This window comes from Amycolatopsis sp. PSD-21 (assembly GCF_055561455.1).
Genome location: NZ_CM145712.1, coordinates 333,213 through 389,409, shown reverse-complemented (window position 1 = coordinate 389,409; position 56,197 = coordinate 333,213). Strand labels below are relative to the sequence as shown.

Annotated in this window: 54 protein-coding genes and 7 tRNA genes (2 of these 61 only partly in view); 30 read left to right on the top strand and 31 right to left on the bottom strand. The window is 69.2% G+C overall.

What is annotated here, in order from left to right; genetic code table 11:
• Positions 1–252: the beginning of a hypothetical protein gene (locus ACZ1DY_RS02035; protein ID WP_465483459.1), read on the bottom strand. 948 nt of this gene lie to the left of the window's left edge; the window shows 252 of its 1,200 coding nt (coding positions 1–252); its start codon is at positions 250–252; the stop codon falls past the left edge of the window.
• Complete coding sequence (locus tag ACZ1DY_RS02030; protein WP_465483458.1) at positions 249–1,835, bottom strand: AAA family ATPase; 1,587 nt, start codon at positions 1,833–1,835, stop codon at positions 249–251. The genes ACZ1DY_RS02035 and ACZ1DY_RS02030 overlap by 4 nt, the downstream gene beginning before the upstream one ends.
• A gap of 41 nt (positions 1,836–1,876) precedes the next feature.
• Between ACZ1DY_RS02030 and ACZ1DY_RS02025 the strand changes: the two genes are divergently transcribed.
• The 6 genes from ACZ1DY_RS02025 (at position 1,877) to ACZ1DY_RS02000 (ending at position 4,124) form a co-directional block, all read left to right on the top strand.
• Positions 1,877–2,884, top strand: coding sequence for a phosphorothioated DNA-binding restriction endonuclease family protein (locus ACZ1DY_RS02025; RefSeq protein ID WP_465483457.1), 1,008 nt, complete (start codon positions 1,877–1,879; stop codon positions 2,882–2,884).
• A gap of 322 nt (positions 2,885–3,206) precedes the next feature.
• A tRNA-Trp gene (locus ACZ1DY_RS02020) sits at positions 3,207–3,275 on the top strand.
• A 121-nt stretch (positions 3,276–3,396) separates the two neighbouring features.
• Positions 3,397–3,470 (top strand) — tRNA-Arg (locus ACZ1DY_RS02015).
• Positions 3,471–3,571: 101 nt separating this feature from the next.
• Positions 3,572–3,660, top strand: a tRNA-Ser gene (locus tag ACZ1DY_RS02010).
• Between the two features lie 3 nt (positions 3,661–3,663).
• Positions 3,664–3,735: transfer RNA gene (locus tag ACZ1DY_RS02005), tRNA-Arg, on the top strand.
• A 206-nt stretch (positions 3,736–3,941) separates the two neighbouring features.
• Positions 3,942–4,124, top strand: a complete 183-nt coding sequence (locus ACZ1DY_RS02000) for a hypothetical protein (protein ID WP_257483754.1) — start codon at positions 3,942–3,944, stop codon at positions 4,122–4,124.
• Positions 4,125–4,142: 18 nt separating this feature from the next.
• On the opposite strand, the gene ACZ1DY_RS01995 is transcribed toward ACZ1DY_RS02000, so the two are convergent.
• The 8 genes from ACZ1DY_RS01995 to ACZ1DY_RS01960 all read right to left on the bottom strand — a co-directional run bounded on the left by ACZ1DY_RS01995 (position 4,143) and on the right by ACZ1DY_RS01960 (position 11,147).
• Positions 4,143–4,216, bottom strand: a tRNA-Arg gene (locus ACZ1DY_RS01995).
• Between the two features lie 42 nt (positions 4,217–4,258).
• Positions 4,259–4,348 (bottom strand) — tRNA-Ser (locus tag ACZ1DY_RS01990).
• Between the two features lie 65 nt (positions 4,349–4,413).
• A complete protein-coding gene (locus ACZ1DY_RS01985) occupies positions 4,414–6,063 on the bottom strand; it encodes a phosphatidylglycerol lysyltransferase domain-containing protein (RefSeq protein ID WP_465485809.1) in 1,650 nt (549 codons plus the stop codon).
• A 33-nt stretch (positions 6,064–6,096) separates the two neighbouring features.
• A complete protein-coding gene (locus ACZ1DY_RS01980) occupies positions 6,097–8,073 on the bottom strand; it encodes an acetoacetate--CoA ligase (protein WP_465483456.1) in 1,977 nt (658 codons plus the stop codon).
• 19 nt (positions 8,074–8,092) lie between these two features.
• Entirely contained in the window at positions 8,093–8,854 is a 762-nt protein-coding gene (locus ACZ1DY_RS01975; RefSeq protein ID WP_465485808.1) for an ESX secretion-associated protein EspG, read from the bottom strand.
• The gene (locus tag ACZ1DY_RS01970) at positions 8,854–9,987 is read right to left on the bottom strand and encodes a PPE domain-containing protein (protein WP_465483455.1); all 1,134 of its coding nucleotides are present in this window, start codon (positions 9,985–9,987) and stop codon (positions 8,854–8,856) included. The genes ACZ1DY_RS01975 and ACZ1DY_RS01970 overlap by 1 nt, the downstream gene beginning before the upstream one ends.
• Positions 9,987–10,466, bottom strand: a complete 480-nt coding sequence (locus ACZ1DY_RS01965; RefSeq protein ID WP_257483750.1) for a hypothetical protein — start codon at positions 10,464–10,466, stop codon at positions 9,987–9,989. Before ACZ1DY_RS01965 ends, ACZ1DY_RS01970 begins: the two co-directional genes overlap by 1 nt.
• Before the next feature lie 48 nt (positions 10,467–10,514).
• Positions 10,515–11,147 carry a dienelactone hydrolase family protein gene (locus ACZ1DY_RS01960; RefSeq protein ID WP_034319814.1) on the bottom strand — a complete coding sequence of 211 codons (633 nt, stop codon included), beginning with the start codon at positions 11,145–11,147 and terminating at the stop codon, positions 10,515–10,517.
• Positions 11,148–11,244: 97 nt separating this feature from the next.
• On the opposite strand from ACZ1DY_RS01960, the gene hisC reads away from it, so the two are divergent.
• The gene (hisC, locus tag ACZ1DY_RS01955; RefSeq protein ID WP_192747552.1) at positions 11,245–12,300 is read left to right on the top strand and encodes a histidinol-phosphate transaminase; all 1,056 of its coding nucleotides are present in this window, start codon (positions 11,245–11,247) and stop codon (positions 12,298–12,300) included.
• 205 nt (positions 12,301–12,505) lie between these two features.
• Here the strand turns inward: hisC and ACZ1DY_RS01950 are convergent, their stop codons facing one another.
• The 3 genes from ACZ1DY_RS01950 to ACZ1DY_RS01940 form a co-directional block, all read right to left on the bottom strand.
• Positions 12,506–13,267: a sulfite exporter TauE/SafE family protein gene (locus tag ACZ1DY_RS01950; RefSeq protein WP_126732384.1), complete on the bottom strand. Its 762-nt coding sequence runs from the start codon at positions 13,265–13,267 to the stop codon at positions 12,506–12,508.
• A gap of 218 nt (positions 13,268–13,485) precedes the next feature.
• Positions 13,486–13,614 carry a VOC family protein gene (locus ACZ1DY_RS01945; RefSeq protein ID WP_465483454.1) on the bottom strand — a complete coding sequence of 43 codons (129 nt, stop codon included), beginning with the start codon at positions 13,612–13,614 and terminating at the stop codon, positions 13,486–13,488.
• Between the two features lie 9 nt (positions 13,615–13,623).
• Complete coding sequence (locus ACZ1DY_RS01940; protein WP_126732577.1) at positions 13,624–14,250, bottom strand: GNAT family N-acetyltransferase; 627 nt, start codon at positions 14,248–14,250, stop codon at positions 13,624–13,626.
• 75 nt (positions 14,251–14,325) lie between these two features.
• Here ACZ1DY_RS01940 and ACZ1DY_RS01935 point away from each other — a divergent pair, with 75 nt between their 5' ends.
• Positions 14,326–15,018, top strand: a complete 693-nt coding sequence (locus tag ACZ1DY_RS01935; protein ID WP_257483749.1) for a FadR/GntR family transcriptional regulator — start codon at positions 14,326–14,328, stop codon at positions 15,016–15,018.
• A gap of 77 nt (positions 15,019–15,095) precedes the next feature.
• On the top strand, positions 15,096–15,911 hold the full coding sequence (locus ACZ1DY_RS01930; RefSeq protein WP_465483453.1) for a class I SAM-dependent methyltransferase: 816 nt from the start codon (positions 15,096–15,098) through the stop codon (positions 15,909–15,911).
• A gap of 7 nt (positions 15,912–15,918) precedes the next feature.
• Here ACZ1DY_RS01930 and ACZ1DY_RS01925 read toward each other — a convergent pair whose 3' ends face one another.
• Positions 15,919–16,419: an FBP domain-containing protein gene (locus ACZ1DY_RS01925; RefSeq protein ID WP_126732387.1), complete on the bottom strand. Its 501-nt coding sequence runs from the start codon at positions 16,417–16,419 to the stop codon at positions 15,919–15,921.
• Positions 16,420–16,503: 84 nt separating this feature from the next.
• Between ACZ1DY_RS01925 and ACZ1DY_RS01920 the strand changes: the two genes are divergently transcribed.
• On the top strand, positions 16,504–17,988 hold the full coding sequence (locus tag ACZ1DY_RS01920; protein ID WP_257489857.1) for an adenylate/guanylate cyclase domain-containing protein: 1,485 nt from the start codon (positions 16,504–16,506) through the stop codon (positions 17,986–17,988).
• On the opposite strand, the gene ACZ1DY_RS01915 is transcribed toward ACZ1DY_RS01920, so the two are convergent.
• Positions 17,975–18,973, bottom strand: coding sequence for a beta-ketoacyl-ACP synthase III (locus ACZ1DY_RS01915; RefSeq protein ID WP_465483452.1), 999 nt, complete (start codon positions 18,971–18,973; stop codon positions 17,975–17,977). The two genes, ACZ1DY_RS01920 and ACZ1DY_RS01915, sit on opposite strands and share 14 nt — an antisense overlap.
• Positions 18,974–19,198: 225 nt before the next feature.
• Between ACZ1DY_RS01915 and ACZ1DY_RS01910 the strand changes: the two genes are divergently transcribed.
• Together ACZ1DY_RS01910 and ACZ1DY_RS01905 are read left to right on the top strand one after the other, a co-directional pair.
• Positions 19,199–19,672 (top strand): Lrp/AsnC family transcriptional regulator, encoded by a 474-nt coding sequence (locus ACZ1DY_RS01910; protein ID WP_125679070.1) that lies wholly within the window; start codon positions 19,199–19,201, stop codon positions 19,670–19,672.
• 205 nt (positions 19,673–19,877) lie between these two features.
• Positions 19,878–20,282, top strand: coding sequence for an SsgA family sporulation/cell division regulator (locus tag ACZ1DY_RS01905; RefSeq protein WP_034319994.1), 405 nt, complete (start codon positions 19,878–19,880; stop codon positions 20,280–20,282).
• Between the two features lie 101 nt (positions 20,283–20,383).
• Here ACZ1DY_RS01905 and ACZ1DY_RS01900 read toward each other — a convergent pair whose 3' ends face one another.
• Entirely contained in the window at positions 20,384–21,478 is a 1,095-nt protein-coding gene (locus ACZ1DY_RS01900; protein ID WP_465483451.1) for a S1 family peptidase, read from the bottom strand.
• Between the two features lie 474 nt (positions 21,479–21,952).
• Here ACZ1DY_RS01900 and ACZ1DY_RS01895 point away from each other — a divergent pair, with 474 nt between their 5' ends.
• From ACZ1DY_RS01895 to ACZ1DY_RS01865, 7 genes are all read left to right on the top strand, one after another.
• Positions 21,953–24,880, top strand: a complete 2,928-nt coding sequence (locus ACZ1DY_RS01895; RefSeq protein ID WP_257483745.1) for a helix-turn-helix transcriptional regulator — start codon at positions 21,953–21,955, stop codon at positions 24,878–24,880.
• A gap of 477 nt (positions 24,881–25,357) precedes the next feature.
• Positions 25,358–26,209: an ESX secretion-associated protein EspG gene (locus ACZ1DY_RS01890; RefSeq protein ID WP_257483744.1), complete on the top strand. Its 852-nt coding sequence runs from the start codon at positions 25,358–25,360 to the stop codon at positions 26,207–26,209.
• Positions 26,210–26,238: 29 nt separating this feature from the next.
• Positions 26,239–26,649: a hypothetical protein gene (locus tag ACZ1DY_RS01885; protein ID WP_257483743.1), complete on the top strand. Its 411-nt coding sequence runs from the start codon at positions 26,239–26,241 to the stop codon at positions 26,647–26,649.
• Positions 26,650–26,661: 12 nt separating this feature from the next.
• Positions 26,662–28,638, top strand: coding sequence for a hypothetical protein (locus ACZ1DY_RS01880; protein ID WP_465483450.1), 1,977 nt, complete (start codon positions 26,662–26,664; stop codon positions 28,636–28,638).
• On the top strand, positions 28,635–28,964 hold the full coding sequence (locus ACZ1DY_RS01875; RefSeq protein ID WP_257483741.1) for an ESX-1 secretion-associated protein: 330 nt from the start codon (positions 28,635–28,637) through the stop codon (positions 28,962–28,964). The genes ACZ1DY_RS01880 and ACZ1DY_RS01875 overlap by 4 nt, the downstream gene beginning before the upstream one ends.
• Complete coding sequence (locus ACZ1DY_RS01870) at positions 28,961–29,473, top strand: YbaB/EbfC family nucleoid-associated protein (RefSeq protein ID WP_257483740.1); 513 nt, start codon at positions 28,961–28,963, stop codon at positions 29,471–29,473. The genes ACZ1DY_RS01875 and ACZ1DY_RS01870 overlap by 4 nt, the downstream gene beginning before the upstream one ends.
• Positions 29,474–29,507: 34 nt before the next feature.
• The gene (locus ACZ1DY_RS01865) at positions 29,508–34,463 is read left to right on the top strand and encodes an RHS repeat-associated core domain-containing protein (protein ID WP_465483449.1); all 4,956 of its coding nucleotides are present in this window, start codon (positions 29,508–29,510) and stop codon (positions 34,461–34,463) included.
• A 373-nt stretch (positions 34,464–34,836) separates the two neighbouring features.
• On the opposite strand, the gene ACZ1DY_RS01860 is transcribed toward ACZ1DY_RS01865, so the two are convergent.
• The 3 genes from ACZ1DY_RS01860 to ACZ1DY_RS01850 all read right to left on the bottom strand — a co-directional run bounded on the left by ACZ1DY_RS01860 (position 34,837) and on the right by ACZ1DY_RS01850 (position 38,317).
• A complete protein-coding gene (locus ACZ1DY_RS01860; RefSeq protein ID WP_126732395.1) occupies positions 34,837–36,012 on the bottom strand; it encodes a GGDEF domain-containing protein in 1,176 nt (391 codons plus the stop codon).
• Positions 36,013–36,265: 253 nt separating this feature from the next.
• Positions 36,266–37,528: an MFS transporter gene (locus ACZ1DY_RS01855; RefSeq protein ID WP_126732396.1), complete on the bottom strand. Its 1,263-nt coding sequence runs from the start codon at positions 37,526–37,528 to the stop codon at positions 36,266–36,268.
• Between the two features lie 72 nt (positions 37,529–37,600).
• Positions 37,601–38,317 carry a CTP synthase C-terminal region-related (seleno)protein gene (locus tag ACZ1DY_RS01850; RefSeq protein ID WP_465483448.1) on the bottom strand — a complete coding sequence of 239 codons (717 nt, stop codon included), beginning with the start codon at positions 38,315–38,317 and terminating at the stop codon, positions 37,601–37,603.
• A 76-nt stretch (positions 38,318–38,393) separates the two neighbouring features.
• Here ACZ1DY_RS01850 and ACZ1DY_RS01845 point away from each other — a divergent pair, with 76 nt between their 5' ends.
• A complete protein-coding gene (locus ACZ1DY_RS01845; RefSeq protein ID WP_465483447.1) occupies positions 38,394–39,242 on the top strand; it encodes a LysR family transcriptional regulator in 849 nt (282 codons plus the stop codon).
• Here the strand turns inward: ACZ1DY_RS01845 and ACZ1DY_RS01840 are convergent.
• Complete coding sequence (locus ACZ1DY_RS01840; protein ID WP_465483446.1) at positions 39,230–39,898, bottom strand: hypothetical protein; 669 nt, start codon at positions 39,896–39,898, stop codon at positions 39,230–39,232. The two genes, ACZ1DY_RS01845 and ACZ1DY_RS01840, sit on opposite strands and share 13 nt — an antisense overlap.
• A gap of 96 nt (positions 39,899–39,994) precedes the next feature.
• The gene (locus ACZ1DY_RS01835; RefSeq protein ID WP_257483733.1) at positions 39,995–40,819 is read right to left on the bottom strand and encodes an SDR family NAD(P)-dependent oxidoreductase; all 825 of its coding nucleotides are present in this window, start codon (positions 40,817–40,819) and stop codon (positions 39,995–39,997) included.
• Between the two features lie 147 nt (positions 40,820–40,966).
• On the opposite strand from ACZ1DY_RS01835, the gene ACZ1DY_RS01830 reads away from it, so the two are divergent.
• A complete protein-coding gene (locus tag ACZ1DY_RS01830) occupies positions 40,967–41,704 on the top strand; it encodes a trypsin-like serine peptidase (RefSeq protein WP_465483445.1) in 738 nt (245 codons plus the stop codon).
• A gap of 7 nt (positions 41,705–41,711) precedes the next feature.
• Entirely contained in the window at positions 41,712–41,930 is a 219-nt protein-coding gene (locus ACZ1DY_RS01825; protein WP_016330720.1) for an RNA-binding S4 domain-containing protein, read from the top strand.
• A gap of 93 nt (positions 41,931–42,023) precedes the next feature.
• Here the strand turns inward: ACZ1DY_RS01825 and ACZ1DY_RS01820 are convergent, their stop codons facing one another.
• On the bottom strand, positions 42,024–42,968 hold the full coding sequence (locus tag ACZ1DY_RS01820) for an Ldh family oxidoreductase (RefSeq protein WP_465483444.1): 945 nt from the start codon (positions 42,966–42,968) through the stop codon (positions 42,024–42,026).
• A gap of 113 nt (positions 42,969–43,081) precedes the next feature.
• Between ACZ1DY_RS01820 and ACZ1DY_RS01815 the strand changes: the two genes are divergently transcribed.
• The 5 genes from ACZ1DY_RS01815 to ACZ1DY_RS01795 all read left to right on the top strand — a co-directional run bounded on the left by ACZ1DY_RS01815 (position 43,082) and on the right by ACZ1DY_RS01795 (position 45,534).
• Positions 43,082–43,369, top strand: a complete 288-nt coding sequence (locus ACZ1DY_RS01815) for a DUF2277 domain-containing protein (RefSeq protein ID WP_034309927.1) — start codon at positions 43,082–43,084, stop codon at positions 43,367–43,369.
• 23 nt (positions 43,370–43,392) lie between these two features.
• Positions 43,393–43,737: a DUF4190 domain-containing protein gene (locus ACZ1DY_RS01810; protein ID WP_257483730.1), complete on the top strand. Its 345-nt coding sequence runs from the start codon at positions 43,393–43,395 to the stop codon at positions 43,735–43,737.
• A gap of 95 nt (positions 43,738–43,832) precedes the next feature.
• Positions 43,833–43,921: transfer RNA gene (locus ACZ1DY_RS01805), tRNA-Ser, on the top strand.
• A gap of 54 nt (positions 43,922–43,975) precedes the next feature.
• Complete coding sequence (locus ACZ1DY_RS01800) at positions 43,976–44,383, top strand: YciI family protein (protein WP_465483443.1); 408 nt, start codon at positions 43,976–43,978, stop codon at positions 44,381–44,383.
• A gap of 8 nt (positions 44,384–44,391) precedes the next feature.
• Positions 44,392–45,534, top strand: coding sequence for an RNA polymerase sigma factor (locus ACZ1DY_RS01795; RefSeq protein ID WP_465485807.1), 1,143 nt, complete (start codon positions 44,392–44,394; stop codon positions 45,532–45,534).
• On the opposite strand, the gene ACZ1DY_RS01790 is transcribed toward ACZ1DY_RS01795, so the two are convergent.
• A complete protein-coding gene (locus ACZ1DY_RS01790; protein WP_257483729.1) occupies positions 45,524–46,027 on the bottom strand; it encodes a MarR family winged helix-turn-helix transcriptional regulator in 504 nt (167 codons plus the stop codon). The genes ACZ1DY_RS01795 and ACZ1DY_RS01790 overlap by 11 nt on opposite strands.
• 539 nt (positions 46,028–46,566) lie before the next feature.
• Between ACZ1DY_RS01790 and ypfJ the strand changes: the two genes are divergently transcribed.
• Positions 46,567–47,487: a KPN_02809 family neutral zinc metallopeptidase gene (gene ypfJ, locus ACZ1DY_RS01785; protein WP_257483728.1), complete on the top strand. Its 921-nt coding sequence runs from the start codon at positions 46,567–46,569 to the stop codon at positions 47,485–47,487.
• 4 nt (positions 47,488–47,491) lie between these two features.
• Here the strand turns inward: ypfJ and ACZ1DY_RS01780 are convergent, their stop codons facing one another.
• From ACZ1DY_RS01780 to ACZ1DY_RS01770, 3 genes are all read right to left on the bottom strand, one after another.
• A complete protein-coding gene (locus ACZ1DY_RS01780) occupies positions 47,492–48,073 on the bottom strand; it encodes a dihydrofolate reductase family protein (protein WP_257483727.1) in 582 nt (193 codons plus the stop codon).
• A 64-nt stretch (positions 48,074–48,137) separates the two neighbouring features.
• Complete coding sequence (locus tag ACZ1DY_RS01775; protein WP_465485806.1) at positions 48,138–48,959, bottom strand: AraC family transcriptional regulator; 822 nt, start codon at positions 48,957–48,959, stop codon at positions 48,138–48,140.
• A gap of 87 nt (positions 48,960–49,046) precedes the next feature.
• Positions 49,047–50,588: a M28 family peptidase gene (locus tag ACZ1DY_RS01770; RefSeq protein WP_465483442.1), complete on the bottom strand. Its 1,542-nt coding sequence runs from the start codon at positions 50,586–50,588 to the stop codon at positions 49,047–49,049.
• Between the two features lie 80 nt (positions 50,589–50,668).
• Between ACZ1DY_RS01770 and ACZ1DY_RS01765 the strand changes: the two genes are divergently transcribed.
• Entirely contained in the window at positions 50,669–51,646 is a 978-nt protein-coding gene (locus tag ACZ1DY_RS01765; protein WP_465483441.1) for an NAD(P)H-quinone oxidoreductase, read from the top strand.
• Here ACZ1DY_RS01765 and ACZ1DY_RS01760 read toward each other — a convergent pair.
• Positions 51,643–52,842, bottom strand: coding sequence for a cysteine desulfurase-like protein (locus tag ACZ1DY_RS01760; protein WP_126732410.1), 1,200 nt, complete (start codon positions 52,840–52,842; stop codon positions 51,643–51,645). The two genes, ACZ1DY_RS01765 and ACZ1DY_RS01760, sit on opposite strands and share 4 nt — an antisense overlap.
• A gap of 134 nt (positions 52,843–52,976) precedes the next feature.
• Here ACZ1DY_RS01760 and ACZ1DY_RS01755 point away from each other — a divergent pair, with 134 nt between their 5' ends.
• Complete coding sequence (locus ACZ1DY_RS01755) at positions 52,977–53,585, top strand: bacterial proteasome activator family protein (RefSeq protein ID WP_257483724.1); 609 nt, start codon at positions 52,977–52,979, stop codon at positions 53,583–53,585.
• A gap of 7 nt (positions 53,586–53,592) precedes the next feature.
• Here ACZ1DY_RS01755 and ACZ1DY_RS01750 read toward each other — a convergent pair whose 3' ends face one another.
• The 4 genes in view from ACZ1DY_RS01750 to ACZ1DY_RS01735 are tightly spaced (at most 52 nt apart) and all read right to left on the bottom strand, a layout consistent with a single transcriptional unit that may run on beyond the window.
• Positions 53,593–54,753: an epoxide hydrolase family protein gene (locus ACZ1DY_RS01750; RefSeq protein ID WP_465483440.1), complete on the bottom strand. Its 1,161-nt coding sequence runs from the start codon at positions 54,751–54,753 to the stop codon at positions 53,593–53,595.
• A gap of 49 nt (positions 54,754–54,802) precedes the next feature.
• A complete protein-coding gene (locus ACZ1DY_RS01745) occupies positions 54,803–55,039 on the bottom strand; it encodes a hypothetical protein (protein ID WP_465483439.1) in 237 nt (78 codons plus the stop codon).
• 52 nt (positions 55,040–55,091) lie between these two features.
• Positions 55,092–55,349 (bottom strand): hypothetical protein, encoded by a 258-nt coding sequence (locus ACZ1DY_RS01740; protein ID WP_225950807.1) that lies wholly within the window; start codon positions 55,347–55,349, stop codon positions 55,092–55,094.
• Positions 55,342–56,197: the 3' portion of a spore coat protein gene (locus tag ACZ1DY_RS01735; protein ID WP_465483438.1), read on the bottom strand. 107 nt of this gene lie beyond the right edge of the window; only the last 856 of its 963 coding nucleotides appear in the window; the start codon falls outside the window, past its right edge; the stop codon is at positions 55,342–55,344. Before ACZ1DY_RS01735 ends, ACZ1DY_RS01740 begins: the two co-directional genes overlap by 8 nt.

Genomic DNA, 56,197 nt, shown 5'->3' with positions numbered 1-56,197 from the left:
CACCGTCTCCGCTTGGCTGACAACGGGTAAGACCTTCAACCAGTCCTGGACGTTCGTAGGTAGCTGCTCAATCAGAGGTCGGCATTGTTCGAAGAGGATGAGGTGTGCTCGACGCTCGACATCCTTCTCCGTCCACTCGAATTCATCCTCGCTGAGGACTGCGGCCAAGCCCGCATACAGCTCACCCTTACCGGACCAGCTACGGAAAAGCTCCACAAGACCGTCCTCGGGAAAGGACAGCTTCTTCGTCATCGAAGAGCCTTCAGATGGTCAAGCAGCCAATCCCACTGATCACCCAGCACCGCAGCTGAGCCCAGCTCAGTTCCCAGCCTGCTCAGCCTGCTTCCGTCGTAGCCGGACAGCCAGGATCCCATGCACGCCAGATAGCCCTCGGCAACCAACTGCGTGAGGCCAGACTCAGCATCTGCCAGCAGCCCCGAAGCCACATAGTCGGAAACATCAAGGAGCGCCGCAGGCCCCATCGGGTCCAGAATGTCGACTTGAGCAGCATAAATACGTTCCAGAATGCCGCGAAGACGCTCTGCTTGCGGCTCTGGCACTTGTGCGTCGGCCCCAGCGATCCTGTTCCGGAGGGCCGTGGAGAACTCGTCACCTACCGGGGCTGACACCGGAACATGACTGAAGCGTCGACCGAGTGCCTGGCCGAACCGGAACACGCGCTGCGCATCGACAGCGTTGTAGGTACCGATGAGTCGCCAGTCAGTCCCAGCCACGTAGTAGATCGGCTCGTTCGATGAGCCTTCTCCTCGAAGGCGTTCTTCGCCAACAACAACGCTTTCCGGCTTCGTACCCCAGGTAAGGATGATCGGGCTCGACCTCGGATCTGGACTGACACGGCCAACCATGACCTCCTTGCCAGAGAGCCACGTCAACAACCCGCCGAAGATTCGGTCCAGATCAGCACGATTGGCCTCATCGAGGACCAGCCACTGATCTTCTGCAATGGCTTCAAGTACGTGGCCCGGGCTGAATCGCAAGTGCCCGTCGTCGTCAACGGTATCGCCGCCAACCAGATCTCGGGTAGTCCATGACTCGTCCGGAGTAACGATGAGTGGGTTGTGTACGAGCCCCATCCCGAAGGACTCTGGTTCCCTACCGATTTCTTCAATGAGCTCGCCAACCAGCTGGGTTTTCCCTGTTCCGGGCGGGCCAACCAACATCACTGACTTACTGGACCGCACCGACAACCGAAGCATTCGTCGGATTCGTTCGTCGATGACCAGCGGATGTGCAGGTGTCCTCACCTTCCGATCCGTGACCACGACACGCTCCAGCAACTTCCCGAAGAACTTGGCTACCTCTTCAGCGGACGTGATCTCGGCGTCGATCTGCATGCCGACCCACTTGACATCCCAGCCAGCCCCACCTTGGCCGAGAAGAAGCGCGGCGGGCGTCTCGTTCGAGCGCAGGTATTCGCGCAGCGCGCCTACAGCACGGTCGGTGTCAGTTGAAGGGACGACCACCACCACGAGCTCAGCGTTCTCGACCCGTGTTGAACGGTCCAGTTGACCAGCCAGCTCGGCCGCCCTGCCGATTTGAATTGCGGCAACGCGAGTCGCTCGGATGCCAGCAACGCTTCCCAGGTAGTACTCAAGGCGCGAGAACTTCGTCCCACTGGGTGAGTCCAGATCGACCTCGCCCAGGCCGTCTCGGAGCAACCTCTCGGGCGTCCATTCCTCCGCTTCAGTCATGAGCACGAAGGTACCGGCGAGCACGCGACGAGCCGTCACGCCACGCGCGGTAAGCAGCCCCAGGCGCGCCTTCCCGATAGCAAGCACGCTTCGCGCCGGGAGTTGCGCGTACGCAACCTTCACGCCACTACACTCAGTCGTCTGCGTCACACGGAGGGGTGGTTGTGGACGAGAACGGCCTGCACGAGCAGCTTCGTCAGCTTCAGACCAAGAAGGTCGGAGGCCAGCCCGCGCTGCACAAGCCCTTGTTGCTGCTCTGGCTCTTCGGTCGATATCTCGATGAGCGCTCCTCTGTCACGACGTTCGACGCCGCGGAGGCTCCCCTTGCTCACTTGATTGATCGGTTCAGTCTGCGGAAGGTGCCTGCATCACAGCCCTTCTGGGAGCTGGAACGGAAGTTGTGGACTCCGCTGACAGGAGACGGGTCACCCATCGCCGAAACTCCTCGGTCAGCGAAGTGGCTACGGGACAACGGAGCACGAGGCAGCCTCCGCGATGAAGTAGTGAACGTCCTCGACGAACCTCGTGGCGTCTTTTCAGCGGCCGACGTGCTCTACGAGTACTTCGCTCCCAGCGTCGTTGACGAACTCCGAAGCGCAGTCCGACTCGTCCCGCCAGTCTTTCTCCGTCCCGCCGTACTGAAACGCGAGACACCAACAACGACCTCGAAGCTATCGCCGACCCCGCGGTCAAAAAGCAAGGAAGTTCCCATCGCGTTTGAACGGTCGGTTCGTAAAGCAGTCTTCAAGTGGCTCGAAGAACTGGCAGCGCAGAACGGTGGCCCGATCCCGTTCGCACAGCTGACCAACTTTACCTTCGAAGACACACGTATCGCGGTCCTCAACCCTCAGTCCGGCATTCACAAGCCAGCGAAACTCGGTAGCGCCTTGTCGATTAAGACGGTGTACAGGCGCCCGACCGAAGAACGCCCGTACGAAGACGAGTTGGACGGAAGTGGCCGAATTCTTCGCTACAAGTATCGAGGTGAAGACCCGCTCCACTCTGACAACGTCGCCCTGCGGAACGCCATGGAGCGCAAGCTTCCCCTCTTCTGGCTCAAGGGGGTCGACCCTAACGCAAACTATGAAGCACACTTCCCTCTGTGGCTGACGGCAGAGCGACCGGAGGAGCACCTCTTCGAAGTGTCGTTCGACGGGCCGCCGCAGGACTAGTCGTCCATACCCTGATCGCTACACCACAAATGCGTTGCATTGGAGCAGTTGGTAGGTCATAGTTGACCTACCAACCAGACACAGGAGTAGTCATGATGAACACACACGAGCGAAAGGCACAGCGCCAGCATCCGACTGTCGCGGCCGTCGCCATGTGTTCGTCGCCCTGTTCCTGGCGGCCTTCATCGCGGCCTCACCAGCGGGTTCTGGTCGACGAAGGCTCCCCATCATGACGCCATAGCGCGTGTGATGTCAGGGAGCCGCCCATCGGGAAACCGATCCGGGCGGCTTCTCTCTTTTTGCTGCGCGAAAGCAATTCCCTATCGGCGAGCTTGGGAAGCGGAACGGTCTCCAAAACCGTGTCCAGGGGGTTCGACTCCTCCCGCCGGTGCTCGACGCTGGCCACTTCAGCGCGAACCTTGAGAACTGAAGACTTTTCCCAAAGCTCGTCCCCGTCGTCGAAGAGGCGGCCAGGACGCGCGCCGGTGGAGGCGTGCACTCGCCTCCACTTCACCCCTGTAGCTCAGGTGGACAGAGCGCCGCACTACGAATGCGGAGGTCCCAGGTTCGAGTCCTGGCAGGGGTACTGGTCGGCGTATCCGAGGGGGATACGCCGGTCGGCGGATGTGGGGCTCTGGCGACCCGCCTGATGCGGGCTCAGTCACCGCGTCCGACGAGCAGCACCGAGGAGGATTGGCCGAGTCCGGTAAGGCAACCGTCCCGAAAACGGTGGTCGGCGTGAGAACGTCGCGCAGGTTCGAATCCTGCATCCTCCGCAAGCCCTCGTGGTCCAACGGATACGACGCCGGCGTCCGAAGCCGGGAACGCAGGTTCGACTCCTGCCGGGGGCACGGGATCATCGCGCTTCTTCCGGAGCTCGTAATCCCCGCGACGTCCAGCGCAGAGGCTCCGACACCAGCCCCGGACCTCGGCCTGAAGTGGTGCCGCGATCGAGGACTTGCATCGGCTGCCGGACGCAGATCGCTTAGGCGTTAAGGGTTCTGCTGCGAGCACCGTGGCTTCGACACGAACTGAGCGCGCCGGTGCGGGAGCGCTCATGGTGCCCCTGCGGCGAAGCGACTGGTTCACGCAGATGATCCTCGACGAGACGCGCACGACAAGCACACTGCGGCTGGTTCTCATCGCGGCGGTGGTGATGCTCGCGATCACCTCGCCGCCGACGGCGCTGAGTCCACAACGGACAGACAAAAAGGCCCTCCCGCGAACGGGAGGGCCTTAGTGCTGTCTCAACCAGACGTGCGCCCGAAGGGATTCGAACCCCTGACCTTCTGATCCGTAGTCAGATGCTCTATCCAGCTGAGCTACGGGCGCTTGTTCAGTTATCAATCTAGCACCTGCCGGAACAGGTACCAGCGGAGGCTCCGGGATTTGAACCCGGGAGGGGGGGTTACCCCCAACCGCATTAGCAGTGCGGCGCCATAGACCAGACTAGGCGAAGCCTCCCAGGCCCAACGACCACTGCTCAAATAGGTTACACACCCCGCGGACCCCCTCGGAAGGCACCCCCCTTAGACGCGTTGCAGGGCTCTGAGCAGGCGATATGGGCGCCCGCCGAGTCCTTCGGCTTCGAAGACGGCGACGCCGACTCGGGGGAGGTCGCGGGCTGCGGGGTAGGTCAGGTAGCGCGGGACCCAGCGGGGCCGGAACTTCGCGTTGAAGCGGTAGAGGGTCTCGATCTGGATCCAGCGTGAGAAGAATCGCAGTGTCCGGGCGGACAGGCGGGCGACGGGGCCGGCGCCGATGCGCTGGCCTTGCTCCAACACCGCGCGGAAGGCGGCGAAGTTCAGGGAGACGTGCTCGGCGGGCGTCGTCAGGAGCAGCTCGGAGATCATCAGTTCGTTGACGCCGTTGTCGGCGGCCCGGTCACGGCGCATGACGTCCAGGGAGAGGCCCTTCTCGCCCCAGGGCACGAACTGGAGGACGCCGCGCACCCGGCCGTCGTGTTCGGCGGTCACCAGGATCGAGCCTGGGTCGCCCATTCGGCCGAGTGCCATCGAGAAGCCGCGTTCCGTATCCGTGCCGCGCCAGGTGGCGGCGAGGGTGCGGAGTTCGTTCAGCTCCTCGTCGCGAAGGTCTTCGGCTTTCCGGATGCGCGCGGTGTAGCCGGCGCGCTTCGTGCGCGAGACGGCTTGGCGGACTCCGCGCATGACGCGGCCTTCGAGGGTGAAGGTGCCGGTGTCGACGACGGCCTCGTCGCCGATCTCCAGCACCTCGAGTCCGAAGCGTGCCCAGACGGTCGCGCCCAGTTCCGAGCAGCCCATGGCCGCCGGGGTCCAGGCATACCTGCGGCAGACGTCCAGGTACTCCTCGATCGCGCCGGGCCACGCTTCCGGGTCACCGAGCGGGTCCGCCGAGCACAGCGCGACCCCGGCGATCACCCGATAGGTCACCGCGGCCTTCCCCGACTTCGAGAAGACCACGAACTTGTCCCGGCGCAGGGCGAAGTACCCGAGCGAGTCCCGCTCCCCCAGCAGCCCCCTGAGCCGCTCAATGTCGTCGTCGGTCAGCTCCGGCGCGGGTTCGGCCGAGCGGAGCAGGAAGTACGCCGCCAGCAGCACCGCGGCGATCCCGAACAGCAGGCCGACGGCGGCCGACAGATCCTCCAGCCACAGCGCGGGGAACGTCACCGGGCCGCTCACGCCGACCAGGGCCAGCGCCGACTGCGCCAGGCGGTCGCCGGCACCCGCGTCGACAGGCGCGACCGACAGCAGCACGAAGTTGATCGCGATCCCTGCGACCGTCAGTTGCAGGAAGACCCGGACCGCGCGCCATCGGCCGGTGACCGGATCGGGCAGCGCGATGAAGTGGCGCCGCGTCGCGATCAGGGCGATCAGCAGCGCGAGCGACACGAGACCCGCGCCGAGGGCGTGCCGCAGCCCGAGGTGCGACACGGTCAGCAGCGCGGCGGTGGCGACCGCCAGCTGCCAGGCCCGCCGCTTGCGTCGTTTGAGACCGGTGGCGAGCAGCATCAGCAGCACACCGGTCACCAGCACGACCGTCGCCGCGCCGACCGTGGCCTCGTGCGGCAGTTCCAGCCATTCGGCGACGCGTCCGCGCAGGGTGCGCCGCCCGGCCGGGACCAGCACCGAGACCACGGCCAGCAGTCCGGCCAGCCGTGTCACCCAGGTGATCACCGCCACCGAGGTGGCCCCCGCCACCCGCCAAGCGCCCGCCAACTTCCGTCCCTACGTTCAGCTCCTCGCCAGCTCCACGAACGGTACAAGGGCGTCGGGGTTCAGCAGGGCGTCCCGGCTCACGGCGCGGTCAGGGGAAACACCCGAAAGGATCTTCTTGACCGGAACCTCGCACTTCTTGCCGTTGAGCGTCCGAGGCACCTCACTCACCTGGACGAACCGGTCGGGCACGTGCCGCGGCGAGAGGGCCCCGCGCAGTTCCTTGCGCAGGACGGGCTCGACCTCGTCGAGCGACGCGCCCTCGGCCAGCACGAGGAAACACAGGAGCTGCCCGTCCTCGTTCCCCGCCGCCGACGTGTCGATCACCAGCGAGTCGGCCACCTGGTCGAACGACTCCACGACCCGGTAGAACTCGGCCGTGCCCATCCGGACGCCGCCACGGTTGAGCGTCGAGTCGCTGCGCCCGTAGATGACGGCGGAGCCGCGTCCGGTGATCCGGATCCAGTCGCCGTGCCGCCAGATCCCGGGGTACATCTCGAAGTACGCCTCGCGCAGCCGCGAGCCGTCCGGGTCGTTCCAGAAGAACACCGGCATCGACGGCATCGGCTCGGTGATCACCAGTTCGCCGACCGTCTCCACCACGGGTTTCCCGGCCTCGTCGAACGCGGCGACGGCGGCGCCGAGCGCTCGGACCGAGAGCTCGCCCAGCCAGACCGGGACGTCCGGGGCCGACGCGACGAACGCCGCGCACAGGTCCGTGCCGCCGGACACCGAGCAGATCTGGACGCGTTTGCCGACCTCGTCGACGATCCACCGGAAGCCCTCGACGCTCAGCGGCGCGCCGGTGGAGCCCAAGGCGCGCAACGCGGTGAGGTCGTACCGCTCGGCCGGTTTGATACCGGCCTTCAGGCAGCTCTGGATGTACGGCGCCGACGTGCCGAAGTAGGTGACGCGGTGCTGCTCGGCCAGGTGCCACAACACGTTCAGGTCCGGATGGCCGGGGCTGCCGTCGTAGAGCACGATCGTGGTGCCGGTCAGCAGGCCGGAGATGAGGAAGTTCCACATCATCCAGCCGGTGGTGGTGAACCAGAAGAACCGATCGCCGGGGCCGAGATCGCTTTGCAGGGCAAGGGCTTTGAGGTGTTCGAGGGTGATCCCGCCGTGCCCGTGGACGATGCCCTTCGGCAGGCCGGTGGTCCCCGAGGAGTACAGCACCCACAGCGGGTGGGCGAAGTCGACGGGCTCGAACGCCAGCTCCGCGCCTTCGTTGTCGGCGAGCAGCTTGTCCCAGTCGAGCGTGCCGTCGAGGCGGCCGCCGGCGTAGTCGACGAGCACGGTCGCTTCGAGCGAGGGGATCTCGTCCCGCAGGGAGTTCACCGTCGACCGGCTGTCGAACCACCGTCCATTGTAGACGTAGCCGTTGACCGCGATCAGCACCTTCGGCTCGATCTGCGCGAAACGGTCGGTGATCGCGCGGACGCCGAAGTCCGGCGAGCACGACGACCAGATCGCGCCGAGGCTCGCGGTGGCGAGGAAGGCGATCAGCGTCTGCGGGCAGTTCGGCGCCAGCGCGACGACCCTGTCCCCTTTGGACACTCCCAGCTTGCGCAGCCCTTCCCGCGCGGAGGCGACGGCGGACCGCAGGGCGCCGTACGTCAGCTGCGACGACAGGCCGTCTTCGCGGTGGAAGATCACGGCGACCTCGTCGTCGGCCTTCGCGGCGCCCGCGACACCGGGCATGAGCGAGTGCTCGGCGTAGTTCAGCGTGCCGCCCGCGAACCACCGGGCGTTCGGCATCTCGCCGGAGAGCACCTCGCCGGGCTGGTCGTGCCAGCGCACGCCGAGGAAGCCGGCGACGGCGGACCAGAACTCCGGCCCGCGCTGGACGGAGAACTCCCACAACGCGTTGTAGTCGTCGACCTCCACGCCGCGTTCGGTGCGCAGCCACTGGCGGAACGCGTCGATCTTGGTGTCGGGCAGGCGGCTCGGCTCAGGGCGCCAGAGCACTTCTGGGGCGTCGGCGGTGTGCGTCACCCCGCGATGTTAACCCTCGTTAACCGAACTTGCGAGCCCCCGTGAACAGCTCGTACGCCATCGTCTTGAGCCGCGACGCGTCGAGCGGGGTGACGGTCAGCCAGCCTCGATCGCGACGGAGCCCGTAGCGGCCGTCGGGGGTGTCCACCCAGGTCAGCGTCCCTTCGCCGCGTACCCAGCGGCCCTCCCACGACTTCCTGGCCGCGCCGAGCCGCCCGCCGCCGATCCGCTGCGTCGCGATCCGGACCAGCACGATGACCTCGGGTTCCCGCAGCCCGGCGTCGCGCAGGACGTCGGAGAACGCCGGCTGCCCGCCGCGCTCTCCGGCCTCGCAAGCGGCCGTGTAGTCGTCGACCCGCAGGTTGACCGAGAGGCCCCGCCCCTGCTCGCACGGCGGCAGCGCCTGCAGCAGGGTCGCGGCGACGAGCGGCTCCCGCAGCGCGGACAGCTCGACGTCGGTGCCCGAAACCCCGATCGCGACCGCGCCGCGATCGGACACGCAGCCGACGGCCCGGTACGCCGGTTCGCCGTCGAGCCGCAGGTCCAGCGTGAGTTCGCTGTTCGCGACGGTGTGCAGCAGCCGCACCAGCCCGGGCGCTGGTGAGTCGACCGTGCCGAGGCCGCGTTCGGACAGCGTCGCGCTCGCCGTGGCCACCAGTTCCGCCCGGAACTCCGGTGTCCGCCCGACATGCGGGACCTCCAGCACCGCGGGCAGTTCGTCGCGTCCGTGCGCCGACCAGAGGAGGAACAGCTCGCCGACGTGCAACCGGATCCAGTCCATCAACGGTCGGTCCTCGGGTCTTCGCCGATGACCGGCGGCGTCACATGCCCGCCGAGCCCCCAGACGTCGGAATCCTCGACGAGATAACCCGGGGACTTGCGGCTTTCGTTGTCCTGCTGCCCTTGCGGCGGCATCATCCCCATCGGCATCCCGCCGACGCCGCCGATCCCCGCGGCCGCGGCCCTGGTCCCGGCGACCTGGCCGGGCTGCTGCCCCGACGGGCCGAACCCGCCGGCACCCGACCGGCTGCCCTGCCCCAGATCCTGGGCGGTGCCGGCGACACCGGGCGGCGGTGCCACGGCACCGCTGCTCGCGCCGGGCTGGCGCGGCGTCTCGACCGGCTCCCGCACCTGGATCGGAGCGGCGTCGTCTACTCCGCTGCTGCTCGTGGAGTCGTCCGGCGGTGTCTCGGGCTTCGGGTCTGGCTTCGGGTCGGGTTCCGGCTTCGGTTCTTCGGGTTTCTCGAGGATCTTCGGCTGTTCGCCGTACGACACGAACTGAGGGACCTTCTCGTAGACCTCGCCGGAACTCCGCTGCATCCGCGTCATCACGTCGGCGGCCTGACGGTGCAGGTCCTGCGCGTTCTCGTCGGTGGGTTCGGCGACGATCCGCCCGGCTTCGGCGAAACTCCCTCCCGACGGCGACGCGGCCGACATGGCCTGCGTCGAATCCTGATCCGCGACCGGGATCGGGCGGCGCGTCGGCCTCTCCGGCAGCTTGGGCCGCGGGGCGTATCCCGGCGGCTCGGGCATCGTGCGGCGCGCGGTTTCGGCGATATCCGCCTGGCGGCGCACGCAGTTCGCGACGTTGTCGGCGCGCAGGCTCGTCTCGCTCGCCCAGTCGACGAGCTTGATCGCGACGTCGCGCGCCCGCTCCGCACCCTCGCCCGTCCAGCCGTCGGCCGTCGCGATGATGGCCGACCTCAGCTCGGAACCGATCCGGTCGAGGACCACCCCGATGGTCGCCCACTGCCCGGCGACGGCTTCCGCGCTCGCCAGGTCCAGCTCGTTGTGGACCATCTCGTAGAGCTGCCGGTGCGGGATGGTCATGTAGTCGATGTCGGCGTAGAGGCTGTCGGGGCCGGGTTCCGGGTCGGGCTCGCGCGGCGGCCACGGCATGGGCAGGATCCGCATCAGCGCTCGTCCTTCCGCTCGTGGTCGACGACGTCCTCCATGTCGAACCGGCGGGCGATCCGCTCGATGCGTTCCTGCCCCTCCTCGTCCGCGGCGACGTACAACTTCCGCGCGGCCTTCACGGTGAGCTGGAAGTCTTCGAGGACACCGGCGAAGTCCGTGAGGACGGGTACGGCGGCTTCGGTCCCCTTGGTCGCGGCGCCCTGGAAACGTTCGCTCATCGTGTGCCCGACGAAGTTGTCGCCCAGCTTCAAGGGCGCCTTGAGCTCCGTCGAACCCTTGATCAGGGCATCGAGCTCCTGACGGGCCTTCACCAGCGCGTCGATGAGCTTCTTGGCGGCGTCCTCGGTGACCTTGACGGTCCCCTTCTTGGCATCGGTCTTGGCGGCCCGGACCTTGCTCGCCAGCGGCACCAAGGCCGGCGCCGAAGCTCCGAACGCGGCCTGTGCCGTCACGCGCGTTTCGGGTGACTGTGCCATCGGACCCCTCCCCTGTCACATCTCAGGGGAATGCTAGCGCGAACGGCGTCATCGCAGGTGGGCGTCGAACCAATTCAGCGTGCGCTGCCAGGCCTCCGCGGCCGCGTCCGGATCGGCGTCGAAACGGTGGTTGGCGCCTGGGTAGTGGACGACGTTCGTCGCGACGTTCGCCGTCGCCGCCGCGTCGCGAAGTTGCTCCACTTCGGCGCCCCCGGCCTCGTCGCCGGCGTCGCCGTACATACCGAGCCAAGGGCTGGTGAGCCGTCCGGCGATTTCGACCAGGACCGGCAGCCCGGTGACGCCCTGCCCGCCGACGCTGACCGCCGCGCCCAGCCTGCGGTTCGACGCCACGACCAGCGCGGCCGTCCCGCCGAGGTCGAAACCGACGACACCGACGAGATCCGCCTGGATTCCGCGCTCACCGAGCCACGCGAGCGTCGCGTCGGTGGCTTCGAGCAGGTCCTGCTGGGTGAGGTCGTCGCGGTCGAGATGCGGGGTGACGGTGAGCCAGCCTTCGCCGGCGAGACCGGCCAGGAGCAGGCCCAGACCCTCTTCGACCTCTTCGGCCTCCTCGTGCAGCACCACGAGCCCGCCGCGGACGACACCATCCGGTTCGGCGAAGGTCAGGCGCAGCGTGTGGCCGTCGGCGTGCTGGTGTTCCACGGTGGTCGTCAGGGTCATTCCTCCATCAGACCACTCTTAGGTAAATATTCGGAGCTTGCGCTCGCGCGGGAGGATACGGTGTCGGAGCCGTCCCCCAGACGTAGGAGCGCCGAAGATGTCACCTGTTTCGCCGCGTGCGGATCTCGAATCGTTGCCGAAGTACGTCCCTGGCCGGACAATCCAGGGCGCGATCAAGCTGGCGAGTAACGAGGTCCCCGGTGGGCCGCTGCCGAGTGTGGCGCAGGCCATAGCCGAGACGGCGCAGGGCATCAACCGGTACCCGGACATCACCGCTTCCGGGCTCGTCGAGCGGCTGGCCCGCGAACTGAACGAGCCGGTCGAGCGGATCGCCGTCGGCTGCGGTTCGGTTTCCCTTTGCCAGCAGATGATCCAGGCCCTGTGCGGCCCGGGTGACGAGGTCGTCTTCCCGTGGCGTTCGTTCGAGGCGTACCCGATCGTCACGCAGGTGGCGAACGCCGTCAGCGTGAAGGTGCCGCTGACCGCCGGGCACGGCCTGGACCTGGACGCGATGCTGGCCGCGATCACGCCCAAGACGCGGCTGGTCTTCGTGTGCAACCCCAACAACCCGACCGGGACGGTCGTGCGGCGGGCGGAGCTGGAGCGCTTCCTCGACGCCGTGCCGTCGGGTGTGCTCGTCGTGCTCGACGAGGCGTACAAGGAGTTCGTGACCGACGCCGAGGTGCCGGACGGTGTCGAACTCGCGCGCGGCAGGGACAACGTCGCGGTACTGCGGACTTTCTCGAAGGCGTACGGCCTCGCCGGTCTTCGCGTGGGTTACGCGGTGGCGCCCGAAGCGATCACCGTCGCGCTGAAGCAGGTCTACGTCGCGTTCTCGGTGAACATGATCGCCCAGGCGGCGGCCATCGCCTCGCTCGACGCGGCCGACGAGCTGCTGGAACGCTGCAAGGAGATCGTCTCGGAGCGCACGCGCGTCCGGGATGCCTTGGTGGCCAAGGGTTACGAGGTGCCGGAGACGCAGGCGAACTTCGTCTGGCTGCCGCTGGGCGAGCGGACGACCGAGTTCGCGGAGCACGCGCTGGAGCGCAAGCTGATCGTGCGTCCCTTCGCGGGCGAAGGCGCGCGAGTGACCATCGGGACGCCTGAGGAGAACGACCTCTTCCTCGAAGCGGCCGGGGATTTCCCGCGCTGAGCAGGTTTTCGGGCGGCCCGTGCTTCGCCGACCCGCGTTTAGTCGGCTAAGTGCGGGCCGTCCTTTCGAGGGGCAAAGCAAGGGTGCCGTCGCGAAAGCCACTTTCGCGACGCCTGACGTCCCGAAAGTGGCTTTCGCGACACGAGCACCAGGCCCAGGCCGCCGGGGGAAGCCCGCAGTTAGTCGGCTGAACGCGGGCCGTTCGCTACTTGAGGAGCAGCTGCACCATCGCGGCGAGACCGATCACGACGATGACGCCGCGCAGCACCTTCGGCGAGAGCTTGCGGCCGATCTTCGCGCCGATCTGGCCGCCGATCGTGGACCCGACCGCGAGCAGCGCGACCACGGGCCAGCTGACCGGCGCGATGAAGGCGTAGATCGCACCCGCGACGATGTTCACGACCGCCGACAGGGCGTTCTTGACGCCGTTGAGCCGTTGCAGCGACTCCGACATCAGCATCCCCATCACGGCCATCATCATCACGCCCTGCGCGGCCGTGAAGTATCCGCCGTAGATGCCGATCAGGAAGATCAGGAACAGCAGGAGCGGCCCGATCTTGTGGACCGTCCCGTTCTCCTCGCGGCGCTTCGCGACCCAGGCGGCCACTCGCGGCTGGACGATCACGAGTACCACCGCGAGGCCGACCAGCGCCGGTACGACGGTCTCGAAGGCGTCCTTAGGCAGCGAGAGCAGCAGGATCGTCCCGCAGATCGCGCCGAGGAACGACGCCACCGCGAGTTTGGCGACCTGGGGCCAGTAGCCCCTGAGCTCCTCCCGGTAGCCGATCGCCCCGCTGACCGTGCCGGGAGCGAGGCCGATCGCGTTGGACGTCGTCGCCGTCAGCGGCGAGTAGCCGAGGGCGACGAGAACCGGGAAGGTCACCAGCGTGCCCGAGCCGACGACCGTGTTGATGGTGCCCGCCCAGAGCCCCGCGACGAAGATCACGACAGCGTGCCACCACGTCATAAAGCGCTCACGTCCGCACCCTAAGCACCGTTACCTCCTTTCGCGCTCCGGATGTGTCTAGTCGAACATTCAACGAGCCCGTTATGTCTCGTTCGACGGGAAGACGCGGAACTCGTTGCCTTCGGGGCCCTCGACGTCTCCGCCCGCACGAGCCTCCGCCCCGGGCGGCGACCAGCTCGGCCGTGGAGCCGAAGACGTCGATGTGCATACGGGGTTCTTCACGGTCTTCGCTTCGGCCACTCCACCGGCCGCTCGTCGCGGTGTCGCCGGACGTAGCCCATCGCGGCGCACCACCAGTCCGCGAGGGCCTGGTGGTCGTTCGCGTCGAGACGGATGTCCTTGAACACCGCCGCCGTTCAGTTCTCCTCCGGGAGATGGGCCGCGGTGATCTCCGCGGCGACCGTCCAGCCGAGCGCCAGGTACAACGCGCGGCCCTCCTCCGTCGCGACCAGGACCGCTCGCTCCGCCCCGGCGGCGACCGCCACCTCGTCGAGCCTGCGCATGACGAATCTGCCCAGCCCTCGCCGCTGGTGCTCGGGCTCCGTCACGACCTGGTCGATCACCGCCGTGCCGCCGGCGATCGCGACCCGGCCCGTGGCTGCGCGTGAACCGTCCGGCGCGCGCACCACCACGTCGGTGACGACGCCGTCGCCGACCAGCTCCGCCCGGTACGGCTCGGGCGCGGCCATCACGGGCCGCAGCGCTATCGGGGCGCTCATCAGGTACTCCGGCGGGCCGACCTCCCACTCCGGCGGCACCGTCTTCGCCACCTCGTCCCGCGATCCGCTCACCTTCAACCACGTTCCGGGCTCGTGCAGCGAACGCGCCCGGCGCTCGACCGATCCGGCGTCCGCCAGCACATAGCGCACGCGATGCCCCGGCCGCCCGACGTCGAGCCGGTAGCCGTCCGGCTCGGCGACCGGGAGCCCGACGCCGCGCGAAAGCGCCCAGCCGTGCACCCAGGCCTTGATCAGTCCCGCCACCCCAGTCATCCCCGGATGATGACACCCCGCACCGACAATTCCGGGCGTTCCGCCGGACCTGCGAGGATGGCACCCGTGGCGGACGGCGAGCGCGAACAGGTGTGGAGTGCGACGGTCGATCATCTGCGCACGATGATCGACTCGGGCAGGCTCCCCGCCGGATCGAGACTGCCCGCCGAACGGGCGCTCTGCGAGCAGCTCGGCATCAGCCGCGGCTCGCTGCGGCAGGCGTTGCGGGTGCTGGATTCCATCGGTTACGTGCAGGTGCGGCCGGGCTCGGGGACCTACGTCCGCGAGAACCTCGACGAGCAGCCCTTGCGCGGCTGGTTCTCCGAGCACGAGCAACTGGTCGAGAAGCTGTTCGACCTGCGGACCACCGTCGAGCCGACGCTGGCCGAGCGGCTCGCGCTCGACCACACGCCACGGGTGCTCGAACGGCTGGCGGGCACCGTCGAGGAGATGGACCGGGCCGCGGCCGACGGCGACATGCTGCGCGTGATCGCGGCCGACGCCGAATTCCACCGGGTGATCGCGGAGAACGCGGGCAACGACGACGTCACCGATCTGCTGCGTTCGGTGCTGTCGCTGGTCGGCGAGGAGCGGCGGGCGGCGCTGCGGCTTCCGGGGCAGATCCGGAAGGCCGTCGACGAGCATCGCGCGATCCTCGAGGCGATCCGCGGTTCGGACGCGGCGGCCGCGCGGGAGATCACCCTGAGGCATCTGCTCGACGCCAAGACCTACGTCCACGACTACACGACGCGGGATTGACGCTTCCTTGATGGCGCGAACACCCTCGCGCGAGTATTGTTTTCAGAAGTTTGTAAAACTTCTGACGGGGGTGTGTGGTGGAGAAGGTCCGGTTCACCGAAGAAAAGGCGACCATGCTCGCCACGCTGTACGGCCGGGCGCTCGACGCCCGCAGTGATCGGCCGATCCTCGGCGACAAGGCCGCCGACGAGGCCGTCAAGCAGATCGACTACGACTTCGCTTCACTCGGCGTGAACGCCGACATGGGACTGACCGTCGCGATGCGGGCCAAGCCGATGGACGAGTGGGCCGCGTCGTTCCTCCGGGAGCACCCGGACGCGACCGTCGTCCAGCTCGGCTGCGGGATGGACAGCCGCGTGTACCGCGTCGACCCGCCGCCTTCGGTGCGGTGGTTCGACGTCGACTACCCCGACGTCGTCGATCTGCGCGCCCGGATCTACCCCGAACGGGACGGATACCGGACCATCGGCTCGTCCGTGACGGATTTCGGCTGGCTCGACGAGATCCCGTCGGACAAACCCGGTCTGGTGATCGCCGAAGGGCTGACGATGTACCTGCGGCCGTCCGAAGGCGAGGAACTGCTGCGACGGCTGATCGCGCATTTCCCGCAGGGCGGCGAAATGGTCTTCGACATCTTCAGCACGCTGGGGATCAAGCTGCAGAAGCTGAACCCCGTGGTCCGCAAGGCCAAGGCGACGCTGTACTGGGGTATCGACGAGATCTCCGAACTGGAACGGCTCGGCTTGACGCTGGTCTCGAAGCTCGACTCGACGGATTACGCGACGCCCGAAGTGAAGGCGCGGATCTCGCCGTCGATGCGGGCGCAGCTGTGGTTCGCGGGGCTGTTCCCGGCGTTCAAGAAGATGGGGCGGATCCTGCGGATGCGGTTCTGAAAGCGGGTCAGCGGGACTCCAGCACCCGCTCGACGAACCGGTGCAGCTTGTCCTCCAGCCGGAAGACGCGTTCCTCCAGCGTCAAGGATTCGAACGGCTGCGGCACGTCCGACTTCAGCTCGCCGCGGATGTACTGGCTGCACGCCAGATTCGCGCACGCGTAGATGCCGAGCGTGTTGCCCTCCCGGCCGGATTTCCCGGCGCGGCGGCCGGAGAACAGCGCGATGTCGGACAGCGGATGTGTCGTCGTGCACAGGCCGCACATGTTGCTCAGCAGGACACGGCCCTTCGGCCGGGGAGCGGCGCGAAGGGACAGTCCGACGGTTTCGCCGCGGTACGGCAGCACGAGATACGCCCGGGAGGCGGCCTTCGGATCGCGCCAGCCGAGGAATTCCCTGTTCTCCCAAGGGATCTCTTCGGGCCGGGCGGGTAGCGTGACCCCCTTGGCCTCGCCTCGGGTGCAGTTCACGAAGGACGCCCTGATCTCGTCCTGGCCCAGCGGTTCCATACCCGCACGGTAACCACCGCACCCGAGAACGGGCGAACCGTTTTCCGCCGGAGGTCATACGATCACCGGGTGCGCGGGATGACGATGTCGAGCCGGTTCCGGCTGGTGCTCCGGACCAGTCTCGGCTTCGCCGCGCTCGGCGTCGGATCCAGTGTGTGCGGCGCCGGAGTGGTCGCGTTGCTGCTGCTCCTGCAGGGCCTGCCGAGCGAGGTCGGCGATCGCGGCTGGATCCTCAGCGTCACCGCGGCCGGCATCGTCGCGCTGGCGCTGGTCGTCGGCACCTTGTGGACGGCTTGGCTCCAGCGGCGCACGGCGGTCTGGTTCGTGTTCGGCCGCCCGCCGACGAAGGCCGAGGCCGAGCGGGCGCTCCGGCTCCCGATCGACATGGGGATCGTCAGCGGGACGCTCTGGCTGATCGGCACGATCGTGCTCGGCGCGCTCGCGCGGGTGCTCGGGTCCTGGATGGACGCGCTCGGGATGGCGCTGGTGATCGGGCTCGGCGGGCTGACCACGGTCGGCCTCACCTATCTCGCCGCCGAATGGGTCGCGCGGCCGGTGATGACGATCGCGCTCAAGGTGACCCCGCCGAAGGGGACGCTCAAGGTCACCGTGCTGACCAGGGTGGTCGTCACCTGGTCACTGGCGAGCGGCGTCCCGTTCCTCGGGGTCCTGCTGGTGGCCACGCCGCCGGATCTCGGCCAGGGCGACCACGTCGCGAGCCTGATCATGATCTCGGTGATCGGGCTGGCCGTCGGCGCGATCGGGACGGGCCTGCTCGCGAAGGCCGTCGCGACGCCGCTGCACCGGCTGCGGGTCGCCCTCGACGAGATCGCGCGCGGCAACAAGGAGATCGTGGTCGAGGTCGACGACTCCAGCGAGATCGGCCTGCTCCAGACGTCGGTCAACGACCTTGCCGCCGGGCTCCGCGAGCAGGAACGCATGCGGGATCTCTTCGGCAGGCACGTGGGGGACGAGGTCGCGCGGCACGCGTTGGAGTACGGCGCCTCCCTGTCGGGCGACGTGCGCGAGGTGACGGCGTTGTTCGTCGACGTCGTCGATTCGACGGCCTTGGCGAGCCGCACCCCGCCCGAAGACCTGGTGAAGATGCTCAACCGGTTCTTCACCAGCGTGGTGAACGCGGTCGGCGCGCGCGGCGGGCTGGTCAACAAGTTCCAGGGTGACGCCGCGCTCTGCGTCTTCGGCGCCCCGACCAGGCTCGCGGACGCGCCGACGGCGGCCCTTTCGGCCGCGCGGGCCATTCGGGACGCCGTGCAGGAGACCGGTGAGCTGGACCTCGGCATCGGTGTCGCGAGCGGGCGGGTGTTCGCCGGTCAGCTGGGGACCAGCAGCCGGTTCGAGTACACCGTCATCGGCGACGCGGTGAACGAGGCCGCGCGCCTGACCGAGGATGCGAAATCCGCCGACGGCCGGATCCTGGCGAGCGAGGCGGTGCTCAAGGCCGCGCTGGAGAGCGAGCGCGCGCACTGGAAGCCGTACGCGGAACTCGAGCTGCGCGGCCGCCAGGAGCCGACGCACGCCTGGGAGGCGAGCGTGCTCAGCCCGGAATGACGTCCGGCCAGCGCAGCAGCGTCGAACCCCAGGTCAGCCCCGCGCCGAAGGCTCCCATCACGACGCGGTGCCCCGGCTGGAGCGCGCCTTCCTTGGCCGCGTCGGCCAGCGCGATCGGGATCGACGCGGCGCTCGTGTTGCCCACCTTCTCGATGTTCGAGTACATCACGTCCTCCGCGAGCCCGAGCTGCTTCGCACAGGTCTGCAGGATGCGGATGTTCGCCTGGTGCCCGATGAACCGGTCGATGTCGCCGACCGCCCAGCCCGCGGAGTCCAGTACCGCGCGCGCCGATTCGGCCATGCGGGCGCAGGCGTGCCGGAAGACGGTCTGGCCCTGCATCACCAGGTAGTGGTCGCGCGGATCGTCCGACCTGCGGTTCTTCGCGCCGCCGGCCTCGACCCAGAGCAGCTCCGCGAGCGCGCCTTCGCTGTGCAGGTCGAACGGGCCGAGCGCGCCGAGCTCGTCCGGGTCGCCCGCGCGCAGCAGGACCGCGCCCGCGCCGTCGCCGAAGATCGGCACCGTGCCGCGGTCTTCGGGGTCGACGAGGGAGGTGAAGACGTCGGCGCCGATCACCAGCACGCGGCGCGCGATCCCGGCGGCGATCAGCCCGGCGCCGGTGGCGAGCCCGTAGACGAACCCGCTGCACACGGCGTTGACGTCGAACGCGGCGACACCGTTCAGCCCGAGCTCGGTCGCCACCTGCGGCGCGCTGGCCGGGCACAGCTGGTCGGCCGTGGACGTCGCGAGCACGACGGCGTCCGCCTTGGTCTCCCCCGCCGACACCAGCGCCCGGCGGCCTGCCTCGACCGCGAGGTCCACAGTGGACGTTCCGGGGTCGACGACCCGGCGTTCGGCGATGCCGGTCCGCGAGCGGATCCACTCATCGGAGGTGTCCAGCCGCTGGGCGATCTCCTCGTTGCCCACCACGCGCGGAGGCAGCCATGAGCCGAGACCGGCGAGAACGGCGGCCTGAGATGAGGGCACCAAGGAATCCTTTCGCGGGGAAATGAGAGGTCTGCCATTCACTTGTAAGCGCTACCATTCAGTAGACCCGTCAGTTGTGTTCCGGGTCACAATTCAAAGAATTCTCATCTTCTTTCCGGGAGTGACCGGGCACACGGGCCGAGCACCCGAACGGGTGACGCACACCGCGTCGTGGCGCGGCCGGAGAACGGGCGCCCCGGAGAGCCCTCCGGCTAGCCTGACCTGGTGCACACACCCGACCTCGACCGCATGGACGTCGCCATCCTCGCCTGCCTCCAGTCCGACGCCCGCACGATCGCCGAGCACATCGGCGCGAAGGTGGGCCTGTCGGCGGCCGCCGTGCAGCGGCGGATCAAGCGGCTGCGGGAGACCGGGGTGATCGAACGCGAGGTGGCGGTGCTGTCCCCGCGGGCGCTCGGGCTGTCGATGACGTTCGTGGTGATGGTCGAGATGGAACGTGAGAACCTCGCGGTCCTCGACGGGTTCCGGCGTCAGGTGCTCGCGGACGACAACGTCCAGCAGTGTTACTACGTCACCGGCAACGCGGACTTCGTGCTCGTGGTGACCTGCCGGGACATGGCGGATTTCGAGACGTTCACGCGGCGGATGTTCTTCGACAACCCGAACGTGCGGCACTTCACGACGTCGGTGGCGATGGACCGGGTCAAGACGGGACTGACGCTGCCGCTGGAGCCCTGAGGGTCCAAAAAGGACTACGCGACCTCGTCACCACGGGTATCCGCCCGGACGCAAGGGGTCTGTGCCGGGCGTTACACCACTATGGACAGATGCAGCCGATAGCGTGAACGTCGTCGCAGTCGCGTCATCCGGCGCTGGTCCGGCCATCTCCTCCCCGAGACGAAAAGTTCGCGCCGCGCGAACCACGAGCACCAGAGGAGTGGCCGTGCACACCGACGCAATTCACCAGAGCCAGTTCGTTCTGCTGAACAACAGCAGCACGCCCGTCCTTTCCCGCCTGTCCTTCCACGCCGGCGAGCCGTTCGCGGTCACCGTGTCGTTCCGGACGGAGCGCGGCCGGTGGGTCGAGTGGACCTTCGCGCGTGAGCTGCTCGTCACCGGCCTCACCGACCCCGCCGGGCTCGGCGACGTCCGCGTCCGCCCCGACCTCTCGGAGGACGAGGCGCTGCTGACGCTCGAAATCGAGTCACCCGACGGTTACGCGTCGTTCGAGCTCGAACGCGAGGACGTCGAGACGTTCCTCGAGTCCACGTACGAGCTCGTCCCGCTCGGCTCCGAGAGCGAGCACTTCGACGTCGAGGCGCTGATCGAGGAGATCAGCAACGTCTGAGACTTTCCCGCGGCAAGAAGACGAAGGGCGGCCCGAGTGCGCTGGAGGCACTCGGTCCGCCCTTCGTCCTGTTCACGGTCCCCCATCGACCGGGGCTGAGGTCAGCCGAGGACCAGGGAGGTCCCGGTCGCGGACAACGCCGGCCGCACCGGGAAGAAGTACGTCACCGAGCTGTTGCCACCGGACAACATGCCCTGGGCCTGGTTGCCCGCGATGAACGAACCGCCGGAGTCGCCCGCCTGCGAGCGGACGTTGGTGGCGGTCATGCCGTAGACCGTGCCCTCGGCGTAGCGGACGGTCTGGTTCTTGGCGCCGACGGTGCCGCAGGTCCAGCCGGTGGTCGAGCCGGACTTGCAGACCGACGCGCCGGTGGCCGCCTCGGCCGAGCCGCTCACGCGGGTGCCGTTGTTGATGACCCCGCGCGGCACCCAGTTGCTGTTGACCCGGACGTGGCCGTAGTCGTTCCCGGGGAAGCTGGCGCGGGCGAACGAGCCCATCGCGACCCGGTTGTAGCCGGTCACCGTGCCGGGGCCGCAGTGGCCGGCGGTGAGGAACCCGCCGTTGACCGAGAAGCCGATCGAGCAGCGCGAGGAGCTGTTGATGTAGTAGGCGTCGCCACCGCGGACGTCGTACTTCAGGGTCGGCACCGAAGTGGTCTCGACCACCGCGACGGCGGCCTTGTCCACCTTGGTCTTCTCCAGGTACGAGTCGACGACGCCGCTCTTGCCCGGCAGGACGTTCACCGTGACGCGGTTGGTCTTGGTGTCGACACCCCATCCGGTGATCGCGCCGTCCGCAGCGCGCTCACCGGCGTTCAGTTTGTCCACAGTGGAATCGAGCTGGGCCGCCGAGAACCGGACGAGTTCCGCTTCCGCGCCGCTGGCGAGGACCTGGCCCAGTTTCGCCGCGTCCGTGACGCCGACGCGGAGCTTGCCGGTGGCCTCGTTGTAGCTCGCGCCGCCGAAGCTGCCGGCGAGCGCCGAGGCGAGTGACTGTTCGAGCGCGCCTGCGGCCGTCTCGCTCTGGATCCGGGCGAGCGCCTGATCGGCGGTCAGGCCGAGGTCCCGTTGCAGGGCGGGAACCATCTCGGCGTTGAGAAGATTGTCCGAGGACGCTGCCGCGGGGGTACCCGTGACGAGCGCGCCGGTGGCCAGTGCTGCCGTGGCGGCCACACCGAGGAGCTTCGTGATCTTCATGCTTCTCCCTCGTCATCACGCACGGCTCCGGTTCGCCATGCGATGTCCCTCCCCTGACGGGTGAGCGTTCTCGGCTCGGACGAAGGGCGCAATCCGGGTCGACGCGGGATAGGTATACCCATTCTTCGGAACACGAATCCCCCTGCTCCAGGGGCGGCCACCTAGAGCAGGCACCCGGACGGGGCCGTCCGTAAGTAGGGTTTCGAGGCAAATACCTTGCGTAGTCATGGCCACCCCCTGAACGTGGGATGACTCGCTGAATCGGGTTGGTCGCCGACGTTTCGGGTGTCCGGTGATTTTCCAACCGACGATCCGTCAGCCAACCGGTGACGCTGCGTCCCCGAACGGCCTCGGGGGGTGCCCATGGTGTCCGTGTTGGGTGGTTTACGACCGAGTAGGCAGTGCTTAGGCTCCGCAGGACAACGCACAAGATCGTGTCGGGCTCAGCGGGAACTCCCCACCGAGGAGCGCATGATGTGGCTTGCCACCCCTCGCCCGACCTCGGTTTCGGTCCGCGCCGGATCGACGGCGCTCGTGGGCCGCGACGTCGAGGTCTCGGCGATCGTGAAGATCCTGCTGCGCCGTCCCGCCGCCGTGCTGATCGAAGGCGAACCCGGGATGGGCCGCAGCAGGCTGCTCGAAGAGCTGGCCGGGCGCCGCGAGTTCGCGCCGGGCCGGGTACTGAAGGGTGCCTGCCAGCCGATGCGCGAACCGTTCCCGTTCGGGCCGGTGCTCGAAGCGCTGCGTTCGGCGGGCGACCGGCCGCTCGGTCCGCTCAGCCCGGTCGCCGGGGTGCTGAGACCCTTGCTGCCCGAACTGGCGGAAAGCCTTCCGCCCCAACCGGAACCACTCGCCGACCCGTGCGCCGAACGGCACCGCCAGTTCCGCGCCGTCCGCGAACTCCTGATCGCCTGCGGGCCGGCGCTCGTCCTGATCGACGACCTCCAATGGGCCGACGAGGGCACCCGCGACCTCATGCGCTTCCTCGCCGCGGCCATGCCCCCCGAACTGGCCGTCGTCGCGGCGTACCGGACCGGCTCGCCGTCGGGACACGGCGGCGCGGGCATCCCGTTCCGCACCCCGCCGAACGTCCAGACCGCCCGCGTGACGCTGGGCCCGCTGGACGTCGAGGCCGTCGGGAAGCTGGCCGAGGAACTGCTGGACCTGCCGCGGGTTTCCGCGCCGTTCACCGCGAAACTCCACGAAAGCACCGCCGGCATCCCGTTCGTGGTCGAGGAGACCCTGCGGGCGCTGCGGGACGCGGCCGGCCGCCTGCCGATCGGCGAAGTGCTGAGCGATCGGCTGCTGGAGAGCCTCGAAGTCCCGATCTCCCTGCGTGAGGCCATCACCGAACGGCTCGACGCGCTCCCCGGCCCCGCCGTCCGGCTGGCCCGCGCGGCGGCGGTGCTCGCCGTCCCGTCCGAGCCCGCGGTGATCGGCGAACTCGCCGGGCTCGACGGCGACGCGCTCCGCGCCGCCCTTTTGTCCACTTTGGATGGTGGGGTCCTCGGCGAACTCGGCGGCGACCGCTACGGCTTCCGGCATCCGTTGGCTCGCAAGGCCGTCTACGACACGGTGAGCGGCCCGGAGCGCGGCCTGCTGCATTCGCGCGCCATCCAGGTGCTGGCCGACCAGCCGGTCCCGCCGCTCACCCTGCTGGCGAACCACTCGCGCGCGGCGGGGCGGACGGAACAGTGGCGCCACTACGCCGAAGCCGCCGCCGACGAGGCCATCGCCCACGGAGACACGTCACGGGCCATCGACCTGCTCCAGTCCGTGCTCGCCGACGCGGGGCTCGGCGAGGACGACATCGCCCGGCTGGCCACGAAGCTCAGCCAGGTCGCGCTGCGCGGGTTCCGCCCGGACGTCATCGAGACGCTGGAGCGGATCCTCGAAGACCTCACCGACCTGCGCCCGAGCGTGCGCGGAACCATCAGGCTCAGCCTCGGGATGCTGCTGGTCCGCACGATCGGGCGCCTCGGCCGCGGGCGGGTCGAGGTGGAGAAGGCGATCACCGAGCTGGTCGACGAGCCCGAGCTGGCCGCGCGCGGGATCAACCTGCTCGCCCAGCCGATCGACGGGCTGACCCCGTTGTCGTGGCACGAGGTCTGGATGGAGCGGGCCCGCGAGGTCTTCGGCCGGATCGAAGACCCGGAACTGCGGCTCGCGCTGCTCGGCGACCGGATCTCCACCCAGGCGCATATCGGCGACGGATCGGCCTGGGCCGAGTTCACCGCGCTGCCGGACCAGGCGGGCAGCGTCGCCGAACGGGTCCAGCTGGCGCGGCTGTGGTGCAACCTCGCCGACGCGCAGTCCTGGGCCGGCCATCTGACCAGGGCGGAAAAGCTGGTCACGGAGGGGATCCGCCGCGCGACCGACGCCGGGGCGCTCTACGCCGCCGGGCTCGCGCAGGGCACCCGGGTCCGGCTCGACTGGGTGCGCGGTGACTGGTCCGGCCTCGCGGAGGCCACCGAACAGCTGCGCGACGCCTACCCCGACCTCGGCCCGATCGTCATGGAGTGCTCGCTCGTCCTCGGTGGTTTGTCCGCCGTTCGCGGGGAATTCGCCGCCGCGCAACGACATCTGACCGCGGCGAGCGTCCACGCCCCGGAGCACGGGCCCATCCCGGTCGTCCTTTCGGCCGCGGGCGTCCTGATCCGGGTGCTCCTGGCGACGGACGACGTCGACGGCGCGTGCGCGGCGGCCGACAACGCCGTCGCGGCGGCCCGGCGCAAGGGCGTCTGGGTGTGGGCGGCCGCGCTGGTCCCCGCCGCGGCCGAGGCGTACACGCGGGCCGGGCGCTGGTCGGAGGCGGACGCCGTGGTCGAGGAATTCGCCCGCGGGATCGACGGCAAGGACTCGCCGGTCTCCCGGGTCGCGCTGCTCGCCGGCCGGGCGATCCTGCTCGACGCGCGCGGCAAACATCCCGCCGCGGCAACGGTTTTCGACGAGGCCGCGGCGGGCTACGAGGCGCTGCCGATGCCGTATCAGGCGATCGGCGCCCGGGAGCGGGCGGCCCTTTCCCGGCTCAACGCGGGCCGTCACACCGCGGGCGACCGCAAGGCGATCGAGGAGCTCACCGCGGCCGCGGAGGCCTACGAGCGGCTCGGCGCGACCAGGGACGCGGGCCGCTGCCGTCACCAGCTGCGGGAACACGGCGCGTGGGCACCCTCGCAGCGCGGGCGGCGCGGCTACGGCCAGGAGCTTTCGCCCCGGGAGCTCGAGGTCGCGCGAATGCTTTCCGACGGACGGACGAACCGGGAGATAGCGGACGGATTGTTCCTCTCCCCACGTACGGTCGAGCAGCATGTGGCCAAGGTGCTGCGGAAACTCGGGGCCCGGTCGCGGACGGACGTGGCCCGCCGGATGACGACCTACGCGCCCGCTTCGGCAGGCCGCTGAGGAAACGTCCCCTGTGGACAGTCGTCACTGGTGAGTCCCGGCCCGGCGGGGGGGGTCGCGAAAGCCACTTTCGCAACCATCAACGTTGTGAAAGTGGCTTTCCCAACGCCGGCCCCGCAAGCAAGGCTCCCAGGAACCAACGACAGAGCGGCGGCCCGCTTGCGCTCTCGCGACCCGAAGGGCGTGCCCGTGCCCGATGTCGCGAAAGCCACTTTCGGGACATCGGACGTCGCGAAAGTGGCTTTCGCGACACCCCGGCCGGGAGGGGCTCACACCCGCCGGGAGGCCGGCCGAGCAGGCCGTTCACCGTGCCCGCTATTCCTTTAGGGGCAAGAAAAGTGCCCGATCGGGCATGGTGATCCATTCCATCGGGTCCAGCCGTGTCCGTGTGGTTCCGTAGTGTCATGCGCTGTGCTAGTTTGTTTTGGCCATTAACAAAGTCGGGGCTCGGCCCCCGCGAGGGAGTAGCGCAGAAGCATGGCTGAGCGAGCCGATTTCGCGCTGGGGACCGTCGAGGCGACCGTGGTCGGGCAGGCGCTGGGCGTCGACGTCCGGTTGTTTCCGTTGCGTGTCCGCAACACTTCGATCGACCCGGAGCGCTACGCCACGGTCATCCGGAAGGTCTACACCGACCTCGAACAGCGCCGCCTGTCGATCAACGGCGAGCTGAACCAGGCCGTCCGCACCGCGTTCGCGCTGCTGGGGAACCACCGGATCACCGTCTCGATCAACGGCATCGACGGTATCGGCCAGGACATCGCCGTGCTCGCCCTCACCGACGGCAGGCAGGCGCTCGGCATCACCCAGGCCCATGGCGAAGACCTCCTGCAGTTCGCGCTCTTCTCCGACGAAGAGCTGGTCGAGGTCCTCTCCGGGGTGCTGCCGCGGATGCGCCCCGCGTCGACCGGCCGCCGCACGATCGTGCAGAAGGAGGAGCGCGCCGTCTCCGCGATGGCCGCGCGCCGTCAGGCCGAAGCCGAGTTCGACGAGGAGGAGACCGACGCGTTCGGCAACCTCCAGTTCACCGGCGTCGTCCGCGCCCGGCCGGAGGCCCCGGCCCGGCGGTCCGACGAGAGTGACGTCGAGGTCTTGGAGAAGGTGCTGTCCGGGACCCGTCTCGGCGGCGGGTACATCATCGTGAGCGGGATCGGCCGCCGCGGCGAACGGCTCCGGTCGACGCCGCTGAGCTGGCTCGACACCGAAGACGGCCGGTACCTGATCCGGACCGAGACCGACGAAGCCTCCGGCGCCGTGATCGGTCACTACGACCCGGCGAGCCAGTCGGGCGTGGCGAACGCGATCCGGGACGCCATCGCTGACATCTACTGACCCTCCGAACCGGGCGAGAGGATCCTCCGTTGACCGAGGAAGCACAAGCACTGGAGCCGGTGATCGCGGCGCGCAAGGTGGCCTTCGCGAGTGCGCGGCTCAAGGAGATGGCCAAGCAGGGCAGCTTCGCCGTCGACGAGAGCACCGGTCAGGAGATGATCCGTTCACTCCAGGGAGTGATCGACAGTCTCGAAGAGCGCTGGAGCGCGCTGACCAAGCTGCAGAAGACGCCGCCGATGAGCTCCACCGCGACCGCGCGCTGGGTGTCCCAGCACATGCACGGCACCGCGACGGACGCGCAGGGCCTGCTCACTCAGCTCGAGGCCGCGCGCGCCGAATTCCCGACCTACATCGAGGCGATCGAACTCGCCAAGCGGAACTACCGGGAACGCGACGAAGAGAACCAGCGCACCTTGAAGCGGATCGACACCGAGATCTAAGAGGAGAGACCCGTGACGGAATCCGCGGAGAAGACCGCGAAGGTCTCCGATCCCGCTTCCGAGGACTACAACCCGGACGACCCGTTCTACGACGTCACGGCCGATTCGTCGTCGGCCTATTACGTCGGGCCGCTGGCGGACGAGGCCGCGTCCGGCGACGAGATCCGGGCCGGGGCCTCGGCCGGGACGGACCTGCTGTTCAACATCCTCGGCTGGGGCGACACCGCCCTCAACGGCTTCAAGGACATCTTCACGCAGAGGATGTACGAGGGGCAGCTGGAGAAGGCGCGCGAAGGTCTCGACAAGAACCTGGAGCTCCGCCAGCCCGGCGAGCCGCCCTCCACGGTCTGGGCCAACGCCACCCACGAGCAGATGCAGGCCGCGATCGCGGACGACGCGGATCCGGCCGCGGTCGCCGAGACCTCCGAAGAGTGGGTCCGGGCGGGCAACGACCTGGCCACGCACCAGCGCAACCTGGCGAAGGCGATCAACGCGAGCACGGCCAACTGGGAGGGTGCGGGCGGCGACGCGGCCCGCGAACACCTCGCCGGTGTCGGCAAATGGCTCGGCGCGACCGCGAACGGCGCGACGCTGGCCGGGCGGCAGCAGCAGATCCACTCGCAGACCCTCAACGAGACGCAGAAGCTGATGGCGGCGAACCCGCCGGTGGCGTTCAGCGTGCAGGAGGCCAACGCCAACCTGCAGAAGATCACCGACCCGCACGTGTACATGGCGCAGCTCGGGAAGGATCTCTCGACCTTCAAGAAGCAGCAGGACGCGCGGGACCAGGCCGCGAAGGTGATGACCGACTTCGACAGCACGGTCGGCTCGGCGATCGCCACCCCGGCGTTCCCCGCCCCGCCGAAGCTGCCGACGATGCAGGCGGCCAGGCAGGTGCAGGGCACGCCCATCGGCGGTGGCGCGGGTTCGCCCGCCGGCACGCTTCGCGACCGGATGGCGGTCGAAGGTACCGAGGCCATCCCCTTCACCGCGGCCACGGAACGTACGCGCCCGGACGGCCTCGTCGCTTCGATGGACGGCACGCCGCAGGGCGTGACCGGTGGCCCCGGCGGCGTGTCGCCGTTCAACTCGCCGACCGGAGGACCGGGTGGCGGACCCGGTGGACCCGGCGGCGGCCCTGGCGGCTTCCCCGGTGGTGGCGGCCCGGGTAGTGGTGGTCCCGGCTCCAGCCCGGTCATGCCCAACATCGGCGTCCCGAACGGGCCGTCCGGCGGCGAGACCTACAAACCCGCGGCGTCGACGAGCCCCCATCTCCCGAACATGCCCAAGATCGACGACAGCACGCGCACCACGGGCTACACCCCGCCGTCCGTGACGCCGCCGTCGTTCACCCCGCCGAACATCCCCATCCCGGAGAGCGGCGGCCCCCGGCCCGGTGGCGGTCTTCCGTTCACCCCGCCCAACATCCCCATCCCGAACGGGCCCAACAACAGCGGGCCGAGGCCGGTCATGCCGAACATCCCGCCGATGCCGCGTCCCGGCGGGATCGGCGAGCGGCTCACCGGTCCCTCGTTCCCGGACGGCAACTCCTACAAGGGCACGCCGTACAACGCGCCGAAGCTCGGCATGCCGAACCTGCCGAACATCCCCGGCGGTGGTGGCACCGGCGGTACCAGCGGCTTCGGTGGTGGCGGCGGTACCGGCGCCGGCGGCGCGGGTGCCGGCGGTGTCGGTGGCGCCGGCCGGGCGACGGGCTCGCTCGGTATGGGCGGCGCCTTCGGCGCGGGCGCGGTGGACGCCGACGGGGCCGCGGCCCGTGCGGCGGGCTCCGGCGGCAAGCCGGGTACGCCCGGCGGCATGGCCCCGATGGGCGGCATGGCCCCCGCCGCGGGCAAGGGACAGGGCCAGGAGGACAAGGAGCACAAGGTCGCCGACTACGTCGAGTCCGACGACCCGTCCTTCTTCGCCGCCGACGAGGTCGTGGCGCCGCCGGTGATCGGCGACTGGAAGAACAAGGACTGGAAGTGACGGCTTCGTTCGAGGTCGACCCGGACGACCTGACCGCGCACGCGAGCCATCTCGAAGGGCTCGTCGACCGGCTGAACACCGCGCACGGCGCGACCGGTTCGGCGATGTCCGCGGACGCGTACGGCCTGCTGTGCGCGTTCCTGCCGCCGATCGTCAACCCGGCGGGCGAACGCGCGGCGGAGACGATCAAGGCGGCCGCGGAAGGCATCCAGTCGACGGCGGACAACGTCCGCACCGCTGCCAAGTCCTATGTAGACGGTGACAAGACCAACGCGGAACCGTTCAAGGCGGACTTCAAGGCCCTGGACATCGGAGGAAAGCAGTGACCGGCGGGAACGAGCTCGGCGAGCTCATGCTGGACCCCGACGAGGCCCAGCGCAAAATGGACCGATGGGCCGCGGGGCTGGAAGAGAAGGCCCAGCGTTACGCGGCCGCGCAGGAGCGGACGGAGCAGCTGCGGCTGACCGCGTCCAGCTCCGACGGCGCCGTCAAGGTCACCGTCGGGGCGGACGGCGGCGTGACGGACATCGAGTTCGGGAACAAGGCCAGGACGTATCCGCTGGAGGAGCTGTCGCGGCAGATCCTCCAGACCATGCACCAGGCCCAGTCCGGGATCGCGAACCAGGTCGCCGAGGTCATGCAGGAATCGCTCGGCGACGAGGACCAGGAGACCAGGGCGCTGATGATCGGCACCCTGCGCAGCCGCTTCCCCGAGATGGAAGAGGAAGAGTCCCCGGACCCGCCCGCTCCTCCCGCGCCGTCCGCCGATACGCCGCCCGCGCCTCGCGACAAGCGTCACGAAGCGCCGGACGACGAGGAAAACTCGCCCTGGTGAGTTCCTCGTCCCTTGAAACATCAGAAAGGTCGTCGTGGGTAACCCGCTTGTCGCCGAGGTAAAGGACTCGACGAAGGCGTACACCGGCTCGTCACTGCTGGAGTCGGCGTTCGAACTGAAGTCGGCCATCGAAAGCGGCGACTGGGCCTCGGTGGCGCTGGGCGCGGTCGGGACCGCGCTCGACGCGCTGTCGATGGCGATGGATCCCTTCGGCGCGATCCTCGCGAACGGTGTCGGCTGGCTGATGGAGCACGTCGGCCCGCTCAAGGAGGCGCTCGACGCGCTCACCGGCAACGCCGACGAGATCGCCGCGAACGCCGAGACCTGGATGAACATCGCGACCGAACTCGGCGACGTCGGCGCGGATCTGGCCGGGATGGTCTCCGCCGATCTGCAGAGCTGGACGGGAACCTCGGCCGACGCTTACCGCGCGCAGGCCAAGGACACGGTCACGCTGCTGGAGTCGGCGAAGGCCGGTTGCGAGGGCGCCTCCAGCGGAGTGAAGACGGCGGGCGAGGTCGTCGCCGCCATCCGCGCGCTGGTGCGTGACATCATCGCCGAGCTGATCGGACACCTGATCAGCTGGGCGCTCCAGGTGTTGTTCACCCTCGGGATCGGGCTGACCTGGGTGGTCCCGCAGGTGGTGAACGCCGTGGCGAAGACCGCGAGCAAGATCGCGAACCTGACGAAGAAGACCGTCAAGGCGCTCCAGGCGCTGATGCCGCTGCTGAAGCGAGCGGACGACCTGTTCGACAGCGCGGCGAAGGCACTGAAGAAGCTCCAGCCGGGCAAGGGTGCCCCCGCGCCGAAGCCGAACAAGCTGGACGAGGGCACGACGCCCAAGAGCAGCCCCGACGGCGGGGGTACTTCGCCGTCCGGCGCGGGGCCCGGCAAGAGCGATCCGCCGCCGGTGAAATCGGATCCACCTCCGCCGCCGAAGAACGAGACCCCGGACGGATCGACCACGCCGTCCGGCTCGCCGCCTCCGCCGCCCAAGGACCGCGGCGCCCCGAAACCCGAGACGAACAACCGGATCAAGGACAACGAAACCACCCCGGGGGACCGCGTCCCGCCCAAGGACCGCGGCGGCTGTGGCGACCCGATCGACGTCGCGACCGGCTCGATGATGCTGACGCAGGACGACGTCGTGTTCGCCGGCGTCCTCCCGCTGACCGTGTCGCGGACGCATCTCTCGTCGTACCGCCTCGGCCGGTTCTTCGGCGCTTCGTGGGCGTCCACTGTGGACCAGCGGATCGAGGTCGAGGACGATGGATTGCACCTCGCGCTCGCCGACGGGACGCTTTTGTCCTATCCGGTCCCGGTTTCCGGCCCCGTCCTCCCGGAATTCGGGCAGCGACTCCCTCTGTCCAAAGTGGACGACGGCTACGCGGTGACTACTCCGGACGGGATGCTGCTCTTCGCCGGCCCTGGCGATTCCCTTCCCCTGCGCGCGATCGTGGACGGCGACGGCCACCGGATCTCCGTGCACTACGACGACAACGGCGTCCCCCGCGAGCTGGAGCATTCCGCGGGCTACCGCCTGCTCGTCGAGTCGAAGGACGGGCTCATCACCGCCCTTCGGCTTCCTGGAGCGGAAACCGCGCTGCGGAGCTATCGGTACGACGAGCGGCGCCGTCTGGTGGAAATCACCGACGTCGCCGGGCAGCCCCTGCGGTTCACCTATGACGCCGAAGGCCGGATCGTGCGCTGGGAGGACATCGACGGGCGCTGGTACGGATACGGCTTCGACTCCGAAGGCCGCGTCGTGCGGGCACAGGGCACCGGCGGCTTCCTCGACGTCGACATCGAGTACGACCGCGAAAACCTGGTCACCTCGGTCACGAACTCGCTCGGGCACGTCACCCGGTATCAGCTCGACGAACTGCACCGGATCGTCGCGGAGACCGACCCGCTGGGCAACACCACGCGGTACGAGATCGACCGCTTCGGCAAGCTGCTCAGCCGCACCGACGCCCTGGGCCGCACCACGCGGTGGGAAATGGACGACGACGGGAACGTCGTCACCGTGCTGCAGCCCGACGGCGGCCGCGCGCTCGCCGAGTACGCCGCTCCGGGCCGCTGGATCAGCCGGACCGGGCCGGACGGCGCCGTCTGGCGCCGCGAGTACGACGAGCGGGGAAAACTCGTGCGTGCCACGGATCCGACCGGCGCCGTCACCGCCTACGGCTACGACGACGCGGGCAACGTCGCGGTCGTGACCGACGCGCTCGGCGGCGTCACCCTGATCGAGTCGAACTCCGCGGGCCTGCCGGTCGCCGTCACCGACCCGCTCGGCGCGGTCACGCGGTACACCTACGACGAGTTCGGGCGGACCATCTCGGTCACCGACCCGCTCGGCGGTGTCACCCGGACGAAGTGGGACGGCTTCGGCGAGATCGCCGAGCAGATCGACCCGGACGGCTCGGTGTGGCGCTGGAACCGCACCACGGCGGGTTCGGCCGACGAAGCCGTGGACGCTCGCGGGCACGCGGTGCGCACCGAGTACTCGCAGTTCGACCTGCCCACCGCCGAAATCGGCCCGGACGGCGATCGACTGTCCTATGTGTACGACACCGAGCTGCGGCTGGTTTCGGTCACCAACGAACACGGTCTCGTCTGGCGCTACGACTACGACCCCGCCGGAAACCTGGTGGGCGAGACCGATTTCAACGGCCGCACCACCCGCTACGGCTACGACGCCGCGGGGCAACTGGTGTCGCGCACCAACAGTCTCGGCCAGACGGTCACCATCGAACGCGACGCGCTCGGCCGCGTCGTCGGCCGCCGCGCGGGCGACGACGTCGCGACGTTCACCTACGACGGCGCCGACCGGATGACCTCGGCGCGCAACGCGCATTCCGAAGTCACCATCGCCTACGACGCGCTGGGCCGGATCGTCTCGGAAGCGCTCAACGGCCGTGCCGTCCTCTCGGAGTACGACGCCATCGGCCGTCGCGTCGCGCGGCGCACGCCGTCGGGCGCCGAGTCGTTCTTCGCCTACGACGCGGCGAGCCGCCCCGTCGCGCTGCGAACGGCCGGGCGCACCCTGCGTTTCGAGTACGACCCGGCGGGCCGGGAAGTGTCGCGGCGGCTCGAAGGCACGCCGGTCGAGCTGCGCCAGGGCTGGGACGCCGCCGACCGGCTGACCTCCCAGACCGTGTCCACCGGCCGGGGTGTCGTGCAGCACCGCGAGTACGGCTACCTGCGGGACGGGCTCGTTTCGTCGATCTCGGATTCGCTGTCCGGGCCGCGTTCGCTGCGGGTCGACCGGGCCGGCCGCGTGGTCGACGTCCAGGGACAGGGCTGGCGCGAGGGCTACGGCTACAACCTCGCGGGCGCGATCACGCAGGCGGGCTGGCCGGGCGCGGATCCGGCCGTCGGACCGCGGCGCTACCAGGGCACCCTGATGACCGGCGCCGGATCGACGTCGTACCTGCACGACACCGAAGGCCGCACGATCGCGCGCCGCGAACCCGGACGTGCCTGGACTTACCAGTGGAACTCAGACGACCGGCTCACTGGCGTCGTCACCCCGGACGGTGAGCGCTGGCTCTACCACTACGACGCACTCGGACGGCGGATCGCCAAGCAGCACCTCGACGTCCACGGCCGGATCCTCGAACAGATCGACTTCACCTGGGACGGCACGAACCTCGCCGAGGAGATCCGCGGCGGGACCGCCGTCGTCTGGGACCTCGAGCCGGGCACGGAACGACCGATCACGCAGGTCGAACGGATCCCCGGACAGGACGCCCGGTTCCACGCCATCGTCACCGATCTCGTCGGATCACCGAGCGAACTGCTCGACGAGGCGGGAGACGTCGCCTGGCATCTGCACACGTCGTTGTGGGGCAAGGTGCTTTCGCCGCCGGGGCGGGCGTACACGCCGCTGCGCTTCCCCGGCCAGTACCACGACCCGGAAACCGGGCTGCACTACAACTTCAAGCGCTACTACGACCCGGCCACCGGGCGGTACCTCTCGCACGACCCGCTCGGCCTCGAACCGGCGTCGGACTCGCTGGCCTACGTCGGCAACCCGACGGACCTGATCGACCCGCTCGGCCTGGCGCCGACGCGACCGAAGACGGGCACCTGCGGCAAGGGGACCCGCGGGGGCGGCGGCAAGACGAAATCGCCGGGCAACCGGGTCACCAAGCCGAAGCCGGCACCGGGGCCGAAGAAGCCGCGGCGCCCACCGCAGAGCTACCTCGACGGCACGCACGGCGCGAAGAAGCGCGAGCAGAACCGGCTCACGGCGAAGTACGACAACGAACTCAAGGGCGACGGCCGGGACAAGGTCTCCGGAGATTCCCACGAATCCGAGCACCCGGTCCCCTACGAGGCGATCGGCCGCGGCAGTGGCGGCGCACGGGGTTCGAGTCACGAGCAAAAGGACCTGGAGAACCACGCTTGGGCGTACCAGGAGGCCAAACCCGCGCACGCGTCGCATATCGGTACCGGTAACAAGGGCGACCAGGACCTGACCGAAGGTTCGGCGAAGCCGAGCGGCTTCAAGAACAGCCAGGACTATCGCGACTCCGAGCGCAACGCGCTGGAAGGCGGCGACGCGAACACCGCGATCCAGCTCAACCAGCTCGACTACGCGTTCCGGGACGGGTTCAAGAACACCGACGGCACCCTCGACGGCAAGATCGCGGACGACTCGTACCACAAGATGATCGACGACGCGCACGCCAGCGGCAAGGGACTCACCTACTCGACCGGTCCCGGTACGACCGCGACCACGCCGCCGCTGTCCAGCCACGACGTCAAGGAACTGCACATGGCCCGGGACACCATCCGGGACGGGGACTGGCCCGAGGAGATGAAGCGGCAGAACCGCGAGACCTACGAGCAGGAAGTCGACCGGATCCACGACAACTACCCGGAGCCGAGCGCGGCCGACCGGGCGAAGTACCAGACCGGCGAGGGCGGCTGGGGCGACCTGGATTACGGCAAGAAGGACCCGAACGCGATGGACGTCGACTGACGCGTTTCGTCCTCTGGACCGCGGTATTAGAGGGGTAAGCCGAATGTTGCGTCTTGCCTGCCCGGGGAGCGGCCAGTCGGGCTGATCGTGACCGCACTGTCCACAAGGGACACCAGGGGCGCACCCGATGCCCGATTTGGGCGTTTCGTGCGGGGTCACCGCACCCTGCCGGTCCGCCTGTCGAACACGTCGCGAAAGCCACTTTCGGGACATCAGGCGTCCCGAAAGTGGCTTTCGCGACACGGGCGCCTGCGGTGAGATGGTCGGCGCGAGTGAGTGGCCGGGGTGAAGGCTCCCTTCACCCCACCACCGACCCGCCCCGGATCACGACACCTTTGACTCACCTCTCATCCAGAGGACGAAACGCGGGTCGTCAGGCGGCGGCGAGGGAGACGACGCGGTTCCGCCCGCTGTTCTTCGCCTGGTAGAGCGCGGCGTCGGCGACATGCAGCAGCCGTTCCAGCACGGTCCCGCCGGACGGGTAGACCGCGGCGCCGATCGACACCGAAAGCCCCCGTACGACGCCCGGCCCCGAAGCGGTCGCGACCTCGACTTCGAGTGCCATCACCGCCCGCCGCACGCGCTCGGCCACGGGGAGCACGTCGGTCTCCGTCGCACCGGGAAGCAGCACGACGAACTCCTCACCGCCGAAGCGGCCGACGGAGTCGTAGTCGCGTACGTGCTCGGAGATCGTCTTCGCGACGGCCTTGAGCACGACGTCGCCGGCGAGATGCCCGTAGACGTCGTTGACCTGCTTGAAATGGTCGAGATCGAGCATCAGCACGCCGAGTTTGCGGTTCGCCCTGGCCGCCGACGTGAGCTCCCGCTCGCTCAGCGCGTGCCACGCGTGCGCGTTCAGGACGCCGGTCTTGCCGTCGATGTTCGCCGCGATCTCCAGCTGCCGCACCAGCACGCTGCGGTGCAGCACCAGCACCGGCAGCAGGACGAACGGCACGAGCGCGGGCGCGTGCACGATGCCCAGCGCGGTCGAGGTCCCCAGCACCAGCGTGGTGATCTCGAGCAGGTTGTCGTCGCCGGTGCCGAACAGCGCGCGCGGGGCCCTCGCCCCGGTGTGCAGGTACACCGAGAGCGCCACGACGAACGCGTTGACCACGGTGAACACCGCCGCCGCCTCGACGATCTTCAGCGAGCCGGCGAACCCGACGGGCAGCCCGTTCCAGCCGGAGACGATCGCTCCCGAAGCCAGGCAGGAGATCACGATCGCCGCCGCGCAGTACACCACGCGATACGCCGGGCGGTGGCTCATCCCCCGCCACACCCGGAGCCAAAGATGCAGGTAGATGAGCAGTCCGAGGGCCAGCGCGAGCCCCTGCGGCAGGACGAGCACCCCCGCGAACGTCCACACCGAAGTCATGTTGATATGCGGCCGGTCACAAAGCGTGCGCCGTAACCGTTCCACCGAACGCGAAAGCTCGGCCTGCAGGACCGCCAAGCCGAGCAGTGATCCAAATCGGACGAATTCCGTAGTCTCGTAGTTCGATCGGAGCAGGGCGACTACGGCGACCGCCGCCGCAAGTCCTTCCACCACAAGGAAAACCGCGGGAACACCGCGTGGCCCGGACCATAGGTCCCAGTTTCGGACCCAGGTTCTCAGACGTGTACCGGTCCCTTCTCCGGCGAGTTCCGTATCCCCCATAATCATCGTCACCGGCCCCCTTCCGTGCACATTTCAATGTATCCGAGGTAGTACTGAGGGTGGCTCGAGTCAATTCCGGAACACACAGATGGAGCAGTGGGAGGGAGGACCATCATGAACGGTCGCGAGGACTGATCCAGTCGATTCAGCCGGTCCGGCTCCCGGCCGGGAGCCACACATCGGGGCCGGTGGCGATGGCACGTTTCCAGGCCATCGCCATCGGTCCCGCCGAGGCCACGGCCACCGTCGCGGCCACTCCGACGGCCACGAACGGGCCGGTCAGCTGGGCGAGAACGCCCGCGAGCATGATCCCGATTCCTTGTACGGTCACCAAACTCGTCGAGGTCAGGCCCATCACCTGCGCCCGGACCCCGTCGGGAACAGCGCGGGCCATCAACGCGACGGCCTGCAGGTGGTACGGCGCCGCGAAGGCCCCGCTGAGCCCGATCAGCACCAGGCAGACCGGCAGCGGCGGACGAAAGAAGAGAAAGACCAAAGGAACGACGGATGCGATGGCGAGAATGCCGACCATTCGCGTTTTCCGCCGCGCCGGAACCCATTTCGTGAAGATCCACGATCCGATTACCGCACCCACCGGATCCGCCGCGAGAATAAAGCCGACCGCGAAAGTCCCCGCCCCGAGACCGACGGCGAGCGGCGCCGCGAGCCCCTCCGGCGCGATGGCGAACCCGGCGAGCATCTTCAGTCCGAAGAGCACCCGGATTCCCTTGCCCTGCCACAGTTCTCTGGCACCTTCGCCACTGAAAGCCCGTGCCACCCGGCTTTTCACCGAAGATTCCGCGGCGACGGGCCTCCGGCGACGAACCCCTGTGGACACCAGCAGCGCCGAGACCACAAAGGTCACCGCGTCGATCACCAGTCCCCAGTAGGGCGTCACGAAGCCGATCACCAGCCCGCCACCACCGAATCCGGCGAGCTGTGCCGTTTGGATGGTGATCGTGCGGACCGCCAGCCCGGCGAGGTACCGGTCGCCTTCGAGGACGTCCGGGAGCAACGCGAGCTGCGCCGCCCGGAACGGCCCGCCCGCCATCGTCAGGACCACCAGCAGCCCCGCCAGCACCGAAAGCGGCATTCCCGGCACGGCCATCAGCGCCGCGATCGCCGCGCGCAGCAGGTCGCAGACGATCATCACCGTCCGGCGCGGATACCGATCCGCCAGACCGGCGAACAGGGTGCCCCCGATCAGCGTCGGCAGATACGTCAGGCCGTATGCGAGCCCGGTCAGCCCCGCCGACGCCGTTCTTTCCCAGACCAGCACCGACAACGCGACCCTTGCCAGCTGGTCACCGGCCTGCGAAAGCGCCTCGGCCGCCCACAACGCACGGAACTCGCCGACCGCGAAAGCGGCCTTGAACGCGGTGCCCCGAGCGGAATCCCCCTTCTCCATGAGCCCCTCCCCTTGGCTCACGGTAGTCGATCACTTCCGCAGTGTCAGCGTCCATCCGGACCACGGCGACCGTCAAAGTCCACTGTGGACGGACAGTTTCGCGTGCTCCACGGCGGCGCGGGCGAAGGCCTCGACGAGCGGATGCGGCCGGGTTCCGTCACCGGCGAGTTCCGGCTGGAACAGCGACGCCACGAAGAACGGATGCTCCGGCAGTTCCGCGATCCGCGCGTCGCCCTCGTCGTCGAATCCACTGAAGACCACCCCGTTCGCCGCCAAGGTGTCCAGGTGACGGGCGTCGAGGCCGTATGAACAGTGGTAGCGCTCGACGGAACGGTCGGTCCCGAGGATCCGTGCGGCGCGGGTGCCGGGCGTGACGTGGACGGCGCCCTCGTGCCCGACGAGCGAACAGGCCAGCGGGACGATCAGCCGCTCGGGCGATTCCGGCGCGTTCTCCGCGTGCCCGATCCCGTCGAGGCCGCAGACGTTCCGGGCGTATTCCAGCAGCGCGTGCTGGAAACCGGCGCAGGTGCCGAGGAACGGGACGCCGTTCTCGCGGGCGGCGCGCACGGTCTCCACCGCACCGGCTTCGGACCGGTAGGGGCTGCCGGGCACCAGCCAGACGCCGTCGAAGCCGGTGATGTCGCCGACGGCGTCCGTCGGGAGCCAGTAGGCGTCGAGTTCGAGACCGTCACGTTCGGCGAGACGGGCGAAGAGCGTCGGGATCCGGACGTGGGAGCGGACGCCGTCCGAACGGTCGCCGACCACGGCGATCCGGGCTTTTTCTGTCATGCGGCCATCCTGACCCGCGAACCGAGTTCAGCGCCAACGATGATCCGTGCTGGCTCGATAAGCGATACTGATGGCCATGGAGACCCATCTGCTCCGCACCTTCGTGGCGGTGGCGCGCGGCGGTTCGTTCTCGCGGGCCGCCCGCGACCTCGGCTACACGCAGTCCGCGATCTCCCAGCACATCGCCGCGCTCGAACAGGATCTCGGCACCGCACTGCTGACCCGGCGGCCCGTCGCGCCGACCCGGGCCGGGGAACGGCTGCTCGAACACGCCGGCCCGCTGCTGACCCGGCTCGACGCCGCCCGCGCGGATCTCGCCAGGCTCACCGCCGCGCCCACCGGCCGGGTCGTCCTCGGGCTGACCCCGCTGTCGCTCACCGCCGACGTCGCCACCACCGTGCGGCGCGGCACCGAAGTGCGCGTCCTCGGCAGGGAAGACGTCCTGACGGAGATCGCGGCGGGCGCACTGGACCTCGGTCTCGTCGACGGGATGACCGCGCCGAGCGATCCGCTCCCGCTGCCGGACACCGGCCCGCTCACCACCACCGTCGTCGGCGAACGCCCGCTCGCGGTCGCGGTCCCCGCGGACCATCCGATGGCGGGCCGGGCCGTCCGGCTGGCCGAACTCGCCGACGCGGGCTGGATCGACGCGCCGGACACCGCGATTCCCTTGGAGCGGCTGAGGAAATCCGCCTCGACCGACGGGTTCCGCGGCCGGCTGCGCTACACCGGGACCGACGTCCACGGCCTGCTCGGCCTGGTCGCCGCCGGTCAGGGACTCGCGTTGCTCCCAGCGGACGTCCTCACCGGCGTGAGCACGCTCTCCCTGTCCTCGCCGCGCGTGGTGCACCGCACCGAACTCGTGCACGGCGACCCCGGCGAAGGCGCCGCGCTGGCCGCCGCGCTGACGGGTCAGCGGCCGTAACTCATCATCCCCTGCGCCATCTCCATCGCCAGCGAACTCGCCACGACGGGATCCATCATGCTCCGGAGGCCCTCCGTGGCCTTGTCCCGCGATCCGAGGTCGGAACGCGGCTGCTCCGGCGGTTTCGTCTCGGCGGGTGGCAGGGCGACGACCTGTTCCTTGGCGGGCTTCTTCTTCGTCGTGGGCGCCTGCTGTTTCACGGTGACCGGGACGTAGACGGTCACCGGGGCGGCCTGCGGCGCGGGCTGTACGGGCTGCGCGGCGGGCGGCGCGGGCTGGGTCGCCACGGCGGGCAGCGGCTGCTCGGGCAGGGCGGTGTCACCGGCGGGCTCGACGGTGAAGGTGCCGGCGAACCAGCCGATCGCGAGCAGCGCCACCCCCGCCCCACCGGCCAGCCACGACCGGGCGCGGCGATGGATGACGACGGCCTTGGGCCGCAGATCCTTGTCCACGACCGGTTCGCACACCGGGGGCCGCACCGGCATCGGCTCTGGCTCGATCTCGTTCTCCGGGCTTCGCCGCCGCTTCGGCAGGCTGGCCGCGATGATCCCCGTCCGGTCCAGGAGTTCGACGGTCTCGACGGGCGCGGAGAAGGCGTCGGTCGACGGACGGCGCTGGGCGGCGCGCGGCATGGGGACCTCCGGAAGCGGAATCACGAACTTGAGCATTGTGGTGCATTTCCGACGCCGCCGTAAGTAACGCACCCCGATCGAGTTATCCCGAGCCGTCCGGAGCACGGAGGGTTACTCCGTTCAGAGTCGTTTCATTCCCATGCGCCCCAACAGGGCGAGCGGCCGCTGGTAAAAGGAGCCGAGCACGCGGGGAATCGCGTCGATGGCATACGCGTCCGGGCCGATCAGGATCCGCGCCGTCCCCCGTTCGATACCGCGCACGATGGTCTGCGCGGCCTTCTCCGGCGTCGTCCTCGCGATCTTTTCGAATCCCTCGGCGGCTTTGTCCATGTCCCGCTCGACGCCGCCCCGCGCGTCACGCGCGATATTCGTCTTGATGCCGCCGGGATGCACGCAGCTGACCTTGACCGGATGCCGGGCGATCAGCATTTCCTGCCGCAGCGCCTCGGTGAACCCCCGCACCGCGAATTTCGCCGCGTTGTAGGCGCTCTGCGTGGGCACGCCGATGAAGCCGAACACGCTCGAAAGGTTGACGACATGCCCGTCACCCGAAGCGATCACCTGCGGCAGAAAGGCTTTCGTGCCGTTGACCACACCGCCGAGATTGATCCCCATCAGCCAGTCGTAGTCGTCCCAGGTCATTTCCTCGACCGTGGCCCCGAGCGCGACCCCGGCGTTGTTCACCACGATGTTGGCGCCGCCGAAATCCACGGCGACCTCCTCGGCGTGCGCGAGGACGGCGTCACGGTCGGCGACGTCGAGCGCGTACGCCTTCGCGGTCGCGCCCGCCTTCTCGCACTCCGCCACGGTGCCCGCCGCGCGGACGGCGTCGACGTCGGAGAGCGCCAGCCGGGCACCCCGCCCCGCCAGTTCGATCGCGAGCGCCTTGCCGATCCCCGAGCCCGCGCCCGTGATCACCACGACCTTGTCCGTGAACGACCTCATACCCGCTCCCAACCCGCTCGACTGTTACCGGAGGTAACACATACTACGGCTGTGAGCTCGCTGTGCGTTGATCGAATCGGGCTGTGTTCGCGTGCCACTTATGGTGATCTGGAACCCGGACGGCCGTGGACGAGCGAAAGGAAGGCGATGCGCCGCGCCCTGTTGCTCGTGCTCTGTGCCGTTCTGTCCGGTTGTTCCGCCGCGCCGGATCCCGGCGTGACGGCGGCGGCCGGCCCCGAGGCGTCACCGACCACTCCGGCGATCGGCGCGCTCTTCCTCGACGGAACACATTTCTGCACGGCCAGCGTCGTCCACAGCGCCCCCGGCGACCTCCTGCTCACGGCGGCGCATTGCCTCCACGACGGCGAAGGCGGCGATTACGCGACAGGGATCTCGTTCGCGCCCGGCTATCACGACGGTGTCGCGCCGTACGGCTATTGGGACGTCTCGGATCCACGGGTTCCCGAGGGATGGGCCGAGTCCTCCGACCCGGACCTCGACGTCGGCTTCGCGACCGCCCATCAGGCCGGCAGCACGAAGACCCTCGAAAGCGTCACCGGCGCCAACACGCTGCTGACCGGCGGCGGATTCGCCCACGCGATCACCCTGACCGGTTATCCCGACGAACGGGACGCGCCGGTCGTCTGCCACGGCTCCAGCGCACAGGCCGACACCTACCAGATGCGCGTCGCTTGCCCCGGTTTCACGACCGGCACCAGCGGCGGCCCGTGGGTGGTCGGTGCCGACGCCGTGACCGGACTCGGCACCGTCGTCGGCGTCATCGGCGGCTACCTCTACGGCGGGGACGATCCGGACACGTCCTACAGCAGCTACTTCGACACCGACGTCGCCACCCTGTACCGCAAGATGGACGCGCGGGGATGATCTCCCCATGAGCATCCACGACGTCCCGATCACCGGAGAGCCGATCCGCCTCGGCCAGTTCCTCAAACTGGCGAACCTCGCCGAAGACGGTTCGCACGCCAAAGACCTCCTCGACGCCGAAGAGGTCACGGTCAACGGCGAGGTGGAGGTCCGGCGCGGCCGTCAGCTGACGAACGGCGACGTCGTGGAGGTCGGCGGCGAAGGCGGCCGCGTCGTCCTGGGCTAGCTGCGCGCCTTGCTTGCCTCTCGCGCGTGATCAGACGGACGACACGGCCGCAGCCGGGTCCGGCGCCGTGTCGTCCGTCTGATCAAGCACCCTTCAGCGGCCCTGCAACGGCGCCAGGCGCAACGCCCTCGCGAGGTCTTCGAGCTCGCGGTGCACCGGCTCGTTCAGCGGGACGCCCAGCGCCTGGCACTGTTCGAGGTACTGCGCCTCGCGCCAGCCCGGATAGCGGACCGGGGCGCCGCCCTCCCAGCCGAGCAGGCTGCCGAACAACGCGCTGGCGGCCTTGTAGAACCCGTCGGCGCTGCGGAGCGTCGTCGGCGCGATCGCCATCACCATCAGGCCGGTGTCGTGATCGTGGTCGCCGACGCCCGACAGCACCCCGGCGAAGATCTCCACCAGCAGCGCGAAACCCGCGACGGCCGCGCTGTCGACATCCGCCAGTGTCTCCAGGTCGAGCACGAACTCGGGGTACGCGCCGGCCGGGGCGGCCATGCCGAGCGGATTCGCGGCCTTCCCGAGCTCACCGCCCGCCGCCATGACGAGCCCGATCATGGTGTGCGGCAACGCCCTCGCCGCATGGTGCCCGGCACGGCCGAACGGACCGACGCCGCGGACCGACATGAGCCCGACGCCGTACCGGCCGGCCCGCGAAACCGCCCGGTCCATCGCGTCGCCGACGGCCCACAGGCCGGGCGCGCGGCGGTAGTCGATCAGTGCCGCGGCGCCGCGGTCGGCGATCATCAGCGGTTCGGCCCTCGGCCGCACCGTCCCGTCGGCCAGCATCGGCAGGTGCAGCCTGGTCAGCTCGGCGACACCGGACTCCGGTGTTCCGGTGAGATCGCCGTGACACAGGGCCTCGGCGGCCATCCTGGCGCGCGACCACGGCAGATCGTGTGCGGTGAAGACCTCGGTGACCAGGTCGATCAGGGCGTCGATCGGGACGCGCTGCCAGACCTGTTCCGGAATCGGGGTGGGTTCGGCCGGTTCGGGGATCGGCTCGACGGGCGCACGGCGAAGAGAGCGGGGTCTGAGGGGCACTCCGCCGAGGGTGCCCAACCGCGTTTTTCGGCGTCAACGAACCAAGGCAGCTTCTAACCGACTGTGTGATCCGCTCACTCGGAAATGTCGGTGGACGGACTTACCATCGAGTCATGTGCCGGAACATCACGACGCTTCGAGGGCTTGAGCCGGCGGCGACGCCGGACGAGATCGAGGCCGCCGCCCGCCAGTACGTCCGCAAGGTGTCCGGGGTGCAGAGCCTGTCCGACGCCACCCGCGAGCCCTTCGAGGCCGCCGTCGCCGAGATCACCGAGATCACCCGGCGGCTGCTGACCGAGCTGCCCGCACGCCGTCAGCCGCCGGCGACGGTGCCGCCGTTGCGCCGCCCCGAAGTCCAGGCGCGAATCGCGGCAAAGGCCGCGAAGAGCCAGGCTTCCTGAACCCCGGCGGTTACGGTGAGCGGGTGACATACCCGCAAGACCCCTACGGTCAGCAGCAGCCCTACGGTCAGCCGTACCAGCAACCGGGCTATGGGTACGGCCCGCCGCAACCGCCGCAGGAACAAGGTCTGGCGATCGCGGCGCTCGTCGTGTCGATCGCCAGTCTCGTCGCGTGCAGCGGGCTGCCGTCGATCGCGGGCGTCATCATGGGGCATATCGCGCATTCCAAGGCCAAACGCGGGGAAGCCGGCGGCCAGGGGATGGCGCTCGCGGCGATCATCATCGGCTACATCGGCGTCGCCGTCGTCGTGTTGCTCTTGGCGGCCTTCATCTTCGTGGGCATCCTGACCGACTGGGACTTCGACTAGTCCATCCATGCCCCCGCCACCACCCTCAACGGAAAGCTGCGCTTCGACTAGATCCGAAGCGTTTCGCCAAAGCCCCGTCGGATACCCTCGACAGCGGTAGCGTGTCCGAGCGGCCGAAGGAACATGTCTTGAAAACATGCGAGGGCTCTGTCCTCCGTGGGTTCGAATCCCACCGCTACCGCCAGTCTTGAAATCGGCGGCGCCCCGGGGGCGCCGCCGTTTCCACTACCCTTCCGGCATGCCCAAGTACCTGCTGCTCAAGCACTACCGCGGCGCTCCGCCGGCGGTCAACGACGTGCCGATGGATCACTGGGCCCCGGACGAGATCACGGCGCACATGAACTACATGAAGGACTTCGCCGCCCGGCTCGTGGAGACCGGCGAGTTCGTCCAGGAGCAGGCTCTCGCCCCCGAAGGCACCTTCGTCCGGTACGACGGCGAGGGCAAACCCCCGGTCACCGACGGCCCCTTCGCCGAGACCAAGGACCTCATCGCCGGCTTCATGGTGATCGACGTCGACAGCTACGAGCGGGCGCTCGAACTCGCGGCCGAGCTGTCGGCCGCCCCGGGAGCGGGCGGGAAGCCGATCCACGAGTGGCTCGAACTGCGCCCGGTCCTGAGCGAGCAGCTCGTCATCACGGAGTGAGCGCCGAGCTGGACGAGGTCCTCCTCCGGAGCCTCACGCCGAACGTCCTCGGAATCCTCTGCCGCCGCGGCGCCGACTTCGCGGCCGCCGAAGACGCCGTGCAGGAAGCGCTGATCGAAGCCGTCCGCGTCTGGCCCGGCGACCGGCCGAAGGATCCGAAAGGCTGGCTCGTCACCGTCGCCTGGCGCAAGTTCCTCGACATGGCCCGGTCGGACGCCGCCCGTCGCCGTCGCGAAGACCTCGTCGACGAGGAGCCCGCCCCCGGCCCCGCTCCCGCGGTGGACGACACGCTGCAGCTCTATTTCCTGTGCGCCCACCCGTCGCTGACGCCGTCTTCGGCGGTCGCGCTCACCCTTCGCGCCGTCGGCGGGCTCACCACCCGCCAGATCGCCGAGGCGTACCTGGTGCCCGAAGCGACCATGGCGCAGCGCATCAGCCGGGCCAAGCGCACCGTCTCCGGCGTGCGTTTCGACCAGGCGGGTGACGTCGCCACCGTGCTCCGCGTGCTCTACCTGGTGTTCAACGAGGGCTACTCCGGCGACGTCGACCTCGCCGCCGAAGCCATCCGGCTCACCCGCCGTCTCTCGGCCTCGATCGACCACCCCGAGGTCGCGGGACTGCTCGCCCTCATGCTGCTCCACCACGCCCGCCGCGCCGCGCGGACGGCGCCCGGCGGCGAGCTGATCCCGCTCGCCGAACAGGACCGCGGCAAGTGGGACACCGGCCTGATCGCCGAGGGCGTCGAGATCCTTCAGGCGGCATTGGCCCGTGATCGGCTGGGCGAGTTCCAGGCGCAGGCCGCCATCGCGGCGCTCCACGCCGACGCGCCCACGGCCGAAGAGACCGACTGGGTGCAGATCGTCGAGTGGTACGACGAACTCGCGCGGCTGACCGGCAGCCCGGTCGTCCGGCTCAACCGCGCGGTGGCCGTCGGCGAGGCGGACGGACCGCGCGCGGGGCTGGCCGCGCTCGCGGAACTGGACGAATCGCTGCCGCGGTACGCGGCGGTGGCGGCGTACCTGCACGAACGCGACGGCGATCTGGCGACGGCGGCGCGGCTGTACGGCGAGGCCGCCGGCAAGGCGGTCAACCTGGCCGAGCGCGCGCATCTGACCCGTCAGGCCGCGCGGCTCAACGCCCTCAAGAAGTGATCGGCGGCAGGCGCGGAAGGCCGTCGATCTCCGACAGGTGATCCAGCACCCGGCCGAAAGCCTGCCCCAGCACGCGCTGCTCCTCGGGGCTCAGCAGGTCGATCAGATGCTCCCGGACCCCCTCGACATGCGTCGGCGCGGCACCTTCCAGCAGTTTCGCGCCGCGTTCCGTCATCTCCGCGACGACACCGCGTTTGTCCGCCGGGTCGCGCGTGCGGCGGATGAGCCCGTCGGCCTCCAGCCGGACCATCTGGTGCGAAAGCCTGCTCTTGGTCGAGCCGAGCATGCTCGCCAGCTCCGTCATCCGCATCCGCCGGTCGGGCTGGAGCGAAAGGCAGACCAGGACCTCGTAGTCGGCGAGGGTGACGTCGTGGCGCTCGGAGAGTTCGCGATGCAGGCGCTGCCGCAGCCGCATGGTGGCGACGATGTACGAGCGCCAGGCGACCATCTCGGACTCGGACAGCCAGCGCACTTCCTTCTGCTCCACCGCCATCCACGCAGAGTAGAGCGTTGATCGCACAAGGCGCATACCCACCGGTCACTTTTCGGCCCGTGAAAAACCCGGCGGGACATTCGCCCGAAGGAGGGTCACGAAAAGGTTGAGACTCGGCGCGAAAAGGCGCATTCTGCTTGTCAGCGGATGGTCGGGCAAGTAACGGGCGATCTCCTCGAACGGTCGCCGACCTGCTCCCCAGCCGGGAAGGGTCAGGTGGTGGTATGGCGGGTGATTCTCGCGGTTGACCGCCTGCTGTGTCCCCGCGACCGGAACGGAAAGGACCGGGTCGGTCGCGACTGCGAACAGCGATGAGCGCGGGCATCTCAAGATGCGCTCGACAATTCTCGCGCATTCGGCGTCACTCCGGCCTGTTTCGGGTTCGCGGCCTCTTCGACCGCCTCGGCAGTGCCCGGCGCCGGCCCGGTGATCGCGGCCAACCGGCGATCGGAACAAGACAACCTCGGTAGTTCTGGGTGCGGCCGCGCTGCGTGGCCGCACCCAGGCATATCCGGGGTCTTCCGGCTACGCTTTCCCCCGTGCGATTCGACGAAGGCGCGGGCCTGGACACCTCCGAGGTCGAGGACCTGCGTGGCGGTGGTGGCGGTATCGGCGGCCGGGTGGCACTCGGCGGCGGCGGGCTCGGCGTGGTCGGCCTCGTCATCTACTTCCTCCTCTCCCAGTTCGGCGGCGTGAGCCTGAACCCGTCGTCCGGCGGGATCGGCAGCCTCGGCGGCGTGGGCTCCGGGCAGCAGATGGACAACACGTCGCTGTCGCAGGAGTGCAAGACCGGCGCGGACGCGAACCGGAACCACGACTGCGCGATCGTCGGCTTCATCAACTCGATCCAGGACTACTGGGGACAGGAGTTCCAGCGGTCCGGGTCGACCTACCGCAAGGCCGTCACCAACTTCTTCAACGGCGGCGTGAACACCGCCTGCGGCAGCGCGACTTCGGACGTCGGGCCGTTCTACTGCCCCGGCGATTCCGAGGTCTACATCGATCTCAACTTCTTCAACGAACTCCGCAGCCGGTTCGGCGCACAGGGCGGTCCGTTCGCGGAGGCGTACGTGCTGGCCCATGAATACGGGCACCACGTGCAGAACCTCACCGGGGTGTCCAAGAAGGGCACCGGCAGCGGGCCGACGTCCGGTTCGGTGCGGCTCGAACTGCAGGCCGACTGTTACGCCGGCGTCTGGGCGAACCACGCCACGACCACCCCGACCGAATCAGGGCGGCCGCTGATCACCGACGTCACCCAGGCGGACATCGACTCCGCGCTGGACACGGCTTCGCGGATCGGCGACGACTACATCCAGTCGAAGCTCGGCGGCGGCCGGGTCGACGAGTCGAAGTTCAGCCACGGCACGTCGGCGCAGCGGAAGAAGTGGTTCACCACCGGCTTCGAGACCGGCGAGCCCGCGCGGTGCGACACCTTCGCGGCCAGGAGTCTGGGCTGAGGCTTCACCGGCGCACCTGATAGCGCAGGTGAAGTACCCGGTCGCCCTGGAGCACCACGTCGGGATCCTCCAGCAGGTGCTGTGCCTCGACCGATCCGAAGTAGCGTTTGCCGGACCCGAGCACCACGGGTGCGACGTCCATGCGCACCTCGTCGACCAGGCCAGCGGCGAGCGCCTGGCCGCCGACGTCACCGGCGGCGACCTCGACCACGCGGTCACCCGCGAGCTCCCGCGCCTTGGCCACGGCCGCCTCGACGCCGTCGACGAAGTGGAACGGCGCCTCGGGGTCCCAGCCCTCGGGCGCCGGGCGGTGCGTCACGACGACCACGTGGTCGATCCCGCTCGGCGGCTTCCCGTCCCAGCCGTCCGTCAGGTCGAAGACGTGTCGGCCGGCGATCGTCACCCCGATCTGGTCCCAGTACGCCCGGGTGTAGTCGTAGGACGCCTGTGACACCTTGAGCGCCCCGCTGTCGTCCAAGGGGACGTCACCGCCGGTCAGCCAGTCGAACAGCGGTCCGGGCTGGTCGCTCTCGTCCGCGATGAAGCCGTCCACCGACACCGAGGCGTACATGACCACCTTGCCCACGGGCCCTCCTCTGTTTGGGGTGCCCCGAAACTAGCGGGCCGGGCGCCGTCGCTCTTGTAAGAAATCAATCGGCGGGCAGCGGCCAGCCGTCCAGCGCGTGGCCGGGATGTTCGCGCAGGAACCGCCGCCGGACTTCGAGGTACCGGGTCGGCGTGAGCCCGGTGAACTCCCGGAACTCGTGGCCGAAGTGGGCCTGGTCGAAATAGCCGGCCTCGCCGGCGAGGGCGCCCCAGTCGACCGGTCCGGCGGGGTCGATCGCGAACACGGTGGCGGTGAGGCGGTACGTGCGGGCCAGCCGCTTCGGCGTGACGCCGACGAGCTGCTTGAACCGTTGTGCCAGATGAGTGCTGCTGACCCCGGCCGCGACGCTCAGGCCGCCGATCGCCACCGCACCACCGGTCGCGGCGAGAACACCGCTCGTATGGCGGACCAGCCCCAGTCCGGCGGTCTCGCGCAGCCGACGCATCAGCTCCTCTTCGAGCAGCGTCAGCATCTCTTGCGGTCCGTCCGCCGTGGCCAGCCGGTCTCGCAGCTCGGCGACGGCGGGCCTGCCCCAAACCTGCTCCAGGGTCACCGGCCGGTCGCACAGCTCGGCCGCGGGCATCGGCAGGAACTGCGCCGGGCCCCACGGTTTGAAGTGCACGCCGACCGACCGGGTCCCGGGCGGATAGCCGAACTCCAGCGCGCGGGTGGGCGTGGTGACCACGCAGCCGTCGGCGTACTCGGCCGCCTCGATTTCGGCACCGGCGCGGATACGGAACGGCGGCCCGAGGTTGACGATGAGGAACGCCCCGGGCATCGGCGGCAGCGTCAGCCGGGCGTACGGCGGCGCGCCCGCCAGGTGATAGAGGTCGTCGATCAGCCCGTCCAGCGGCGGTCGCGGCACTCTGGAGACGTACTCCACGCCCCCAAGCATCGCCGAAGCCCCCTTCCTCACGCCAGACGCGAGGAAGGGGGCTTCGGGTACTTCGGATCAGGAAGCGACGTGGTGGTCGTCAGCGTGGACCGAAGCCGTCAGGCTCCGCTGCTGCGACCGCTCGGCCGCGCGAAGTTCCTGCGCCTTCATGGCCTTGGCACCCGAGACACCGTTGATGTTCTCGGTGCTGGTCGCGTACACGCCCAGCGCCCAGGCGACGGCGTCGGAGTTGCGGTCGAGCGCCACGCGGTCGACGTTGCCGAGGTTGTCGCAGGCCTGGTGGTAGCACTTGTCGTAGGGAACGTCGGCGCTACCGCCCCACTTCGCGGCCTGTGCGGCGGTCTTCACCCCTTCGGCGCCGGTGAACAGGCCACCGGCCGGGATGCCGGCGCGGATGAAGCCCTGGTAGTCCGAACGGCCGGTGAAGTCCGTGCCCTCGACCGGGACGCCCTTGCCGAGCTGCAGGTAGTCGACCAAGGTCTTTTCGAGCTGACCCGAGCCGTACGGGCCCGCACCCTCGCCGACACCGTCGGAGTTGTCACCGTCGTAGGCGAAGTACGCCGCGTTCGGCGAGCCGATCATGTCGTAGTTGTAGTAGAGCGCGATGTCGAGCTGCTGCTCGAAGCTCAGCGAGTTGACGTAGTGGGTCGAGCCGACGAGCCCGAACTCCTCGGCGCTCCACCAGCCGAAGCGGACGGCGTTGTTGGCCTTGGGCTTGCTGCCCAGCTGCAGCGCGGTCTCCAGCAGCGCGGCGGAACCGGTGCCGTTGTCGTTGATGCCGGGGCCCTCGGTGACGCTGTCGAGGTGGGCGCCGAGCATCACGACGTTGTCCTTGCGGCCGGTCTTGGTCTCGGCGAGGACGTTGTAGCTGGTCCGCTCCTCCTGGAAGGCGCGCAGGTCGAGGGTGACCGAGGCGCCTGCCTTGGTGGCGAGCGCCTGGCCGTCGGCCTGGGTGATGCCGCCGGTCGGGATCTTGCCCGCGGCCGGGTCGCCCAGGGTGCCGTTGACCGGGCCGGGGACGTTGTTGTAGACGATCGCGCCGATGGCACCGGCCTCGGCGGCCGTCGCCTGCTTCTGCGCGAAGGAGCAGCCGCCGCGCTGGATCAGCGCGATCTTTCCGGCGACCCCGCCGGCGTAGTCGGCCGCTTCGCAGCCGCTGGTGGCGTCGACCGGGACCACCGCGAGCGGCGCGGTGATTCCACCCGCGGGCGTCGACGGGCTGTAGGACATGATGATGATCGGGACGTCGGCGCCCGCGACCGTCAGGCTCTCCGCGAGGGTCTCCGCGTAGGTGAAGGGGAATTCCTGCCGCGTGACCGCGAAGCCCGCCTGCTCCAGCTTCGTGGCGATGTACTCCGCGGATCGCTTGTGGCCCTCGGTGCTGGCGGCGCGGCGGCCACCGGTCGCGTCCGAGATCCGCTGGAACGCGATCAGGTGCCGGTTGACGTTGTTCACGTTCACCTTGTTGACGAGCTGCTTCGCCAGCGCGGGACCGTCGATCCCGGTGGTGGCCGTCGCAGCCGGTGCCATTCCGACCGTGAGCGCGGCGGTGGCCGCCACCACGATCGAGGGAACAATGCTTCTTCGCGAATATGACATGGGCGACACCCTTGTGTGGTTCACGCCACAGGTCAACCGACGTTCGGCGGACTTTATGACACCGGGATAGGGTCGTTCGTATGTACGCGATCACCATCCGTGAGCCCGGCGATCCCGATGTTCTCGAATGGACGGAGGTCCCTGATCCCGTCGCCGGTGAAGGCGAAGTCGTCATCGAAGTCGCCGCGAGTGCCGTCAACCGTGCTGACCTGCTGCAACGCCAGGGGAATTACCCGCCTCCGCCGGGTGCGAGCGAAATCATCGGACTCGAATGTTCGGGCACGATCGCCGAAATCGGCGAAGGCGTCGAAGGATGGCGAATCGGCGACGAGGTTTGTGCTTTGCTCGCCGGTGGCGGCTATGGGGAAAAGGTCGCTGTCCCGGCAGGACAACTGCTTCCGCTTCCCGCCGAAGTCGAATTGCTCGCGGCCGCCGGACTGCCCGAAGTCGCGTGCACCGTCTGGGCGAACGTGGTGATGCACGCCGGCCTGTCCGAGGGTGAGGTCCTGCTCGTGCACGGCGGTGCGGGCGGCATCGGCACGCACGCGATCCAGGTCGCGAAGGCGCTCGGCGCGACGGTCGCGGTGACGGCGGGCTCGGAAGAGCGACTGGAGAGCTGCCGCCAGCTCGGCGCCGACATCGCGATCAACTACAAGGAGCAGGACTTCGTCGAGGTGCTGCGCGCCGAGACCGGCGGCGCGGACGTCATCCTCGACAACATGGGCGCCAAGTACCTCGACCGGAACATCGACGCGCTGAAGGCCGACGGCAGGCTGGTGATCATCGGCATGCAGGGCGGGGTCAAGGGCGAGCTCAACATCGGCAAGCTGCTCGGCAAACGCGTCAGCGTGTACGCCGCCGGGCTGCGGTCGCGGCCGCTGGCGCAGAAGGCGGCGATCGTCGCCGACGTCCGCGAGCGGCTGTGGCCGTTGGTGGAGCAGGGTTCGGTGAAGCCGATCGTCGGCCAGGTCGTCCCGATGGCCGAAGCCGCGTCCGCGCACCGCGCGCTCGAAGAAGGCACGGTTTTCGGCAAGGTCCTGCTGGCGGCGAAGAGTTAACGGATCTCTTCGAGTACCCGGACGAGCTGATTGACCTCGAAGACGTTCGAGTAGTGCGCGAGTCCGATGCGGACGGCGCCGCCGACTTCGGCGGCGCCGAGCGACCCGAAGACACCGCTCGTTCCGTCGTCGGCGAAGGCGCAGAGCCCTTGGGACGCCAGGTATTCGGCGACCTCGGGCGCCTTCTTGCCCGCGACGGCGAACGCGAGCGCGGGGATCCGGCGCATGGCGTCGCCGATGACCATGACGTGCCGCAGCGAACGCAGCTCCGTGGACAGCTGCGCCAGAAGCCCCGCGTGGTACGACTTCGCCGAACCCAGCGACGTCACCAGCTTCTCGCGCCGCGAACCCATCGCGGCGTCGTCCAGCCCGGCCAGATAGTCGATCGACGCGACCAGACCGGCCAGCAACGGGTACGCGTGCGGCCCCAGCTCCATCCGGGCCGGCCCGCGCGCGGCCGGATCGAGCGACACCGACGGCAGGCGTTCGAGCAGCTCGGGATCGCGGAAGACCAGCGCGCCCACCGACGGGCCACCCCAGGCCTGCGCCGAAACCACCATCACGTCGGCACCGAGCGCGTTGAGGTCCAGCGGGACGAACGGCGCCGCGTACGTCGCGTCGACGACCACCAGCGCGCCGACCCGTTTGGCGAACTCGATCACCGTCGGGACGTCGGGCCGGGTGCCGACCGAACCGGACGCCATCGTCACCGCGACGGCCTTGGTGCGCGCGGAGACGAGGTTCTCGTACTGCCAGGCGGGCAGCTCGCAGGTCTCGATGTCGATCTCGCCCCAGCGCACGACCGCGCCGACGCGTTTCGCCGCACGGCGCCACGGCGCGAGGTTGGCCTCCTCGTCGAGCCGGGAGACGACGACCTCGTCGCCGATCGTCCAGCGGTCGGCCATCGCGTCGACGAGACGGCGGATGAGATCGGGCGCGTTGGGGCCGAGCACGACCCCGGCCGGGTCGGCGCCGACCAGGTCGGCGACCGCCCGGCGAGCGGCCGTGACGATGCTTTCCGCACGCTGGGAGGCCGGAAACGCTCCACCCGGCCCGGACACCGGAGCGCGCATGGCCGTGGATACGGCCGAAGCGACCTGTTCAGGTACGAGCATTCCGGCGGCGCCGTCGAAGTGAATCCAGCCGTCACCCAGCGCGGGAAACAGCCCACGGATACGAGCGACGTCGAACGCCATGGGGACACCGTACGGACGTGCGGTTTGGCGCTTTACCCGGGGTTGGCTGCCCGAACACGGGGTGCGACGATTCCCGCTACGCTCGGAGACGGCGGCGAAAACCACACTGCGCTCGGCGCCCGACGTAGGCCAGGATGGAGCACATGACCGACCCAGTTTCCCGCGAATCGACCACCCCCGGTGACGGCGGCGGAGACTCCCCACACCATGTGGTGGTCGTCGGTCCCGACGGCGTCCCGGTCGGTACCGCACGCGTCGCCTCCCCCGGATCCGACTCCGGCGAGGAGGGGCAGGAGGAGTCCCTCGGCGACCTCGTCGAAGAGCCCGCCAAGGTGATGCGCATCGGCACGATGATCAAACAGCTGCTGGAGGAGGTCCGCGCCGCGCCGCTGGACGACGCCAGCCGCACCCGCGTGCGCGAGATCCACCAGACCTCCATCCGCGAGCTGGAGCAGGCGCTCGCGCCCGAGCTGCAGGACGAGCTGGAGCGCCTGGTGCGGCCGTTCACCGAGAACTCGACGCCGTCCGATGCCGAACTGCGGATCGCGCAGGCTCAGCTGGTCGGCTGGCTGGAAGGGCTGTTCAGCGGCATCCAGACCGCGCTGTTCGCGCAGCAGATGGCCGCGCGGGTGCAGCTGGAGCAGATGCGGCGCGGGCTCCCGGCCGGTCCGTCCGCGGGCGGCGCCGCTTTGGGCGGGCACGGGGCCGGCGGAGAGTCGCACGGCCCCGGCCAGTACCTCTGACAAGGGGTCAGCGGAACCGGCGGAAGAACGTCCGCAGGTCGTCGATGAGCAGATCCGGCACCTCCAGCCCGGGGAAGTGACCCCCGCGGTCCGGAGTGGACCAGTGCACGATGTCGTCGGTGCGCTCGGCGAGGTGCCGGATCGGCAGGCCGGTGTCCTTCGGGAACACGGCCACGCCGGTGGGCACCGTGGACTTCGCAGGCCCCTCACCCCAAGCCGGGCCCAGCGCGGCGTAGATCCGCGAAGACGAGTTCGCCGTGCCCGTGAGCCAGTAGAGCATCACGCTGGTGAGCAGGTCGTCGCGATCGATCGCGTCTTCCGGGACGTCTCGCGAGTCCGAATAGGACTTGAACTTCTCCACCAGCCAGCCCAGTTGTCCGGCCGGCGAGTCGGTGAGCCCGTAGGCAAGCGTTTGCGGTTTGGTCGCCTGGATCATCGCGTAGCCGAGCTCACCGGTCTGGAACTCCCGCCCACGAGCCAGCGCCGCCTCCCCGCGCGCGAGTTCCTCGCCGGTGAGCCCTTCGAGATCGGCCTCGGATTCCGGCACCGCGTGCGGCAACATCGTCAGATGCGCGCCGATCACCCGCTCCGGGGACCGGACGCCCACGTCGCGCGACACGATGGCGCCCCAGTCGCCGCCGTGCAGCCCGAACCGCTCGTACCCGAGCCGCGACATCAGCACCGTCCAGGCGTCGGCGATCCGGCCCGTGCCCCAGTCCGCGTCGGTCGTCGGCCCCGAGAAGCCGAACCCCGGCAGCGACGGCACGACGACGTGGAACGCGTCCGCGGGGTCTCCGCCGTACGCGCGCGGGTCGGAGAGCGGGCCGATGACGTCGAGGAATTCCACAATGGACCCCGGCCACCCGTGCGTGAGCACCAGCGGGATCGCGTCCGGCTCCGGCGACCGCGCGTGCAGGAAGTGGACGTTCGCGCCGTCGATGTTCGTCAGGAAACCCGGGAACCCGTTGAGCCTCTCCTCATGGGCGCGCCAGTCGTAGCGGAGCCGCCAGTACTCGGCCAGCTCCTGAAGGTATCCGAGCGGCGTCCCGAGCCCCCAGCCTACGCCGTCGATCTCGTCCGGCCAGCGGGTGTTCGCCAGGCGGGCGGCGAGGTCGTCGAGGTCGCGTTGGGGGACGGCGATCGTGAACGGCTTGATCTCTTCGGTCATGGGGCCGACGGTAGGGAGGATCGAGGACAGGTGCGGTCCTCGATTCCGATCAGACTCGGAACTCCGGCAAGGCCCACGACGTCATCAGCTCCGCGATGTCGGCGACTTCGTCCTCGTCGGCCTCTCGGCCCTCCGCGCGGAGGAACAGCATGAGGTCCATGAGCTCTTCGAACAGGTCGTCACGAGAGGTTCCGCGCTCGAGTTCCTCGATGAGCAGCGGCCTGGCCTTGCCATAAAGCCTGTTCGTGACGATGTCGAGCAGTCTTACGCGGAAATCACTGCTCACAGCCACACGTCGCCCCCTGGAATCGGAAACCCTCGTTCCAGTGTCCCTGTCACTACAAACGATATTCCGGCGGAACCCAGTCCGACATCAGATCCGCGACATCCGCGACCCGATCTTCCTCTGCTTCTCGTCCCTGCGCACGGAGAAGCAAGATCGTGTCGAGCAGTTCCTGGTACAGCTTCTCCCGCAGGACACCCCGCTCGATTTCGGCGGCGAGCAGAGGGCGGATCTCGAAGATGGTCAGCTCCGTGGCGACAGCCCTCAGGAGCCTCGCCCGGAAGTCCCCACTGACTTCCCTGTCTTCAGCCAACGCCGTCGTCCAGCCGGTCCAGCACGCGGTCCACCCCATGGCCGTCCACGACGGACGCGGCCGTCTCCGAGAACCGCCGCCGCGTCTCCCCGTCCAGCAGCAGGGTCCGCAAGGTCTCCACGGCGTCGTCGTCCAGCGCCGCCGCGCTTCCCAGTCCAGCCGCGAGCCCGAGGTCCAGCGCACCCCGGTAGCCCGTCTCCTGGTTGTCGACGAGCTGTACGACACCGGTCGGTACGCCGAGGCAGCACAGCTCCAGCAGCGTGACGCCGGCCGCGCTCACCGCCACGTCCGTCTCCGCCAGCAGGTCGAGCAACCCGGGTCCGGGCGGTTGAACGCGGAACTCCTGCCCGGGCCAGGTCTTCGGTACCACCGGTTCGCCGCGAACGAGAACATCGGCGGCGAAGGGCAGTTCGGTATCGCGCAAGGCGTGGAGAAGCACGCTGACCGTGCCCGCCCATTCGGTCCCCCCGCCGAGCACGACGGTCACATGGGGCCGCTCGGGGGCTTCGTGCCCGCGGCGCTTCTCACGCGCGTTCCGGACGACGTCTCGCATCGGCGCGTAAGCCACGCCCCGGAGCAACGCGCCGGATCCGTCATCGGGCCGCGGCGCGGGAGCGAAACCGCAGTCGACGACGAGGTCCGCCGCGCGCCTGCCGAACACGTCGTCCTCGATGGACACCAGCAGCGCGCCCGCGGAGTTGACCTCTTCGCGCAACTCGCCGAGGCCGTAGTGATCGACGACCACGGCGTCGAAGCCGTCGAAGGGCACGGACGGCACCACCGGAACCGACAGTTCACCGAACCGGGCGGCCAGCCATTCGGCGTTGTCCACGACGCCCGCGAACACG

Bases quoted from the DNA above. Each gene is read 5' to 3' on its own strand.
- ACZ1DY_RS01770 (WP_465483442.1), bottom strand. From the start codon at position 50,588: ATGTCATATTCGCGAAGAAGCATTGTTCCCTCGATCGTGGTGGCGGCC.
- ACZ1DY_RS01960 (WP_034319814.1), bottom strand. From the start codon at position 11,147: ATGACCCTGACGACCACCGTGGAACACCAGCACGCCGACGGCCACACG.
- ACZ1DY_RS01760 (WP_126732410.1), bottom strand. From the start codon at position 52,842: ATGGCGTTCGACGTCGCTCGTATCCGTGGGCTGTTTCCCGCGCTGGGT.
- ACZ1DY_RS01900 (WP_465483451.1), bottom strand. From the start codon at position 21,478: ATGAAGATCACGAAGCTCCTCGGTGTGGCCGCCACGGCAGCACTGGCC.
- ACZ1DY_RS01755 (WP_257483724.1), top strand. From the start codon at position 52,977: ATGGAGCACATGACCGACCCAGTTTCCCGCGAATCGACCACCCCCGGT.
- ACZ1DY_RS01835 (WP_257483733.1), bottom strand. From the start codon at position 40,819: ATGAGGTCGTTCACGGACAAGGTCGTGGTGATCACGGGCGCGGGCTCG.
- ACZ1DY_RS01845 (WP_465483447.1), top strand. From the start codon at position 38,394: ATGGAGACCCATCTGCTCCGCACCTTCGTGGCGGTGGCGCGCGGCGGT.
- hisC (WP_192747552.1), top strand. From the start codon at position 11,245: ATGTCACCTGTTTCGCCGCGTGCGGATCTCGAATCGTTGCCGAAGTAC.
- ACZ1DY_RS01970 (WP_465483455.1), bottom strand. From the start codon at position 9,987: ATGCGGATCCTGCCCATGCCGTGGCCGCCGCGCGAGCCCGACCCGGAA.
- ACZ1DY_RS01950 (WP_126732384.1), bottom strand. From the start codon at position 13,267: ATGACGTGGTGGCACGCTGTCGTGATCTTCGTCGCGGGGCTCTGGGCG.
- ACZ1DY_RS02000 (WP_257483754.1), top strand. From the start codon at position 3,942: ATGGTGCCCCTGCGGCGAAGCGACTGGTTCACGCAGATGATCCTCGAC.
- ACZ1DY_RS01815 (WP_034309927.1), top strand. From the start codon at position 43,082: ATGTGCCGGAACATCACGACGCTTCGAGGGCTTGAGCCGGCGGCGACG.
- ACZ1DY_RS01890 (WP_257483744.1), top strand. From the start codon at position 25,358: ATGGCTGAGCGAGCCGATTTCGCGCTGGGGACCGTCGAGGCGACCGTG.
- ACZ1DY_RS01800 (WP_465483443.1), top strand. From the start codon at position 43,976: ATGCCCAAGTACCTGCTGCTCAAGCACTACCGCGGCGCTCCGCCGGCG.
- ACZ1DY_RS01975 (WP_465485808.1), bottom strand. From the start codon at position 8,854: ATGGACTGGATCCGGTTGCACGTCGGCGAGCTGTTCCTCCTCTGGTCG.
- ACZ1DY_RS01965 (WP_257483750.1), bottom strand. From the start codon at position 10,466: ATGGCACAGTCACCCGAAACGCGCGTGACGGCACAGGCCGCGTTCGGA.
- ACZ1DY_RS01750 (WP_465483440.1), bottom strand. From the start codon at position 54,753: ATGACCGAAGAGATCAAGCCGTTCACGATCGCCGTCCCCCAACGCGAC.
- ACZ1DY_RS01920 (WP_257489857.1), top strand. From the start codon at position 16,504: ATGTCGAGCCGGTTCCGGCTGGTGCTCCGGACCAGTCTCGGCTTCGCC.
- ACZ1DY_RS01850 (WP_465483448.1), bottom strand. From the start codon at position 38,317: ATGACAGAAAAAGCCCGGATCGCCGTGGTCGGCGACCGTTCGGACGGC.
- ACZ1DY_RS01830 (WP_465483445.1), top strand. From the start codon at position 40,967: ATGCGCCGCGCCCTGTTGCTCGTGCTCTGTGCCGTTCTGTCCGGTTGT.
- ACZ1DY_RS01790 (WP_257483729.1), bottom strand. From the start codon at position 46,027: ATGGCGGTGGAGCAGAAGGAAGTGCGCTGGCTGTCCGAGTCCGAGATG.
- ACZ1DY_RS01825 (WP_016330720.1), top strand. From the start codon at position 41,712: ATGAGCATCCACGACGTCCCGATCACCGGAGAGCCGATCCGCCTCGGC.
- ACZ1DY_RS01895 (WP_257483745.1), top strand. From the start codon at position 21,953: ATGTGGCTTGCCACCCCTCGCCCGACCTCGGTTTCGGTCCGCGCCGGA.
- ACZ1DY_RS01765 (WP_465483441.1), top strand. From the start codon at position 50,669: ATGTACGCGATCACCATCCGTGAGCCCGGCGATCCCGATGTTCTCGAA.
- ACZ1DY_RS01925 (WP_126732387.1), bottom strand. From the start codon at position 16,419: ATGGAACCGCTGGGCCAGGACGAGATCAGGGCGTCCTTCGTGAACTGC.
- ACZ1DY_RS01855 (WP_126732396.1), bottom strand. From the start codon at position 37,528: ATGGAGAAGGGGGATTCCGCTCGGGGCACCGCGTTCAAGGCCGCTTTC.